The organism is Vibrio profundum (genome assembly GCF_050337555.1).
GTDB lineage: Bacteria > Pseudomonadota > Gammaproteobacteria > Enterobacterales > Vibrionaceae > Vibrio > Vibrio profundum.
The window spans coordinates 1-46,576 of record NZ_JAKJTA010000026.1 but is presented as its reverse complement, the minus strand read 5'-3'; the positions used below and the strand labels follow the sequence as shown (position 1 = coordinate 46,576).

The 46,576-nt window shown below is 43.0% G+C and carries 41 protein-coding genes; 10 read left to right on the top strand and 31 right to left on the bottom strand.

The window, feature by feature from the left end; all coding sequences use genetic code 11:
- From L4C34_RS18830 to L4C34_RS18805, 6 genes are all read right to left on the bottom strand, one after another.
- Window positions 1-173, bottom strand: a 173-nt coding sequence (locus L4C34_RS18830; protein ID WP_428790866.1) for a transposase, incomplete at its 3' end; no start/stop codon positions are given.
- Window positions 174-393: 220 nt separating this feature from the next.
- A complete protein-coding gene (locus L4C34_RS18825; protein ID WP_428790865.1) occupies window positions 394-618 on the bottom strand; it encodes a 2Fe-2S iron-sulfur cluster-binding protein in 225 nt (74 codons plus the stop codon).
- 471 nt (window positions 619-1,089) lie between these two features.
- Window positions 1,090-1,680 (bottom strand): fatty acid desaturase, encoded by a 591-nt coding sequence (locus L4C34_RS18820; protein ID WP_428790864.1) that lies wholly within the window; start codon window positions 1,678-1,680, stop codon window positions 1,090-1,092.
- A 153-nt stretch (window positions 1,681-1,833) separates the two neighbouring features.
- Window positions 1,834-2,163 (bottom strand): AzlD domain-containing protein, encoded by a 330-nt coding sequence (locus L4C34_RS18815; RefSeq protein WP_428790860.1) that lies wholly within the window; start codon window positions 2,161-2,163, stop codon window positions 1,834-1,836.
- Window positions 2,160-2,885: an AzlC family ABC transporter permease gene (locus L4C34_RS18810; RefSeq protein WP_428790859.1), complete on the bottom strand. Its 726-nt coding sequence runs from the start codon at window positions 2,883-2,885 to the stop codon at window positions 2,160-2,162. Before L4C34_RS18810 ends, L4C34_RS18815 begins: the two co-directional genes overlap by 4 nt.
- 52 nt (window positions 2,886-2,937) lie before the next feature.
- The gene (locus L4C34_RS18805) at window positions 2,938-3,765 is read right to left on the bottom strand and encodes an AraC family transcriptional regulator (RefSeq protein ID WP_428790858.1); all 828 of its coding nucleotides are present in this window, start codon (window positions 3,763-3,765) and stop codon (window positions 2,938-2,940) included.
- Between the two features lie 432 nt (window positions 3,766-4,197).
- Here L4C34_RS18805 and L4C34_RS18800 point away from each other — a divergent pair, with 432 nt between their 5' ends.
- Window positions 4,198-5,580: an MFS transporter gene (locus L4C34_RS18800; protein ID WP_428790857.1), complete on the top strand. Its 1,383-nt coding sequence runs from the start codon at window positions 4,198-4,200 to the stop codon at window positions 5,578-5,580.
- Window positions 5,581-5,726: 146 nt separating this feature from the next.
- Here the strand turns inward: L4C34_RS18800 and L4C34_RS18795 are convergent, their stop codons facing one another.
- From L4C34_RS18795 to L4C34_RS18690, 22 genes are all read right to left on the bottom strand, one after another.
- Window positions 5,727-6,023 (bottom strand): hypothetical protein, encoded by a 297-nt coding sequence (locus L4C34_RS18795; protein ID WP_428790856.1) that lies wholly within the window; start codon window positions 6,021-6,023, stop codon window positions 5,727-5,729.
- 151 nt (window positions 6,024-6,174) lie between these two features.
- The gene (locus tag L4C34_RS18790) at window positions 6,175-6,909 is read right to left on the bottom strand and encodes a serine/threonine protein kinase (protein WP_428790855.1); all 735 of its coding nucleotides are present in this window, start codon (window positions 6,907-6,909) and stop codon (window positions 6,175-6,177) included.
- Window positions 6,899-10,297, bottom strand: a complete 3,399-nt coding sequence (tssM, locus tag L4C34_RS18785; RefSeq protein ID WP_428790854.1) for a type VI secretion system membrane subunit TssM — start codon at window positions 10,295-10,297, stop codon at window positions 6,899-6,901. The genes L4C34_RS18790 and tssM overlap by 11 nt, the downstream gene beginning before the upstream one ends.
- 1 nt (window position 10,298) lies before the next feature.
- Window positions 10,299-11,495, bottom strand: a complete 1,197-nt coding sequence (icmH, locus tag L4C34_RS18780; protein ID WP_428790853.1) for a type IVB secretion system protein IcmH/DotU — start codon at window positions 11,493-11,495, stop codon at window positions 10,299-10,301.
- Window positions 11,496-11,499: 4 nt separating this feature from the next.
- Window positions 11,500-12,831 carry a type VI secretion system baseplate subunit TssK gene (gene tssK / locus L4C34_RS18775; protein ID WP_428790852.1) on the bottom strand — a complete coding sequence of 444 codons (1,332 nt, stop codon included), beginning with the start codon at window positions 12,829-12,831 and terminating at the stop codon, window positions 11,500-11,502.
- Between the two features lie 30 nt (window positions 12,832-12,861).
- Complete coding sequence (gene tssJ, locus L4C34_RS18770; RefSeq protein ID WP_428790851.1) at window positions 12,862-13,347, bottom strand: type VI secretion system lipoprotein TssJ; 486 nt, start codon at window positions 13,345-13,347, stop codon at window positions 12,862-12,864.
- Window positions 13,344-14,315 (bottom strand): FHA domain-containing protein, encoded by a 972-nt coding sequence (locus tag L4C34_RS18765; protein WP_428790850.1) that lies wholly within the window; start codon window positions 14,313-14,315, stop codon window positions 13,344-13,346. The genes tssJ and L4C34_RS18765 overlap by 4 nt, the downstream gene beginning before the upstream one ends.
- 3 nt (window positions 14,316-14,318) lie before the next feature.
- Window positions 14,319-14,999 (bottom strand): substrate-binding periplasmic protein, encoded by a 681-nt coding sequence (locus L4C34_RS18760; RefSeq protein ID WP_428790863.1) that lies wholly within the window; start codon window positions 14,997-14,999, stop codon window positions 14,319-14,321.
- 44 nt (window positions 15,000-15,043) lie between these two features.
- Window positions 15,044-16,069, bottom strand: coding sequence for an ABC transporter substrate-binding protein (locus L4C34_RS18755; protein WP_428790849.1), 1,026 nt, complete (start codon window positions 16,067-16,069; stop codon window positions 15,044-15,046).
- Complete coding sequence (locus L4C34_RS18750; RefSeq protein WP_428790848.1) at window positions 16,066-18,630, bottom strand: MFS transporter; 2,565 nt, start codon at window positions 18,628-18,630, stop codon at window positions 16,066-16,068. The genes L4C34_RS18755 and L4C34_RS18750 overlap by 4 nt, the downstream gene beginning before the upstream one ends.
- 29 nt (window positions 18,631-18,659) lie before the next feature.
- Complete coding sequence (gene tssH / locus L4C34_RS18745; protein ID WP_428790847.1) at window positions 18,660-21,272, bottom strand: type VI secretion system ATPase TssH; 2,613 nt, start codon at window positions 21,270-21,272, stop codon at window positions 18,660-18,662.
- Window positions 21,273-21,318: 46 nt separating this feature from the next.
- Window positions 21,319-22,245 (bottom strand): type VI secretion system baseplate subunit TssG, encoded by a 927-nt coding sequence (locus tag L4C34_RS18740; RefSeq protein WP_428790862.1) that lies wholly within the window; start codon window positions 22,243-22,245, stop codon window positions 21,319-21,321.
- Window positions 22,246-22,295: 50 nt separating this feature from the next.
- Window positions 22,296-24,047, bottom strand: coding sequence for a type VI secretion system baseplate subunit TssF (gene tssF, locus L4C34_RS18735; protein WP_428790846.1), 1,752 nt, complete (start codon window positions 24,045-24,047; stop codon window positions 22,296-22,298).
- A complete protein-coding gene (locus tag L4C34_RS18730) occupies window positions 24,040-24,462 on the bottom strand; it encodes a GPW/gp25 family protein (protein ID WP_428790861.1) in 423 nt (140 codons plus the stop codon). Before L4C34_RS18730 ends, tssF begins: the two co-directional genes overlap by 8 nt.
- The gene (locus L4C34_RS18725; RefSeq protein ID WP_428790845.1) at window positions 24,462-25,856 is read right to left on the bottom strand and encodes a type VI secretion system contractile sheath domain-containing protein; all 1,395 of its coding nucleotides are present in this window, start codon (window positions 25,854-25,856) and stop codon (window positions 24,462-24,464) included. Before L4C34_RS18725 ends, L4C34_RS18730 begins: the two co-directional genes overlap by 1 nt.
- A 62-nt stretch (window positions 25,857-25,918) precedes the next feature.
- Window positions 25,919-27,397, bottom strand: coding sequence for a type VI secretion system contractile sheath large subunit (tssC, locus tag L4C34_RS18720; RefSeq protein ID WP_428790844.1), 1,479 nt, complete (start codon window positions 27,395-27,397; stop codon window positions 25,919-25,921).
- Complete coding sequence (tssB, locus tag L4C34_RS18715) at window positions 27,397-27,903, bottom strand: type VI secretion system contractile sheath small subunit (protein ID WP_428790843.1); 507 nt, start codon at window positions 27,901-27,903, stop codon at window positions 27,397-27,399. Before tssB ends, tssC begins: the two co-directional genes overlap by 1 nt.
- A gap of 19 nt (window positions 27,904-27,922) precedes the next feature.
- The gene (locus L4C34_RS18710) at window positions 27,923-28,444 is read right to left on the bottom strand and encodes a type VI secretion system tube protein Hcp (protein WP_428790842.1); all 522 of its coding nucleotides are present in this window, start codon (window positions 28,442-28,444) and stop codon (window positions 27,923-27,925) included.
- Window positions 28,445-28,467: 23 nt separating this feature from the next.
- Complete coding sequence (locus tag L4C34_RS18705) at window positions 28,468-29,841, bottom strand: type VI secretion system protein TssA (RefSeq protein WP_428790841.1); 1,374 nt, start codon at window positions 29,839-29,841, stop codon at window positions 28,468-28,470.
- A gap of 631 nt (window positions 29,842-30,472) precedes the next feature.
- On the bottom strand, window positions 30,473-30,775 hold the full coding sequence (locus L4C34_RS18700) for a PAAR domain-containing protein (RefSeq protein ID WP_428790840.1): 303 nt from the start codon (window positions 30,773-30,775) through the stop codon (window positions 30,473-30,475).
- On the bottom strand, window positions 30,772-31,350 hold the full coding sequence (locus L4C34_RS18695; protein ID WP_428790839.1) for a DUF6931 family protein: 579 nt from the start codon (window positions 31,348-31,350) through the stop codon (window positions 30,772-30,774). Before L4C34_RS18695 ends, L4C34_RS18700 begins: the two co-directional genes overlap by 4 nt.
- Entirely contained in the window at window positions 31,350-33,332 is a 1,983-nt protein-coding gene (locus L4C34_RS18690) for a type VI secretion system Vgr family protein (RefSeq protein WP_428790838.1), read from the bottom strand. Before L4C34_RS18690 ends, L4C34_RS18695 begins: the two co-directional genes overlap by 1 nt.
- Window positions 33,333-33,724: 392 nt before the next feature.
- On the opposite strand from L4C34_RS18690, the gene prpB reads away from it, so the two are divergent.
- Genes prpB through L4C34_RS18675 form a run of 3 tightly spaced genes read left to right on the top strand, consistent with a single transcriptional unit; the run spans window position 33,725 to window position 37,284 of the window.
- Window positions 33,725-34,621, top strand: coding sequence for a methylisocitrate lyase (prpB, locus tag L4C34_RS18685; RefSeq protein WP_428790837.1), 897 nt, complete (start codon window positions 33,725-33,727; stop codon window positions 34,619-34,621).
- 60 nt (window positions 34,622-34,681) lie between these two features.
- Complete coding sequence (gene prpC / locus L4C34_RS18680) at window positions 34,682-35,806, top strand: bifunctional 2-methylcitrate synthase/citrate synthase (RefSeq protein WP_428790836.1); 1,125 nt, start codon at window positions 34,682-34,684, stop codon at window positions 35,804-35,806.
- A 26-nt stretch (window positions 35,807-35,832) separates the two neighbouring features.
- Window positions 35,833-37,284, top strand: coding sequence for a bifunctional 2-methylcitrate dehydratase/aconitate hydratase (locus L4C34_RS18675; protein WP_428790835.1), 1,452 nt, complete (start codon window positions 35,833-35,835; stop codon window positions 37,282-37,284).
- A gap of 108 nt (window positions 37,285-37,392) precedes the next feature.
- Here L4C34_RS18675 and L4C34_RS18670 read toward each other — a convergent pair whose 3' ends face one another.
- Window positions 37,393-37,785 (bottom strand): hypothetical protein, encoded by a 393-nt coding sequence (locus tag L4C34_RS18670; RefSeq protein WP_428790834.1) that lies wholly within the window; start codon window positions 37,783-37,785, stop codon window positions 37,393-37,395.
- A gap of 221 nt (window positions 37,786-38,006) precedes the next feature.
- Here L4C34_RS18670 and L4C34_RS18665 point away from each other — a divergent pair, with 221 nt between their 5' ends.
- Window positions 38,007-39,017 carry a substrate-binding domain-containing protein gene (locus L4C34_RS18665; protein ID WP_428790833.1) on the top strand — a complete coding sequence of 337 codons (1,011 nt, stop codon included), beginning with the start codon at window positions 38,007-38,009 and terminating at the stop codon, window positions 39,015-39,017.
- A 124-nt stretch (window positions 39,018-39,141) separates the two neighbouring features.
- A complete protein-coding gene (locus L4C34_RS18660; RefSeq protein ID WP_428790832.1) occupies window positions 39,142-39,624 on the top strand; it encodes a GNAT family N-acetyltransferase in 483 nt (160 codons plus the stop codon).
- A 36-nt stretch (window positions 39,625-39,660) separates the two neighbouring features.
- On the opposite strand, the gene L4C34_RS18655 is transcribed toward L4C34_RS18660, so the two are convergent.
- Window positions 39,661-40,473: a Cof-type HAD-IIB family hydrolase gene (locus L4C34_RS18655; protein WP_428790831.1), complete on the bottom strand. Its 813-nt coding sequence runs from the start codon at window positions 40,471-40,473 to the stop codon at window positions 39,661-39,663.
- A gap of 344 nt (window positions 40,474-40,817) precedes the next feature.
- Here L4C34_RS18655 and queE point away from each other — a divergent pair, with 344 nt between their 5' ends.
- The 3 genes from queE (at window position 40,818) to L4C34_RS18640 (ending at window position 43,827) form a co-directional block, all read left to right on the top strand.
- Entirely contained in the window at window positions 40,818-41,486 is a 669-nt protein-coding gene (gene queE / locus L4C34_RS18650) for a 7-carboxy-7-deazaguanine synthase QueE (RefSeq protein ID WP_428790830.1), read from the top strand.
- A 12-nt stretch (window positions 41,487-41,498) separates the two neighbouring features.
- Complete coding sequence (gene queC, locus L4C34_RS18645) at window positions 41,499-42,194, top strand: 7-cyano-7-deazaguanine synthase QueC (protein ID WP_428790829.1); 696 nt, start codon at window positions 41,499-41,501, stop codon at window positions 42,192-42,194.
- A 619-nt stretch (window positions 42,195-42,813) separates the two neighbouring features.
- Complete coding sequence (locus L4C34_RS18640) at window positions 42,814-43,827, top strand: sensor domain-containing diguanylate cyclase (RefSeq protein ID WP_428790828.1); 1,014 nt, start codon at window positions 42,814-42,816, stop codon at window positions 43,825-43,827.
- A gap of 353 nt (window positions 43,828-44,180) precedes the next feature.
- On the opposite strand, the gene L4C34_RS18635 is transcribed toward L4C34_RS18640, so the two are convergent.
- The gene (locus tag L4C34_RS18635; RefSeq protein ID WP_428790827.1) at window positions 44,181-44,960 is read right to left on the bottom strand and encodes a substrate-binding periplasmic protein; all 780 of its coding nucleotides are present in this window, start codon (window positions 44,958-44,960) and stop codon (window positions 44,181-44,183) included.
- A gap of 695 nt (window positions 44,961-45,655) precedes the next feature.
- On the opposite strand from L4C34_RS18635, the gene L4C34_RS18630 reads away from it, so the two are divergent.
- A complete protein-coding gene (locus tag L4C34_RS18630; protein ID WP_428790826.1) occupies window positions 45,656-46,162 on the top strand; it encodes a DUF2628 domain-containing protein in 507 nt (168 codons plus the stop codon).
- Window positions 46,163-46,576 lie beyond the last annotated feature (414 nt).

Genomic DNA, 46,576 nt, shown 5'->3' with positions numbered 1-46,576 from the left:
GTTTCAATCGCCGTGTCGGTGTATTGAAACCCTCGACCTCTCTTGCCGTGATGGGTCATACATTTCCAGGCTTTCACCGCTGAATCGTCAATCCAAAAAGTAACCCCGCCACGCTGACAGAGTGCTTGGTTGTATGCTCTCCAGTTCGTGATTTTAGCTTTCGACTTACCCATTTTTGTATCCCAACAATCATTCTCAAAAGATCAGATCGTAAGGATGGAAAAAGGTTCAATCGATTTGGGCAACAACGCCGTATAATACACTAAGTATGGTTATTTCGATTCATGAATGGTTTTTAAAATGGATTATTTTAATTTAAAATTAATTGGATTTATGACCTAACTTAGTATTTCCTTCAAAGGTAGTGAACTATTTATACATTCATATTCATCGTTAATACACGGAGATCTCTATGTTACCTATAGGGTAAGCTGAACAGGCTAGAAACCCGTGCTTATTCTCGTGTGATTTCTTTACCTCGCCTGATATTAGTGTGAACTTATATTTTCCACATAACCCAGCACCACAGTTGTAACTTATATCAATGCCATGAGATATACAATTAGATAGAATGCTTTTCTTTTTGTTAGCTTTTATTTTTTTTACGTTTATTGTCATTTCTACTTTGTTATTTCTTTTGAATATATTCACTTATAAGTCCTTGAAATTTAATTTAGTCTAAATTCATACTTTGAGTTATGTGATTCGTTAACTTCCTCTTCCGATATTGCAGTCAAGCAGTAATCTAAAATGTTGTGAAATCCCCAAATATCTACGTAATCACTTTTTCCGCTCGTATCTATTTGTTCCTTAATGCATTTCTCTCTCAGTTGTATTGTATTTGCCCAATCAGGGTGAGCACCGTGTCTATGGTGCCAATCGTGGACAACTAGTGTGCCTTGTAAAACTAGCATGCGAATCGGGAGGTGATATGTAATCTGAGATATTATCCATAAGGTGTAATTAAAAAAGTTAATAGGCATATTATCTGATTTCTTAGGTAACCGACTACCACAAAAGCGGCCTAGACAGTTACTTATATGTGCCTGTTCAGATGACGTATCATTGCCTTTGATAATCCATTTGTGCTCAGTGATTAGATGAAGTAATGAACTTGACTGGTATACAAATATAAATGGGATAACGAGTGATATAATAGTTGAGCTTAGCCCCAGAGTTATACATTAAGAATGTGATGACAGTCAGCCATGTAATAGTCATTGCTAACCGATATAGAGGTACTCCTATTAGGTTGGATCTTATTCTTCCATAAAAGTAGTTGATGTGAAAGATAGGGCTTATACAAAGATGAAATAGGTTTTTTTTCATTTGTTTAACACTACTACCAGGTTTGAACCCTAATTTATATAGTGCAGCTAAGTCTTTGTCATTCATGGTTGAAAAGTCATCACTGTGGTGTTCAACGATATGAAATCTCTTATAGCTGTCATAAGGCTGGACTAGTAATATCGTTGAAAACACCTCAGAATATACCCTATTGAGAGTTTTGTTTTCGAATAAGGTGTTGTGCACTGCCTGATGTATCATTGTAGCTACGATGTACCGAGCACCTGACGCACTAAATATAACTGAGGGTAATAGAAGAATGAGGTTCAGGTTGTTATTTGTTATGTAAATGGATGATAGAAATCCACCTAATAACCATATCGAAGACCACAATAACGCTTCATATCGAGTGCTATGCCATAATCTTTTTCTTCCATATATTTCTTTACCTGTTATCCATGTCCAGAAACTTTGGAAAGGCAAATGTCTAAATGAATTTCTTATTTCATTTGATATTTTAATGTTACTGTTCAACTCAATATCTCCTTATATTTGTGTTACGTATTTTAGTATAATAAATGTCGCCATCCCTGATGAGACGACTATGAATGTGTTTTTGACTTTTAAACTAATCATAATGGTAATAACTCCCGCATAAAGGTAAGGGCTATTTATCATATTCCCATCATGATTTCCATGTAGGCCAAATACGATTGGAGCCCACATGGAGGTTAGAACGGATGGAGCTGTGAATCGTAATAATTTCCTGCTTGATTCATTTAATTTTATGGGTAGTGATTGAGAAAAAAACAGATACCTACATCCAAATGTTATTGCCGCCATTCCGATTAATATTAAGTTAAAATGTCCTATCATGATTGAGTTCCATTTGTGGTTGTTAAATAACCTACAGTCATACCAAAGGCAGTGGCTATAATCAGGCCTTGGCTTACACCCATGTGATGGAGTATCACAGCAGTAACTGCGCTAACGACTACTGAATATAAAGTTGCTTTATCCTTAATGGTGGGAACTACGATGGCAATGAAAGTAGCGGCAATGGCAAAATCTAAGCCTAATTTATCAAGGTCTCCGAAATATTGCCCAAATGACAGTCCTATTAAGGTCGATAGATTCCACGCAAGATAAAAAGTGACACCTGCCGTGAGTGAATATAAGTAACTAAAGTGCTTATGTTTTTCGATATACGCGCAACTAATGGCAAACATCTCGTCTGTGAGGAAAAAGGCTAGGCATAACCGCTTAAATAAAGATAGCTCCCTGACGTGTTTTTCAAACACGGCAGAGTAAAGCAAATGCCTTGCGCTGATCACAAACGTAGACGAGTAAATCGACAGTAGCGGGCTCGCTATATTCATTAGAGAGAGGCTTGCAAGTTGTGCGGCTCCGGCAAACACGAATAGTGACATTAGCTGAGCTTGCAAAGGAGTGAGACCTGATTGAATAGCCAATGAACCACATAAGATCCCCCAAGGAATAACTGCGATGGAAATCGGTAGTATGGAAGTAGCAGCGGATCCTATAACGGTTAAGTTTTGCTGGAAAGTATGCTTATAGGTTGTAGATATATGATACATAAACTTAGCTCACGTTTGACGTAAGCTAAACTTATAAAGAAGCTAAGCATCTTTATTGTATAAAATTGCTTTTTTGAAAGGATTTTGGGGTCGTCCCCAAGGTTCTTTTAAAGTGCCTCGATAAGTGGCTTTGGTCGTAAAATCCACAATCTGTGGCGACGTGAGAGATAGATTGGCCAGATTTTAGTAGATCTTTCGCTTTTTGCAGCTTAACTTGAGTTTGATAAGCGTGTGGAGATAGTCCGAATCGTTTGCTGAATTGGCGTATAAAATGGTACTTACTACAGTCAGAAATAGTTGCGAGCTGGTCTAATGAAATCGAATCTTTGGCGTAAGTATGGATAAATTCTTTTGCACGCTGAAGGTAACACAGGTTTACCTGTTGCTCGGGTGGTCTATGTATAGGGCGACCATGAGCACTCACTAGGTTTATTAAGGTGCCATAGATAAGAGGTTCGATCAGTAAAAGAGATTCGTTATTTGAAATGCATTCAAAGATTAACCTAAGTTGGGAAGTGATTTTTTGGTCTTGGATAACAGAATCAGTAAAGTAAGGGGTTATTGATTTGCTACCTGTTAAATCAAACGAAAGTGCTTCAAAATCGGCGGGAGTAGGATAAATAGCACTGTATTTCCAACCGTTTGAGGTTGCACACTCCCCATTATGTACGTCATCCGCATTAACTAAGATGATGCTTTCCTGACCCGCAACGTGAGTGCTGCCACTTCGATAAAACCTCTGAGCACCGGTTTCAATCAGGCCAATCGTATAGCCTTCATGTACATGCTTGGAAAAGGATTGGTGTTTGTATTCTGCTTTTACCATTTCCATGCCGTTGAAAATATCAATTGTTTTATAGTCTGCTTTTTCGTGCTGCATCCTTGCGCCTTGAATTTAGGTTTTAGTCAAATGTATTGCATAAAGTTGCTCTGATTATGTTTCTTTTAGGATATGAATGCAATATAGCTGGGGGATGATTTCTAACACTCTGAATTTTTGCCGTTTAAAAGCACTCAAATGATATTAGCCATGGTTTTGGTAGTACCCCCCTAACAGAGAGTTGACACTGTTAATATACTATTGCAAAAGAAATAAATTTTCTCTACAATCCAAAATTCAAAGCCCGACTTACATGGGTGGCTAAATAACACTTATTTAGCCCGTAAGCGCTGACGTTATCGAGCGCGCTATAACCATAAACAATTTATGGTTCGATGGCGCGTATCTGATTTTTCCTATGCCATCGAGCCACATAGGAGAAATTATGATTTATTTAACTTTCCAGTTAACGTCCAGTGAGGGAACTCCATTATGAGCACCTCCATATCTTCATCTCGCCTGACAGGCTTAACGCTTCTGATTGCTATTGCATTTTTTATTGAGCAATTAGACAGTACCATTGCTGTCACTGCAATCCACAACATTGCCAACAGCTTGTCCGTGCAAGCCACTACGATAACCATGGCAATGGCTATTTATCTAATGACATTGGCTATTTTTCTGCCCGTTGGTGGTTGGCTTGCCAAAAACTATGGTTGTAAGCCACCCCTGTTATTTTCCATTGTTTTATTTGTTGTTGGTTCGTTAGGCTGTGGCCTTAGTACCAATATTTCCATGTTTATGGGCTCAGAGTTGATACAAGGCATCGGAGGGGCTTTGATGGTTCCTGTTGGTCGGCTATTTGTAATACAAAACAGCCCAAAAGAAGACTTAGCTAGAAGAATATCTATATTGATATGGCCAGGTTTAGTCGCCCCAATTTTTGGGCCTTCTCTTGGAGCCTTTATCACCACATACTACTCTTGGCATTGGATATTCTTTATCAATGTGCCTATTGCACTTTGCTTACTGGCGCTTGTGTTTTATTTCTTGCCCACAGATAACCGTGAAGTTACTCGCTCCGACTTTGACTGGTTAGGCTTTTTCCTTTCTACAGGTACCTTAACGCTAGGATTGGGTTGTTTAGACTGGTTGAGCGATTTCGGTGTTGATAGCGCATTGCCATGGGGGCTGCTGATCGGAAGCGTTTTGTTTGGCGCAATGTTAGTCGCACACATTAAAAAATCCCTCCACCCAATTGTATCTGTTGAATCTTGGATCCGAGATGATAATTTTAAATGGACGCTAGTTGCAGGGAGCTTTTGTCGCTGTGCGGTGAGTGGATTACCTATATTGATTCCACTTTACCTTCAATCTGAGCTAGGTTTGTCGTTAATTATGTCTGGCAATATTATTCTAGTCATGTTTGTGGGTAATTTCTTAATGAAACCTTTTACTACTAAGATTTTATCAAGATTCGGCTTCAAGAAACCGCTAATACTCGCCTCCATTATCAGTTCATTAGCCATTATTGGGTGTTCGACGAGTATGAATGATATTCATAGTATTTATATTATGCTTTTTCTAGTGGGAGCAATGCGTTCATTGCAATTTAGCTTATACAGTACATTGGCATTTTCAGAGTTACCTAAGAAGTTACTAAATGGCGCAAATGTTTTAAATAATTTGTCTTCCCAGATAGCGTTTTCAGTTGGTATTGCTCTGATCTCAGTATTTATGAGCTTAGGTGGAGGCTTGCCGAGTGCATCGATGAACAGTGCGGCATTACCATTTTATGGCTTAGCTTTTATTGGTTTAGTGCCATTGCTATTTTTACGCATGATTCAAAAGAATTATGGGAATAGCGTCAGGTAAGTGTTTGATTAAGTAGTTCGAAAGACACTTCTCTTTCAGGTCTCCACAACTTGGTATGTGGGGGCTTTCATCTAATTGTTAAATCAATATTATGGGGAATTCGAACTTGGGAAATAGTTCAATGAGTTGGTTTCGTAACAACGAAATCACGGGTTGGATGCTGTTTTGCTAAGCACATCTAGACAATCTTGATGGGCAGTTTCATAATCAAAAGAGAATCGAACGATGCTTTGTCCATTAAATAATTGATCTGCTGAGAATGTATGTATTTTCTTCGAGAATACATTAGAAAATAAAATGCAGTTGTGTACCATCATCCATGCGACAGTATCCTCTACAACTTCAGATGCTTCAGGAAGGGCTGTATTCCAATCTCGGCAGTCATTTAATAAAACCCACGGTGTTAAATCCTTATCCTCTGAATTCAAGACGTGGCACTTCATTTCTTCCTCCTACGCTATACTTGCTTCTTTATTTGTTGAACCAGAAGTGGCGACGAGCAATACACGGCCTTCAAACTTCATTTCCCACTTCCCGTGAGGGGGGAGCTGTACTGCCATATTGTTCACCCAATCGATTCTGTCTTCTATCAGTCTAGTATAAGTCGCGTGCCTTCTCGCGCTGTTTTAAGAGCAATACCTGATACCTCGTTGGTAAGTTTGCTAAGGGGAGGGAATCGTTTTCGAGGATTGGAGAACGTTTATTCTCGGATGGATGCGAACTTATGTAAAACAGGGTCGCTGCAAGTGAGTACCAGTCATCTTTGGGGGTCGAACAGCCAACTTTGTAGAGCGGGTTGGTCGCCGAGAAGCTCGGTGATAGCGAATGGTTAAGAGTGGAACTGTAGTTTGCGCCGAGTCTTAATGTGCAACCAAAATCGATCAGTTCGGGATTGCCGTCATTTTTAATTAAAATATTGGCAGGTTTGATGTCGCCATGAATATATCCCTGATTATGAATGAGTTGTAGTTGTTGCTCGAATTTAGGAAGCCAGTTCCAAGGAAGAGGCTGGTTTCGTTTGGTTATATCGGTAAGCGTATCACCGTTGATATAGCTCAGTACCAGATAGTCTATGCCTCGGTAATGAGCATAATCGAAGGGAGCTCGCTGCAGCACCTTGATTGTGTTATTGAGAAATTCAGCCTCGTTTTTTAGCAAGTGTTTCGTTGTCGTATTGAGGGCGAACTTTATGATGACCTTACCGTAATTCTGGTGTGTTGCGAGATAAACGCGTGAGGTAATTGGTGCAGAGAATTGAACGCCATTTTGAGTGAGGTAATGAATGGCGCCGGATAAGGCACCATTCATTGTGTTTAGATTAGATGGCATTGGGCAGTCTGAAACCAGAGAAGAAACCTGGAACAAACGGGTTCTCCTGACCTGGGGTTTTTATCGCTAGTCTAATCCTCTCTTTACCAAAGTCGAATTCAACTTGGGTACTTTGCGCTGACGCATCTTTAACGCGCGGCTCAAGAAGTCGGAACCAACTCCAGCTGCCTTGATAGGATTCTTTAGCAATAGAATTAGACTCTGAATTTACATCAACACTCAATAAGTCTTCTTGTTGTGATTCACCCAGCCAGTATTGTTGACTCCATAGTGTCGGCCCATGTCGATAGGTAAACACGGGCTTGTTTGTCGAAATAGAAAACTCAGTGATATTTGGGCTCATGTCAATCGCCTTCATTTGGAACTTGATTGAGATATTGTTCGGGTTGGATAAGAACAAGGCGCTGCGAATATCTTTGGATTTATCGATCATTTGCCACAATTTTGGTGAAAGTGCTAAGCCGGTATTCGGTAGTAGACCCGGAAGGTAAGGGGAGTTGCTGTTACTCACTAAAAAGTTCTTCAACGTTGAATTGTAGAAGTTACTCAAAATACCCTCTGTCCCGAAAAATGCTTTCACATCCGCGACACTCGCGTCAGTTTTCGCTTTGAGATTGAACGGATAGAAAGGCTGGATAGTCTGTTGATATGGTTTGTAGACAATAGAATCCCAACTGGAGTTAAGGTATTCGTGAGCAAGTGACATCACCATTTCGTTGCTCTGTGTCGCGGTGTCTTCAAGCAAACCACTGACAACGCTTGGTTGGTTCGGTGCTTCTTTGGCGAGTAGCTCTATCGGGTTTTCTACCTTTAACGTCGCTGAAAGGGTTTGAAAGGCAAGTTTCTCGGGCTGCTCGCTAGAGTAGAACTTATCTAGCCAAGTTTTTGCATTGGTGATTGATTTCAGCAGGCTATCAATAGGACGGATGTTTTGTGCATTTACCGCCATCATATTGTGATAGTTTTGGAAGTTGACTGTAATCTGCCGCGCTGACTTTTTCGTATCTGCATCTTGGGAGAGGGCTTGCTGTGCTTCGTCTTTTTGTTGATCTGTTTTGGCCTTTTTCGGCATTGTCAGCTCAACAGACGTGTACTTACTGATGACGGTCAGCAGTTTGTTCACTGGATTATCAGAAGTGTTGGCCAACAAAGCGAGCGTGCTGTTCAATTCACTAGGGTTGGAAATAGGCTTTGCCTTGATGTGGCTGACAAAACCACGCCAGTAATTGATGTAGTCGTTTTGGTACATCTGCCTTAAATCGCGGCTAATGCGATACATCTCGAGTGCGTTTGGCGCAGTCCCTGCAACACCTTCATAAGCTTTAAGCGCCTCTTGAATCACCGGGGAGTCAACGGATAGATCCAAGTCGTTAAAGCCAGTTGGGGTATAGAGGTAAGGAACAAGATAGCCTACGTAGTTAGGTGAAAATGTAAATAGTGAATTGAAGTTGGTACCCAGTTCTTTGCGAATATCGATTCGTTTTGAATACTTAGCCGTATGAATGATGTGATCGTACAGTAAGGTTTCTATTCCAGTTTGGTTGATCACTTTTTTCGCTAACCGTTCTAAATCCATATTTGGGTTTTTCGGTACGAGATCGTGCGAGAATACGTCATCGAGTAGAGTTTGGAGTTGCGCGACACTAACGGTATCTGCGTTACCTTGATCTTGAAGTGAGTTGACAAAGTAAGACTTAAGCTCCTCAATATTTGTCCTTTGCGGGTTGAATAGTAAGCGATAATCGTTGAGTAAAGCCAAAGTTTTCGCTTGATCTTCGAGGTTCACATAGACGAATAAATCTTTCTCGAGCATGTTCTCCATCGAAGGCAATAACACACTTTGCAGTTCACTAAAGTAGGCTTTTTCTACCTCACTTTTGATACTAGGCCCAAGCACAAATGGTAAGGCGTACCATGGGTCAGGCTTAGTATATAAACTGTATATTCGGTGTAATGAATATAAATTTGGAATGTTTTCTGAAAGATTTTCAATATCATAAGGAGAGGCTGAAATGGACTCCTTATATCTTTCTAACATGGTGTCTGCGCGTGCTTCTCGGGCATTTTGATAATCAAAGTCCAATTTGATCATCGCCAAAGTACCAATAAGTAGCAACAGCCAAGCTAAGGTGTAGACAGTTTGGCTAAATAGTAGGGTATTTTCTTTGCGTTTGTTGACGCCAGACAGTTCGTGCTCATTGAGGACAACATGCGTCATGATCCTTTGTGCAAACAGGGTTTGCTGGACTGGTATTTGCGGGCGCTGGCAATAGCTTTCATTGCCTAATGAATGATTGATAGCACTAGCCAGTACATCGTGTTGGGTGTGTTCTTGACCATTATGAGTAAAGTAAAATCCTCGAAAGAGCAGGCCATCACTCAACTGCTCTCCTCGATATAAGCGTTGTAAAAACGCCCATAGGTTTTGTTTTAAGAGCCCAAACTGCAAAGGCGCACTGGCAATAGAGTTGCGATACTCTTGATTTAGTTGACCCGATAACGCGTTACTCATGCTAGCAATCAATTGGCCAATTAGGTGATCGTATTCCTCATTAAACCAGTTTGCATCAATGCCCCCATGTTTTTGATAGGGGGAAGTGGCACCAAATACGTCGTCACGTTTAGATTCATCAAAGCCGGAGAAAAATTGGCAAAAATCGGCAATTCCCCCCATATTGGTAACCAAGTTATAAATTGGAAGATTTAGGCCAAAGGAATGGTTATAGGTTTTGATTTGTGACTTTAAGTCATCAGCAAGATTACTGACAACTTCATTATTCTCCAGCAGCTGCGCAGCATCGGTGGTGACGATTATGCCGTTACAAGCTTGTCTCGGTCGCCACTTATTTAGGCTTTTGCACAGTGTTTTTAAGTATTCAGGGTGTTGGTCATCGCCAAGACTCACGGAGATAAGAGTCGAGTGCTCCCCTAGCCAAAACAAAATTGGAAAGTCGATATCGTTACCAAAATCGTCGACTTTATACGCTTCATAACCCATTTGGGTAATAATGGGCTTATCTTGGTGGGGGTTGTTGCTGAGCATGATGTAGATCGGGTGGTCGTATTTACTATCAAACCGCCTTTTCTGCTGCTGCAGTTTCTTCATCCGATTAAAGTGGGCAATGAGTAATTTTGCTCGCCGGTGAATCACTTCAATATCTTCGCTAGGCTTTTTCGCTGGGCTCGAAAATCGGCTAAAAAGCCAATAGGTAATAAGCCCGACGACTAATGCGATGCCTAAATTTATGACAAGGGACATGACCAAGCTTGATTTCAGCGAGGTGAGCATAACCACTGCCGCCCCAGCCGTATAGAAAAAGACAGCCGTTAGTGCAGAGAAACTTAATGCTTTACGTCGATTTTTTTTAGGAGATTTGTCGTCAGGCATATTAATTGGACTCTTTTGGCTTAGTTGGTGATGAATCACCACGAACTATAATTGGTTTGATCTTGCCGTTGTCTTGGTACCAAGCTTTTATCTTACGAGCATTGTCAGAGGACGTAGAGCGGACGATCACTCGGAAATAATCGTTATAAGGTAACACTTCTGCTTTATAGGAAGAGGGTGCTAACTTTTTCGCAAAGGTTTCAGCATTGCTCTTGCTGGAAAAGGTCGCGAGTTGGACAAACCAAGGAGATTTACTGGTTGCGAGAGAAGCTGGTGGGGTTTGTGAGACCAGTTCTACTTTGCTAGCTCGCTTAGGTGAAGTGGCCAAATCTTTATCGTCACTAATGAAAACGATATCTTTGACGTGGCCCGACAATACATAGCGTTCGCTAAACTGCGGCAAAAAGCTGAAATCTCGCGCACGCTGATTGAACGTCTTGCTGTACCAAAACTTGGTTAGGCCCATGCTGGTTGCGATAAGACAAATGAAAAACAGTGAAGTGATTAAGTAGCGTTTTCTTCTCGTTGGCTTACGTATTTTTGGTAGCGCGACTTTGGTTCGACAGTAAATACTGCCTGTTTGCCGATATTGGCTGATAACTTGTTCAAGTTGATGAATGAAGGCTTTAAGCTGTTCGCTGCCTGTTTCTCTATATTGGCCTTTAAAACCAATATTCAAAAACAAATAGATAATTTCTAGAAGATCAATCAGTTTGTGAGGCTGGCGAGTGGCCTTCTCAGCAACGGTAAAGAATAATTCGCCGCCATTACGCATACCAAATAGCTCACTGAGTAACGTTTTGTTTTCCCAACCTCTCTTTTCACCCCACTCGGTATAGATGATAAATTCATCAACCACGACAGCATACAGGAAACAAAGTTTATCGATGACGGCGACAGGGTAGGTGAAACTGGCACCTTTCGCTTTAATCTCATTAATTTCTTCGATGAGCCTTCCTCTGAGCGTTGCGAGATCATCTGGCTCTGGCAGGCTGGTTATTTTCAATACGGTAGCCAAGAGCTCGCTACTGATATTGATCAGCTGATTTTCTGCTTTATCAAAATGGCGCAAAAATTCAACTTGCGTATCAGAGACCTGGACTCGAGAATAGGTGGTTGGGTCCGCGGTATCGGATACATCGTCAAATTTATTTTGTTTGTCATCCCAGACAAGGGTGGCTTCATCTAAGTAATCCATAGACCTATCTCAATGCATAGAGAACAACTTCTAGCTCGGAAAGTCGAGCGTCGACGTGTAAAGCAAGCGCATCGCGGGTTTCTAACATGTCTAACCAGTTGCGATCCGATGAATCGACCTCAAAGTAGGCCACGCCTTGCAATGGTTTGAGTTCGTTAGGGGCCAGTGGTAGCGGAGTTAGGTTTATACCTGAAAGCGAATTCCTGACTAATTCGACAATGCGAGTATTGCTGCTTAGTTTTGCTGAAATTGGAAACAGTTCGTTTAGTTCGCTACTGCTGACCGAGGATTTCACGCTCAATACGAAGCGGCGATTCGCGACGGCAGCTGGATCTTTAATGATGGTGCGAAGTAATCGGCGTTTCTCGAAGAGTGATGTATCCCAATTAAATTCAATAACTGAATCTTGCTGAACGAGGGTCAAAATGTTTCTTAAGCTCGCGAACAGTGGGTTAAAACTGCGGTAGAGATGGTGAAACTGAAGTGGCGTACAGGTATCAGGGATCGCGGGGGACAGCGCCATCACTTGAGCTTCGAATTGTTTGAGTTTGCCATACAATTCGTGAGTCTGTAATTTCGGGTTGGCAATGGTGAGGTCAAACCACGGCAGCCACGCATTGAGTGTTTGCAGCCACAGGTAATCTTGCATGAGAGACTGAGCGCTCTTCTGTCCTTGGCCTGCATGAATCCGTTGCAGTAAGTTTTGTGCTCGATTACTGGTTAACGCATGGACTTCTTTCAGGCGTTCAGACAAAAATTGTGACGCACCGTAATGCAAACAAGCGGGGATAAAGGCGCGGTCAAGAATAACGTCTCCCGATTCACTGCTTTCCAGAATCTTAGCGACAGGGATGAGTGTGAACCCTGATGTATCATCGTTATCGAGCTTTAGCGTAATATTCAGGTGAGCGACATCAATCGCGATACTGGCATTGGCCGAAGTAGACGTGTCAAACACATTGATTGAGCGGGTTAGGTAGCGGCTCTGATCTGCTTCGTTTTCGCTGTAATCATTATTCCCTTGAAGGGAAATAGGCAAAGCAATGTACGCGACGGTTTCAATGCAACCTTGTGGGATATTAATCGCGATTTCATGAGCCAATTCAAAATGTGTTCCGTCGGGGAAGACACCTGAGCACGATGAAACTGACAGTTTCCCTATCCTAAGCAGTTCGTGATTAATCGTTAGCTCGGTGATGCCATAAAAGGGCGAGAAACCGGCTAAAGTTTCGACGTTTTGTCGAATGTAATTTTGAACGTATCGATCTTGCTGCTGAAAATGTTGGGGAGCAATGAACATACCTTCTTGCCATACTACTTTTTTATACGCGTCCACGTGACCTTCCTATGTTCTTTGCGTGAATAGCTAAAAAATCTGCCACCAACTTGATTTTGGGGTGATTACTTTGATCGTTGCTTTATTGTCTTTGATATCAAGCTGAAAATATTGATCCGATTTAGTTGGTAGTACTGTGACAGATTTAGATTGGCTGTTTTGATAGTTAGCAAATTCTGCTAATACAGCCAGATAGCGCGTGTTTTTATCGACATTAATCGTGATGTCTTTCTTTGTATTCGGTACGATGATCGGCAACACTTGCTTGGCAACCAATTTTGAGCCAAGCAATTTCGTATCATCGCTATATAAGTCAATGAAAGGCAACTGCTTAAACTGTTGTTGATCAGTCAATTGATACAATCGAACAACGACAGGGTTAGATTGCTTACTTTGATACTGGTTAATAGATTTATCTGCATTGATACTCACTTTGTACTGAACGCTGGTGGGCGCCGGACTTGATGAGCAGCCGAATAGTAATAATACAGAGAAGACAGCTAACCACTTACTCATTGGTTTTCCTTATTCTGTTTTTGCATATTTTCCATAAATAGGGCTTTGAATTGACGTTGAAAGTCGCCATTTTTGAGGCGGTGCTTAAAGTGTTTTCGGTAGATACGCCAATATTTTTTATCTTTGTTAGCGAAAACCCCACTGATGTACTCGTTGAATTGCTGTTCGAGTTGGTCGGGGGCGAAATTGTCGAGAAACTCTTCGACCGTATTTTCTAATGCAGCGAACAATGCTTCGTGTTGTAGTTGTGGGTTCTGTATGAACTGTTGATTTTTCTCGGATATGTGGATTAACTTATCCAGTGACTCTCGGAGGTATGTTCCTCTCGCTGCCTCATTGTGAACAGGAAAGTACTCCATGTCCGCACCATCTTGGGCAAAGGGCTCAACAGTTTCTAGTGGGTCGTTATTTCGGCTTTCTGGCGATTCGATATTTGCCTCTATTTGGCTCTTGTCGATGTCATCAAATGGGTCCGCCTCAAAAGGGTCGTCACTTAATACGTGATCTTTGGAAAAGCTGGATTTTGGCTGGGTTGGTACTTCAAATTCATCCGCGTCAAGAAAATCAGTCTCTTCGTCTTGCAGATCTAACGTGAAATTTTGCTGTGGCTTTTGGGTATCTTGTTGAGGCTGTGACTTGGTGTTGGAGTGGCTGACTAAAGTGCTAACAAGAATGGTGTAATTTTCTACTTTTAAGATATCGCCATCATTCAGTGGATAGTCTTTGTCTCTTAACAAAGGTTTGTCGTTGAGCATCGAACGATTTTGGCTGGTGTGCTTGACGACATAACCAGTTTCTGTGCGCTTAATGTGACCATGGACTCGAGAGATTCGTTTGCTTTGATCGGGTAAGCTGATATCACATGATGACGCCCGGCCGAAGCAGCCTCCCGACTCGGGCAAATATATAACACGAGACGTGACGACTTCTTCCTGGGGTATAGATATTAAATGTACGCTAATTGACATCAATTATCCCTCGCACTTTAAAATAGCTGAATTAAAGCTTTGTAGAAAGCCAGGGTATTGCTCAAGGAATCGATTGGAGAAATACACACCCATATTTTCGGTTTTTAACTCTCTTCGCTTAAAGAAATCTTGTGGTAATGAGGCCTTTTTCATTTCACCGCTGAAAACTAATTCGTCTTCTAAGGCGACATCAATTTCTCGGTCTTTTAGCAGTTTCAGGAGCACCGTTGCATTGCGCGGCTGTTTCACAACATTAAAGCCGTGCCGTTTGAGCCAGAACCATTTACTAGAGCCAAATTTGGCGGAAAATTTAAGGTTGATTTTGGACAGTTCATCAATTTTTGGAGTGACGCCCGGTGCAAAAAACCAGTCTAACTTTTGCGCTGCGATAGGGGATGACAAAGTCGCATATTCGTCGCGTTCTTTAGTTTGTGTCGCTGCGAAAAAGCCATGCTGCGTGCCACTGTGCACTTTCAATTGTGCTTCTGACCATTTGGTCATGGTAATTTGATAGGGCTGCCCCATTTTGCTGAGAATGCATTTGATCTTGTCTAAAGCAATGCCTTGCATGTGGCCATTTTTATACTCTTGATAAGGTGGCCAGCTTTGCGTTGTCAACAACAAACGCGCAGGCCCTATGTGTTGCTGCGCATAACTAAAAAAGGGCAAGCCAAGCAAAACTATGGCTAGCTTTAATTTCTTTGCGTTTTTTATCAATAAACTGAATGTCAATGTACTCTTCCTACTAGCTCAGAAATTTTTAAAATAGAGACTGGCGGATAATAATTCAGAGTTTGAGCAGCGTTCATATTTACGATGTATGAATATTGGCTTAATGCTTCAACTGGAATTTCATGCGCCTTTTTTTTGTCGTTTAAAATTTGCTCAGCTTTATAAGCAGCAAACTGCCCAGTATTATAGTAACGACTTACCACACCAAATAAAGCCTTGTACTTACGAATTGGTGCCTCGGTAGCAGAAAAGGCAGGAATATTCACATCGCGAAGACTTTCTACGATATGTTTTCCGTTGGCAATAATATAAGAATCGGGTGGAAGATAAGCGAGCTCAATACCGTCTTTACGCATTTTACTGATAGTAGAGTCAACTAATGCAAGGCTAGGTTGTCCGTTACTTGCGCTAAGAGGGTATAGCTGGACTTGAATCGGAGATTTTGCTGCTATTTCAGCAAGCTTTTTAGCCGTCAATAATGAGTTATATTCAGAGGGTGTATAGAGAACCCCGACGGATCTTTTTCCTTTAAGTTGTGCAATTGCTTTCAATTGAACAGAAAGAGGGACGATATGGCTAACGCCAGTAAAATTTCTCGGCTGGTTATTATCCGAAGATACTATTTTTGACCCGACAGGATCGGTAACAATATTAAACACCACCGGAATGTTATGGGTGCTGGAAAATACCGATGGATTGTTATAGCTGCCCAACAACTCTCGCGTAATGGTAGTGCCAAAGCTATATATTAGATCCGGATTATATTGGTCGATATGGTGAATGTATTGTTTTAACTGGGCTTTATCTCTGTTGGCATCAAGAATAGTGAAACGAATGTTACCACTCTTGCCTAAATCATCCATAAAACCACGCTCTGCATCTGTGACGCCGCGCCAAAGTAGAAGAACAACGTGTTTGTTTTCTTTAGTCGACGTAGCCGAAGGCTCCTGCGCAGAGCTCAGTACGGGAATCAACGCTAATAATAAAAGTGCGTAGTGAAAGATCCGATAACACTTTTTCATGAAGACACCTCAACATTATGCGCTTTATCTTTCTTCAAGAAGGTTGAATAGAAAAAATACAATATGGATGCACTGATAAGCAACGCGAGGCCAAATATCATTATGGTCATATTATAGCCAAATAAACTCAATGCGAGCCCACCCAGCAAAGGACCAAGCACATTACCAATTCGCTCAGTTAGACGGAAAATACCGATCACCTTGCCGTTATCTATCCCTTGGTCAGACAAAAGGTCCATGATTAAAGGGATCTGAGGCGAGACGCTGATACCGTGTGCGATACCAATTAAAACCACAATGAGCAATAAACCAAATGAACCATCGATGAAAGTAATATTGAGCATTGCTAATGCTGACAGCACGCCCCCCACAACAATGAAAGCGATTTTATTGCGCATCTTGTCAATTAAGATAGCACTGAGCGGGGAGATAATAATTATCGCTAACCCGTACCCCATCATTATTCGTCCGGATACCGCGCTGCTTTCTCCTAAATATTTTAAGTAAACAGGACAAATATAATATAGGAAGCCAGTGAGAACAATTTTGGCTGGGATGGCACTAAAAAAAGTGATCAGAGCGAAGTACTTATTACTCAATAGTATTTTGAAGTCTTTTAACTTCACCGGCTCACTTTTACTGTTGATGCTGCTTTTATCAAAGAAAACTGCGACCAATAAAGCGCTAACAAGTGCTAGGAAGGACGCCATCACGAACGTTTCTGAATAGCCGAGTTTGTCAGCTAAGATGCCTCCTATCGCCGCCCCGCATAAAGATCCTGAGAAAAACGCGGATAAAAACGTTGCCATCCCTTTGGTTCTATTGGAACTATTGGTTGCATCTGTGATGTAGCCTTGTGCGGAAATAAATACAATACCATAACCCACCGCGGTCAAAGCGCGGGTTAGTAACAAGAGTTCTAGTGAGTGAGTCAGAGCTGTACAGAAAAGCCCAATACTGGTAATGACGGAACCAGAAATTAAAGAGACACGACGGCCCACTTTGTCCGACCAGTAGCCCGCGAAAGGCAACGAAATCGCCCAGACTAGCATAAATAATGAGATAGGAATGCTGGTCACTAAATGCTCGGGGATGAAGCTTTGTTGGCTGCTAAGAGAAGACACAAAATTTGGGAAGAAGGCCAAAGACGATGCTTCAGCAAACACTAATAAGAACAAAGGTAAGCGAATAAATCGGCGGTCTCGTCTATCGAGCTGTTTCGATTCTTGGGTTGGATTTAAGCCGACAATATACGCATTGACTTTCGATAGTAGCCGACCAATTTCATCTCTTGAAGTAACTTTGACTAGATGATTGACGACGTCTCGATTTGCAGACATCAACGCTTGCTTGAGCTGTTGCCACGGGGAAAGAATCATAAAGTGGCAGAGAAACATGATAATTTCGGCGACAACTAAGCTAGATGTTATCAATACAGTTAACATATCCATGAAGCTTTCTTTCAGTAACGTAGCGGTAATATTGTTATCTAGAGTGAGTCTTAAGGTGAGGTTAGAGTGCCCCGCATTGGCAATCGGCTGAGAGACTTCGATAACATGATCGGTGTGACCAAATTGATATTTATACAGAGGTTGGTTTTTCTTTAGCAATGATATTGCAAGTAAATCATTGTGGTTATGTACATAGTGTTGGAATTCGCTTTCAAGTCCGGTTAGCTCACCGACTGGCACACCATGGGAAAGTAATCGGGAGATCATCGTCGATAAAGAGTCACCGATGAGGTTGGTTTTTTGTTCGAGTTTAAGCTGATAGATCTGGGAAAAGGTGTTGGTGGATTGATAGGACGAGCCTAAGTTCGCGATAATCGTTAGCACGATCACCATGCCAATAATTAAAATAGGGAGTCGAGTAAATTTAAATTTCGCCCAGCGCCCGTCCGTTTGATTGACCGATATCGCTTTATGGGCTTGAGTCAGTTGTTCCGAGGCTGTGAGGCCGTCCGTTTTTGAAGATAAAATATTATCTGCGGCGCGGATTTTTTGCACTAAGTGGTTAAGTAAAAAGTGCAGACAGACAAAACCGACAATAGCACAGCTTAGAATCCAAAATGTCGCATACAGCAACTGAACTTGGAGTAATTTACTTTTTACGGCATCCAGCTTTGCGGTGGAATAGTAGAGAAGCACCTCGCCAACTTTCACGCCAAAGGTGTTATTGATGGCGAGCTTTATGTTTCTCTCGCCTTCAGATGTATGCTTTCCATGCCCAAACAGGCGTTTTCCTTGTGCATTAACAACGCTTAACTCGTTAATGCCATCCACCAGCTTGGTCCGTCGCTCAATGATCGACGAAATATTACTGATGGATGACAAGGGGAGGCCTAACGAAATGGCCTGAGTGATATCGTTGTGTGTTTCTTCTGCAACCGTTTGGTAGATAGAGTCAGATGTGGCGGTTAACCTTTTTCCAAAGTTTAAATAATTCAGCGTGGTATTTAGCCCTACAGAAAAGAGTAGGACCGCCACGATGGCCAAAACCAGCTTTACCCTAAGTGACAAAGCGAACCGGTTTTGTCGGGTATGTGTAGTTGTGTCTATCAAGCTGTACCTTCCTTGGTTAGCTATATGAACTACTGAATCGTTAAATTGAAATCTTCGCCGTCTTCGAGCACAGTTACCGCTATTTGACTAATCGGCTCTTTACGGCTGAGTCGCCCGATACATTCTTCAGCCAATCGTGGCATCAACGAACGATTGATGATTTGCTCCACTGCACGTCCACCTGTTGTCGGGTCAGTATTTTTATCGACCACTAGGCGAACAAATTGTTCATCCCAGTTAAACGTTGCTTGATATTGCTCTGCAATTTTTTTCTTGATTCTGTGAAGAGAGATCTCAGTGATTTTGGCGAGCTCATCATCATTTAGTGGGTAATATGGGACGATAGTGGTTCTTCCCAAAAATGCAGGCTTGAAGAAGCGTTGTAATTCGGGGCGAATCGATTCGAGTAATTCGTCGTTATCTATCTGACCATCAGTGTCATCACATACATCGCAAATTGCTTGGTCGGCGGCATTTGATGTCATGATGATGATGGTGTTTTTGAAGTCAACCGTTCGTCCTTCGCTGTCTTTAATATGCCCCTTGTCAAAAATTTGATAGAACAGATCGTGTACCCCTGGGTGGGCCTTTTCCATTTCATCAAGTAACAACACGGAGTAGGGGTTACGTCGAATCGCTTCTGTTAGTACACCGCCCTCACCAAATCCAACGTAGCCCGCAGGTGAGCCAAGCAACATTGAAATCTTATGTTCTTCTTTGAATTCAGTCATATTGATGATGGTGAGGTCATTGCTACCTCCGTATAGTTGCTCAGCAAGCGCCATGGCTGTTTCGGTTTTACCGACGCCACTTGGGCCGCACATCAGAAATACGCCGATGGGTTTGCGGTTATCTGTTAAACCCGCGCGAGATATACGAATGGCTTTGGCGAGTTCTTGCTTGGCGACGTCTTGGCCGATAACACGTTTGTTGAGTTCATCTTCTAGGGTCAGCAGTTTGGCAATTTCATCACTCATCATGTTGCCGACAGGTATCCCAGTCCAGCTAGCGATGATCTGGGCGATGGTGTTGTCATCAACCATGGCGTTGACGAGAGGCTCTTCACCTTGCACTTCTTGCAATTGATCCAGTAGTTTGTTGAGTGAGTCCTGTTTTTCTTTCTCAACATTGCCTGCGAGTTGTTGTTCTGTGATTTCTTGCTGAACGACTTTTACTTGGTCAACCAGATCGACTTCTTTTTCCCATCGCACTTTATAGGCAGCGAGCTTATCAGTGTTTTGGTCGATTTCTTGGTTTATTTCTGTAATGGCCTCAGCGCTATTGGCAAACAAGGCTTCTTCTTTTTCTAGCGCTGCTTTTTCGTTTTCTTGATAGCGCAGAGTCTGCTCTAGACTTTCAATCACTTCCGGCTTGGCACCTTGCGTTAAAGCGATACGCGCGCTCGCAGTATCCAACAAGCTGATTGCTTTATCCGGTAGCTGACGGCTCGGCAAGTAGCGAATGGACAAGTTCACCGCAGCTTCTATGGCGGATTCAGCAATGAAGGCGCCGTGGTGATCTTGTAGTGAGACGGCAATGCCTCGCAGCATTTGCATAGCGTCTTCAGCGCTTGGTTCTTCAACAGAAACCACTTGAAAACGACGAGTTAGCGCTGGGTCTTTTTCAAAATACTTTTTATATTCCGCCCAAGTGGTCGCGGCAATAGTCTTAAATTCGCCGCGAGCCAGCGCTGGTTTAAGGAGATTTGCAGCATCGTTTTGCCCTGCAGCACCACCAGCACCAATCAGAGTATGCGCTTCGTCGATAAAGACGATGATCGGTACTTCGGAGTTTTTCACTTCGTTGATGACATCTTTTAAACGGTTCTCAAACTCACCTTTGACGCTGGCGCCAGCTTGCAGCAGCCCTAAATCTAACGAATGAATTTGTACCCCTTGAATAGCTCCCGGTACCTCGTTGGCGGCGATCCGTAGAGCGAGCCCTTCTACGATGGCGGTTTTTCCCACTCCTGGTTCGCCGACGATGATCGGGTTGTTTTGCCTTTTCCTGCACAGGATATCGATCGCTTGCCTGACTTCTGCATTTCGGCCAGAAATCGGGTCGATGTTGCCATCAATCGCTTGTTGAGTCAGATTTATCGTGTATTTGCTGAGGGCATCGTTGCCACTCGGTGTCATATCCGCAGACTTGCCAGTTGTGGCACTAGAGCTTGCTCGTTGGATAGGCGTTTTGCTGATGAGGCCTTGCAATGATTCTAGAGAGACAGATTGTAGGCTTTCGAGTTGAAGCGTATTCACTCCCATGACATTCTGCTGCAGTAAGGCTTGGACTAGATGAAGACTGACGATTTCACCGTGTCCATAGTTGACTGACGCGATCATCCAAGCGTCTTTGGTTAACTCTGTCAGCGCGTGGCTAAGGGTTGGTTGCCCCTCATTCCCCTTTGTCAATCGAGCGATTTTGGTCGTGAGTTCATTAACGACGATATCTTGTGAAAGCTTTTGCGAATCAAATAAAGCGTTCAGCTTGTTGTCATTTTGAGAAATGAGTTGTAGCAACCAGTGCTCAACTTCTATCGCTGCAACGCCTTGATTCATTGCAGCTCCAGCAGAGGCTTCTAACGCGAGTTTTAAATCGGGTGACAATTTTCCAACGAGGTTGGTTAAGGTAACTTGGGTCATAAAGTAATTCCTTGTATCTCATTCGACTGCACTGATGAATAGTGCGCTATTTCAGCAATATTTTAACGGTTTCCACTGGGTTTCTTTCCGGTGCTAAGCAATCTACTTCTCCTAGCCGCGCCGCCTTGCTAGCGTCCGACGACAAAATCGGCCTTTCTAAATAAGAGCGCTTCACGATCAGGTAGATAGAAATGGGGGTGCTATCTCTTAGGTAGTGCTGGGTGAGGTCTCTCATTGTACAGGCAAGCATCTGATCGCTTTGTATTTCTTCGAATTCACTTCTTTGTTTGGGCGTAATAAAAAGCTGTAAATGATTGTACTGGGCAAGGCAAGTACTGCCAATAAGAAAGCCTTGCCCAGCGGCACTATTGTAATGCTCGGCGCTTCCTAAGCGAGTGAGAGAGTCTGCAGGAAGTTGACGACGTTCGTGTGATTTACACTTTACATCAATCGCATAGGGGAAATAGTCGTTTAATATCTGCTGTAGTGTGCCCAAGTTACGGTTTTGTTTACTTAATAATAACGAGTACTGCAGATAATCATGAGACTCACCAAGATCAGCGATGTTGTTGAGTAAGGTTATCAATTCTGGTGCTTGTTCTTGTTCTAACAGCAACCAGCGTTTGATGTTCGCATGATAGGAGATTTCAAAATGACGTTGATTAAATACGTCGAGAAAATCTTTTAACGCATGGTCTTCTCTGTGCAAAGACGACAATAGCTCTTCGTACAGATAATTGGGAATAACGCCTTTGACCCCGGACAGAGCTGTCATGGCTAAACGAAGCTTAGCACCATTGTTTTTAAAAGAAAAATATTGAATTTCTTCAGGGTGGCCAGTTGGAATCGCTTCAGACTTTAATTCAAGTGATATCTGTGATGAGCTCACTTGCTTTAAGCGATGTAATAGCCTCATTGCTTGAGTAAAATCATAGCGCTTGGGCTGTATGGCCAAATCTTTCACGAAACTCATCATGTTTGACTCACTGTATCGTCGTAAGTTGTCTTACAGACATTGTTGGCTTATAAACATTGCTGACTACCATGTATCTTGGGATAGCGCCGGGCTACGCCGTCACGACCATAGATTTTTATAGTAAGGCGAACATAACGATCGAAACTACAAAATTGCTGGAAAAATCGATTCATAACGTCACTAAATGCTAGGTAGGGGCCGGAGGTGTCCAGAGTAAGCTCAATTTCTGTGCCGGGAGAAAATACGTTTTGACCAAGAATCCGGATCGCAGATACCTGAGATTTAAAAGAGACACTGCGAATCATTTGAATTTCAGATGCAGGGACTTGCTCTCGGCTGCATAAACTTAGCATCTGCTTGAGCGTATCCGCTGCGTTTTCTGCTTGCAATAGAGTGGAAAAGTTACAATTCATCAAACCAATGAACTGCCAATGGATATGTTGGTCACGCTCTCTCTCTATGGGGGCAGAAGGCGGATAAATGGTGGAAAAGCTTCCCGGCAAGTCGATGCTTTCTTGGCACTCTAACTCTCCATCTATCGCACAGGCTTGCTTTCCATTGGTGCATAAAAGTCTGCTGCCGTACAGTTTGTTGAATTCAATACCAGATTGATTGTTGAGCGAAATGGTCAAATCAAACTCGCCGCTTACGTTGCGTTTTGATTGCCAAGAATCGCTGTTGGGGTCGGTGTGATACTTCTGCTTGAATACTGGGGTGAGCGGTTTTTCCCCTGTTGGGGTTATTTCGTAAATATCTAACACCTCAACCACTTCAATGTGATCTCCACTGTGTGACTCCGCATTGATGGGTACGGACAGGCGGCGTTGGTCGTAACTGACAGGCTCCCCTGTGTGCTCGAATAGGTTGAGCGCAGGTATAACGTTTAGCTTAAATACGTTGGGGTTGAATAAGCGCATGAACTCCGAAGGGAGTGATGACATAAAAAGATTAATAACGATTTCAGAAGTATCGAGTTGATGTGTGTATTCTTCAAATCCTTTTAGGCGGAAGAATTGTCTTTTCTCTTTGAAAAAGAAGAACTCATTGATGAGTTGATAACCGGAAAATTGATTGCCGTGCTCGGGTAAGAACTTGAAACTCATATCACTGACGCGGTTTTTAAGTCGCTGGTTATCAATAGTGATATGTTGTTTGAAGTCAGAGTCGGAAATCGAAATACAGGCGGTATTGCTTAGTATCAGCTCGACAAGGGAATCTGCATTATTTTCAAAGCCTTGAACGAAAAAATCTAAGTCACTTAACTCGAGGTGGCGAAAATGCAGTTCAGGATCGCCAGTGGAGAGTGAAATCTGGATGACGGCTGAACTTTGCTCAGCTTCCGCTGGCCGATTGAAACTGAAAGGCGCACTTAACGCACCTACCGCAGTGATATGATAGGGCGCAATATGAAGGTCGTCGACGGTGGTAAATGTACACTCGCCTTCATTGACGGAAGCGACAAACTGAGAGCCCGCGGGAAGGCTGGTAGCCTCAATGGGCTCATCGCTCGCATTTAATTCCAGATACGCGACACTCGGTACGGTTTGAATATACGAAGGGTACAAGACATCTAATAGGCCTTCAGTGACATCAGGTAGTTGATCTGATAGCTGCTTTACAACGGTTGCGTTGAGTAGTGCAACGCCATCAAGCAAACGGGCAATGTTTGGGTCTTCAATTTTGCCTTGGTGAAGTTTTAGGCTTTCTGCGTGAGCTGGGTATGCGTTGCCAAATTGGCCTAAAGAGCGACGGACAAATGCCAGCTCCTGCTCATAATAGCGTAGTAGAGGATCAGTCATAACTATCTTCCTCCAAAGTGGTGGTTAAATCGCTAAGGGCAATCCTAGATTCAAACACAAGTTCGTTATTACCGTATTGCGTTTCTATATTAGCGAGGATGTTAAATGAAATCGCGTTCTCGCCTTCTTTTCGATCACGAAGTTCGACGGTGACATCACTTAGCCTTGGCTCAAAATCATTGATGAGGGTGGCCAGGCGAATGGACAATTGCGTGGAATCGAGCGTGGCACTGAGAAGTTGTGAATCTTCAATGCCAAATCGATATATTGAACGGTTTATTTCCAGTAACCTTTCATCTAAATCAATGAGAGAAGCCTCACTTTCAAATAAACGCGTGAGGTTATATTTGATGTCTTCGACTTCGCGGTCTTCATTGCTGGGTTTGTCAGATAAAAAGGTATTGTAAAAACTCATCATGCCACCTCGTTCAGTTCTGTGGTCAGCACGATTTCACCGCTGAAATAGTCATATTGATATTGAGGAGCAATACGTAGAGTGCAAGAGAAACACCCAGGTTGAGATAAAGACTCCGTGACCACTATTTTTGCGAAACTAAGCGGGTATTTTGAAAGCGTCTCTTCGTTGGCGAAGGAGACGTTACTGGAAAATTTCTCAATCCATTGAGTGAGGAATTCTTCACATTCAGATGCGGTACTAAAGCTACCTATCATCTCTCTGACTTGTGATTTGAGGTAGTGAGCAATCCGGCAGCACATTAACGTTGTTTGGATTTGCGTCAGCACTCGATCGTTATCAGCTGCGCCATGTTGCCAAATGGAGTTATTTCCATTGAAGTAATACTTATTGGTGAGAGGGCTACAGGTGAGTGGAATGAAACCTTGCCCTGCATAAAAGGTCGATAAGTGGCCAAAGAGTGAGACATCAGTTTGCGGCGAAGCCAAATACTCCGCTTGAATGCCTTTGCTTTTTAAATTGACGACGGCTCCTTGATGTTTGTCGTTCCAGCGAGATTTCAAAAAACCAAACCAATTAACCCTATGGTGCTCACGCATGATGGTTGAGACAAAAGGGAAAACAGCTTTCCCATACAGTCCGGAACCAGATTCATTATAAATAAAGCCGACTTTACCGTTTTTATAAGGTTGTCTCATGAGCACTTCTGGCATGGTAATGCCAAGAAATCGAGATGATGGCCTACGGCGAATTTCTTGCCATGAGCGATAATCTGGACCGCTGAGAATTTTCTCTATTCTTTCAATATCTGATAGCCAATCGGCTTGATTGTTGACGAAGAAATTTTTCCCCGGTGAAAAAATCATCGGGCACAGTGTGCTTTCCCCAAGCCGCCCAATTAACTCTAATGTGAAGATGTCATCGAAATCGTAATCAAAGTCCATTTCCATTGAAATCGAATGAGTGAAGGCAATACAACCAAAGGGCTGGCCACCCAAGGTATTGAGCTCTCGATTACCGATCATGTTATAGAGTGTGCTGGAGCGGGTATTGTAGGCTTGGTTGACGTCCGCTGAGACTTCCTCCCAGCTCATATCAAGCACTTTTAACTTGGTTCGTTGGTAGTTAATCGGTAGGGAAGAAAGCCCTTTCAAGCCAAGCCAATTTCTTTCCAGCTTTTGTAAATCTGGGTGGTGTAAAATGCTATCTAGTTGCTTCGATAGTAGGGCGTCTAATCGCGCAATTAAACGTGCAATGGTAGATTTGGCACGTAGCGGGCTTTGGAGAACATTGTCGTCGATGAGAGACAATAAAGAGAACGCCTCTGTTATAAAGGAGTCGTCTTTGTTGTCTAGTTGATTGAAGGCATCTTGCCATTGACTATTAAACTGCATAGTACGTTATTTTGGCCGGATTGCTCCGGCCAAACCTTATTAAAAAGTAAGCCTTATAAAAGTTAGCCTGGAATTTTCGCGACCATGCGAACTGAGGTCGTTAATTCTTCCAACTGCAACCAAGGCCTTAAATGAGCGACCGCTGAGTAAGCACCGGGTTTACCAGGCTGCTCGACAACAGAAATGGCCGACTCTGCTAGAGGTGTTTTAGAGCGCTGTTCGTTACCGATAGCACCAGCATTCGTGTACTGGTCAATCCAAAGCTGTAGGTTGCGTTGTACATCAGTGGCTTCTAGGTTTGAACCTAGCCAATCACGCCCCATAACCTTGAGGTAATGGGCAATACGTCCGCTAGCCATGATATACGGCAATCGTGCGGAAATAGCCGCGTTAGCGGTTGCATCTGGGTCGGTGTAAGTTTTTGGTTTTTGTGTGGTTTGGCCACCAATAAATACACCATAGTTGGTGCTTTTATAGTGAACTAAAGGCAAGAAACCTAGGTCGCTGAGCTCTTTTTCACGCTCATCCGTTAGGTTAACCTCCGTTGGACACTGCTGCACCAAATCGCCAGCTTCAGTTTTATACGTGAGATTTGGTAGGCTTTCGACTTTACCGCCATTATCTAAACCACGAATCGCCGTACACCAACCGAATGCCGTGTAGGACTGAGTCATTTTTAGACCTAAATCATAGGCGGCGTTAGACCAAACCAATTGACTGTTGTCTTTTGGTTTAGGGTTGCCGTCCATATCTGTGTCTAACTCTTCGTAGTTAAACAGGTCCGTTTTTAGTCCTTTTTGTCCATATGGTAGTCTTGATAGCGTTCTTGGTAGAGTTAGAGTGACATAACGTGCGTCGTCGCTTTCTCTAAATGAATTCCATGCCGCGTACGCTGGTGAGTCGAAGCCTGCACCAACGGGTTTGTGCTCATCAAATGTCGAGAAGTTATCGAATTCAAACATTTGCGCATTTGCCGCTGCGACAAATGGCGAGTGACAAGCGGCGGCTACTTCACCCATGTAGCGGAGTAGGGCGACATCTTCGTCTTTGGCACTGAACTCATAATCACCAATAAATGCACCATAAGGTTCGCCGCCCGCAGTACCAAATTCGCCTTGATAAAGTGCATTGAATAGAGGGCTGCGGTCAATCGCTGGCGCGTCTTCGAATTGCTCAAGCAGCTCATCTTGAGAAAAATCGACCATTTTGATTTTAAGCGTTTTACCAAGTTCACTCTCTTTAACCATCTTCTGTAGACCCATCCAAGATCCTTCCAGTTTTTGGAATTCATCTTGTTGCATCACTTCAGATAGTTGCTTAGAGAGCTGTTTATCGATTTCTGAGATGGCATTTTCAATCGTTTTGGTGACGTTTTTGTCCCAAGTGACTGTGCCCGTTAGTGCTTGTTCGGCTAAGACAGAAATGAGCTCTTTCGTGGTATCGGCGGGAGTTTGGGTAGTGGCTTGGATAGCTCTATCCAAAAAACTGACCGAACCTTCTGCCGCTTCTGCTTGGCCTTGGCTTTCAGTTTCTGCACTCATTACTCGTCTCCTCCGTCTTTATTAATCCCCAGCTCTTCAGATAAAGCGCTAATTGTGTCTGCGCTCTGAAGTACTTCTTTTAGCAGTTTCTCTAGGTCTCGTGAGCGATCGGATTTCGACAGTAATACTTTCAGTTGGTTACGAGTCTCGACTAACTTTTTCAGTGGTTCAACTTGGTTGATGATGGCTTCAGGTTGGAAGTCCTTCATCGAATTGAAATTGAGGCTCGCTTCAAATTGACTGTCATCATCAGCGAGAACGTTATCAACTTTTAGATTGAGTTCTGGGCCGACACGTTTCATGACTGCATCAAAGTTGTCTTTGTCCAAGTTATAAAACGTGCGGTCCTCGACTTCTTCTTTATCTTGTTTGTGTCCGGAGTAGTCACCAATCACCCCAACCACGAAAGGGAGCTCTTTGGTTTCTACTGCGCCATTTGTTTCAACGTCGTAGGTAATACTGACGCGGTTCTTACTTACGCGTTTATGTTGGGAGTTTAGTGCCACGATGATTCTCCTAAATTGATTAAGAAGCTACAGAAGTAACTTTTGCGGTAGTAGCATCGAAGCCGACTTCTGGTCCTTTTTCGATCTTACCGCCATCACCTTCGTAGTAGTAAGCTTTCGAAATTACTGTATAAACCATGCTAAATGATTCGCTTGGCAGAGAGCCGTCGCTGCATCCCATGTTGTAGCTAGACATACGCGTAGCCGATAGCGTTAGAATGAGATACGGATCGGCACCTCCACCTTCGCGGTTCGGCTTAGTCATGACAATTTCTACTTTCTTACCATCGCCACCAGGAGAATATAGGAAAGTAGTCAGGTAGGGAGTCGCACCGTCACAAGTACGTGTTACATTCACTTCGCCAAGTGCAACCATACCTTGGTCAGCATTGTTGGCATTACCCACATCGATGCCAACACCACGAACCGCAGACCACGATACGCTTTCGATAGCAAAGAAGTCTTTCTTACCACCAATGGACTCTACAGTCGCTGCGCCCTTTGGTGTGTATCCGTCAACTCTCATATAGATTGAAGCCATAGTATTCTCCTTGGTTTAATTATCTACCATTCAAAATCCGAAACGTTGCTTGAGGATTCTGTTGGTTGCTCAGAAGTGGTGGAACTGGTTTGTGACGCCTTGGTGTTGTTGGCATCACTGTTATTACTCGTCTCGTGATGGCTGTTTCCATCAGTGGAAATGGTTGTAGGCGCACGTGTACGCATTGGCCGGTTTTGGACAGCGATATTGCTAAGATCGGCGGTTTCTAAATTATCCATCCCGGTGAGTTGGTTGATATGGCCGAGCATAGAATTATCTCCGCCAATCATTTCTTCAAAGAGCTCTGGTAGGCTCAAATACCCCCAGCGAATGGCGCGTTCTAGTAGGAACGAAATTGGGCTGTGAGGCTCAGTTTCTCGAAAATAGTCCGCTATTTTGCGAAGTTCTTTAAATGCGTGGTCCCGATTTACAATTTCACCCGCGGATATGGCAGCGGCCATTGCTGAAGATGAATGAGAATTATCGGATGTAGTCGTATTGGACACTGATCCCACTTGAGCTTGGGGAGTTTTCGTTGCTTGCGCGACTTCTTCTGGTGCCGATGATGTCTGAGAAGCAGGGTGGTAGCCTTCATCGAGTGGCCAAGGTCTAATTAACTCGCCGACTAAGAAATGAATGGCTTTTATCAGCTCTTCGATATTGTGTTTTAGAAAACGGAAACTGACTGCTGCACTGCCAGATTGTTGGCATTTTTCCGACAAAACACGTTCCGCTTTTTCTATCGCCATATACGCATCGGATAAATGCATCAGCGTTTCTCTATCTGCCCCAGAGTACGAGGAGCGAGATTGTTCTTTTAAGGCATTTAGCGTGCCATTTTTTTCAGCGCTGAGGTAATCGCCATAGGTGATATCGGCAACGATGGATAATATTTGCAGAGGGACGTAAATGGATGTGGTGTCGTTCGACTCACCAATCAGTTGCAACAACGGCCGCGTTCTAAACTCCGCCCACTCTCTGGCTTTGCCTTCATCATCAGTGGCTTTTAGTTTTTCTTCCGGTGGCTTTGGATTTAAGTCTGACCAAAATTGCTCAGCGAGACCGGATACTAGCCATAGTGATTGGGCTAGGTCAGCAAAGGGGTTTTGACTAAAAAGTTGACTGGTGATGAACCAACCAAGTATCTCTAAATCCTTGGTTTTGTTAACCAATGCGTCTTGTGTGACTTCCCTGAGTTCTCCCCAGTTCGCTGTGTTGTTCTCGACTAAAGTCTCATCACTTGAGGCCTCAGGAGTCTCAACCAATTGTCGAAATGAAGATTGCGCTGCGTTATACGCGTTTCTTATGTTTCTATAAGCGCTGCGATCCAGTTTCAAGTAGCTTCCGCATGGTTCACTGTCAGAAACTGGAGCCAACAAGCTCTCAGTATCAATCATAGACGTCCCGTTGTTTGTTGAACCAGCAGGTTAATTAGGTGCTATTTACCTACCTACCAGTTCGAATCGATATCCTGTTCGATTAAGTTAGGAATTTGGCTTCTACCTTGAACCCATCACTCAAACGGACTACTTAATTTTCTTTCTAGCTAAACAATATTTACTTAATGCTAAACAAAGAGTTGGCCACTTAAAGCACCTTATTAACGATATGGCGCGTATTAGGAACAAACAAGAAACATTTTAATAATCTTAAACTTACAAAAAAGACTATTGAAAATTACAGAATCCAGTATACCGATTATTCATTGCTGGGAATCTGGAGGGAATTTTTTATGTGCGATACGTCATATTTCATTTAAGGGGAAGGGGCAAATATGAGAGGGCTATCACTGGCAAGGAACACGTAAAGGAAATGCGCTAAAGCCCAGTGTTTACGGTAGTTGTAACCGATTACGATGGCGTGTCAGTTCAAGCAGATTCGCAAAGTTCTTAGATGATAAGTTAAAGGCACTTTTTTAGGGCGCACCGCATATGATTTCTGAATGTTTGAGATGTCGTGCACGTGCTATTGGGAGGAGAATATTAGCCAAATATCACTCAACTAATATTCTCTACCAGTATTACCGAGTCAACCGCCAATTAAAACAGTTGGCATTCCCGCAACGATACTGCCACCATGAGACGTGGTGTCTCCCATACGGGCTGCGGGCATATTGCTAAACAATACGGTCGCGCTCCCTTTAACAATGGAATCGGGAGGCCCGACACAGGTGCACATGCTACCAAGCGTGGCAGCGGGTAGACTGCCAACTAACACAGTTGGCGCGCCGGGGGTGATTACTGGGCCCCCAACGTGAGGGATCGGAGGAACAGCGGGTGTTTGCATCGGGCATACATGCATGTCGGTTAAGCGTGCGGCTGGTAATGTCATGATTCTGTCTCCTTGCCATTGCCTCCATTGGCAATGTCGAGTGCCATGTCATAAGCAGATTGATAGTAACGTTTTGTGCCATCCCATTCAGGGAGGGCAGCGGAGTGATTAATCGCGCCTGAAACTGCTTTTGCATAAAGGTCAGGATCAGGAAGAACCATTGGTAGGTCGGCGGCGACAATGCTACCTGAGCCATTCCAAAAAACGGCTTGGGCAAGCCAAGAAGGCCCACAATTGAGATCTAAGCGATTTGCGAACAGCTCCGCTTTACGGCGTAGCTCTTCACTCGGGCTTTTAACCCACTCTTTTGCCGTTTCAATACACTGCTTTTGCATTGTATTCCAACGGTCTTGCCGCATATCTAAACACAGTGCCCCCCACCAAATAGATTCTCGGACTGGTAACCCATGAGCTAATAATTGGATAAGGTCGAAACTCAAATCAGATTGCCGTAGGGCTTCAATGCTATCGTGTACAGGCATATCATCTAAAATGAGATCTTCGGCTTCATCGCTGGCTTTAAATCGGCGCAACAACTGCATGCCTGTTTTATAAGGAATCTTTTTATATTTCATTAGTTAACCTTAACTATTGCACCTTTTACTTCACCCAGTACTCCGCCATCAAAGGTTCCTTTGAGGCCAGATTTGAACTCGGCACTCAATTGCCCCTCGGCACTCAATGTGGTCTGAGCCTCAATAGATACACTCAAACCTTTGATGGAATTGGATGCAGAAGCCTCTAGGGCGGTGGTGGCACCGGAAATTTTATTGGATGATGTCGCTTGGCTCTCGACCGTCGTGCCTTCCATACTGAGTGCATTGCTTGCTTTAATATCAATGCTGGTCGCTTCAATAGCGATGGAAGACGTCGACATCGTTATTTTGCTTGAGCCAACTTTTAATTCCAGAGTATTGTCGGCTTCTAAGGTAATGGTTTGTGCTTTTTCCGACATATCTTTGCTCGATTCAACAGAGTAGTTGTCTTCAGTTGAAATCGCGATTTGTTTGGTTACAGTTTGTGAATATTGGCCTTTGATGGTGTCGGTCTGATCGTTATCGATTTCTTGAGTGAGATCCTTAGTGGCGTGCAAGTATATAAGCTCATTGTCTTTTTTGTCGTCAAAATACAGCTCGTTGCTTACGCCCGACAGTTTGGTGCTAATGCCAGTTTTGGTTGCGTTGGCTTCGGCATACGGGGGCGGGTTTTGGCTGTTGTACACGCTGCCAGTAATTATTGGTTGATCTGGGTCGCCATCGATAAACGATACTAGTACCTCATGGCCTGTTCTCGGCACAAACTGTGTGCCATAACTACTACCCGCCATCATCTGCGCCACTCGAACATAGCAACTGGTTTTATCGCCACTGGCTTCCGTATCCCAATGAAATTGAATACGAACTCGGCCTTGTTCGTCTTGATTTATATCTCCTGAAGTGGAACCTGCAACGACAGCGCTTTGCAGTCCGTTGACGACTTGTTTTGGTAGGACGTTAGGGTAGTGGGGAACAGATGTTGGAATCAGTTCTACCTCACTGAAGCTTCGGTTGTCAGCCGTATAGCGCGTGTGCATTTTCGTCACCAAAAAATCTCCAAGCTGAGATTTATCGAGGTGGTTGCTGAGCGAAAACCAAGTACCGACATAAAAATAATCATTATTGGAGACGGCATTGACTTGCTGGTAACTCTGCTCCATTTGTTCGATTCGGCGCTTTACCAAATTACTGGCAAGATCGGTCATATCGCCAGATATTCCAAGAGTTGGGTAGTACTGAGAGGCCAACTTAGAGTTGTTGCCGATCGAATTACTTGATTTGTTGACTTTACTAGAAATGAGCTTGGACTGTGAGTAGTCGTAGGCGGTGAGCTCGACGCTGACGCCTTGAAAGTCTGACTTCGGCATCCACTGCTCGATCAGAGGGTTTGAACCAGATGGCGCTTCAACCATGTCAAACTTGGCCACATCGGATTTATCAAATGGATTTTGCGCATCTTGAAGCACGATTGTGTGGTCACCATCGCTATGTTCAAAGTAGTAGTGGACACCTTCTTCGGATAGAAGCCGAGAAACAAAGTCGTAATCTGATTCATTGTATTGTAAGCAATATTCACGCTTCGTTGACGGCAAGCTGTTCATTTTATACGCGCCGCTAAAGCCGGCGTTGGTGAAGATATCGGACACAATATCTTTCGTTGATTGAGACTGATACACCCGGTATGAGTGGGTTTGAGTGAGTAACCAAAACCACGGACGTAAAACAATTTTGTAGCTGCTGTATTGCAGCGAGGCATCTAATCCCACTTGTTGAATATGAGTGATGACGCCATTGTAACAGCGAGTGAGTTTTAGACTTCCGGATTCATTGTCGTATCGATTGACCGTCAACTTTTGTCCGATTTGGGCGCTGATGTCGAAAGAGCTAGAGACGAGTAACAATTCTATTTCAAAAGGTTCAGATAGTGCTTCGGTCACTGAAAACTCGGTCACACTGTGTTCTTTACCCTGATAGTCTTTAGCTGAAATGGAACTGGCGGAAGCAGAATACTGATCAGTCATAGCTCTCTCCTGAGGGTCATCGTGATTGAGATTCCCACCTAAAGCGATGAGAGCGAAGTTAGGTGTTCACGTGCTATTGTATGCGCGACGGTTTCATATGCAACAGTGCGATTTTGTGGCTGTGAGGTGTGTAATAGGAACACGTGTAATCTTGTCGTATTTGAGCACCGCAGTCTCTCAATACTTACACCTTTACTCTTTAAAAGTAATTCATTTTATTGACTAAAATGCAAGATTGTAGACTCAAAAGTTATTTGTGTGATGAGGGGAACAAATATTGATGGAATGGATTACGAAGTGATCAACTAGCGTGCATTAATTAAGTGCGACATTCGACTGCTGCTAAATTAAGAGTAGTGAATTACACTAGAAATAAGCTAGGAGGTAGAATAATGACGAAGAGTCAGGGCGGTAAATTCCGGCATGCGGTAGCAAATCACCAACCGCTGCAGGTGGTGGGCGCAATTAACGCATATTGCGCCATGATGGCGCAGAATATTGGTCATCAGGCGCTTTACCTTTCTGGGGGAGGCGTCGCCAATGCCTCGTGCGGCGTGCCTGATCTTGGTATCACTACGCTCGATGATGTGCTGACGGATGTACGACGGATCACGGATGCAGCAGACCTTCCATTGTTGGTCGATATTGATACTGGGTTTGGCGGAGCATTTAATATTGCTCGTACAATCAAAAGTATGGAGAAAGCGGGCGCGGCAGCCGTACATATTGAGGATCAAGTTAGCCAAAAACGTTGTGGGCATCGTCCAAACAAAGAGCTGGTGAGTGAAAGCGAAATGGTCGATCGAATCAAGGCCTGTGTCGACGCACGTAATGATGCTGGATTTGTGATAATGGCGCGAACAGATGCGCTGGCAAACGAAGGTATCGACAAGGCGATCGACCGAGCGGTTGCTTACGTTGAAGCGGGCGCAGATATGCTTTTCCCCGAGGCAGTAACGACTTTAGAGCAATATAGGACTATTTCTGAAAAGGTTGACAAGGCTAGCGGAAAACATGTGCCGATCTTGGCTAACATAACCGAGTTTGGTCAGACACCTTTGTATAGTTGCGACCAACTCGCATCTTATGTCGATATGGTTTTATACCCTCTTAGTGCATTCCGTGCGATGAACAAAGCGGCAGAAAATGTCTATCAGCAGCTTCTTAATACGGGCACTCAGGAACATCTTGTTGATGGGATGCAAACTCGCGCTGAGTTGTATCAACATCTCAATTATCTCCAATATGAAAATAAGCTAGATCAGTTGTTTTCATCCAAAGAAAAATAAAAATAAAGGCATAACACCACACTTTATCCAATAGCTGAATAATGTAAGAAGGAGTTTTAAATGGAAGCTGGACATGCAGAAGGCGGTTTACGCGGACAGAATGCAGGCTCTACCTCTTTATGTACCGTAGGACAATCGGGCACAGGACTAACGTATCGAGGGTATGACATTGCCGATCTGGCAACGCATGCTGAGTTTGAAGAAGTGGCTCACTTGTTGTTACGTGGTCACTTGCCCAACGTGGCAGAGTTAGGGCAATACAAAGATAAGCTTAAAGACTTGCGTGGCTTACCACGGGTTTTGAAACAAGTATTGGAGTCTATTCCAGCAACTTCTCACCCAATGGATGTGATGAGAACAGCGTGTTCGGTACTGGGTAATCTTGAGCCTGAACATACGTTTGACGAACAAGTCCATCACTCGGAGCGTATGTTGTCGGTCTTTCCTGCGGCGATCTGTTACTGGTATCGCTATAGCCACGACGGCGTTCGTGTTGATACTGAAGACCTGACAGAAGACACGCTCGCGGGCTACTTTCTAAAGCTGCTTAGCGATGAAACTCCTTCAGACACATTTAAGCAGGTGATGCACTGTTCGTTGATTTTGTACGCCGAACATGAATTTAACGCATCGACCTTTGCTGGCAGAGTGTGTGCGTCGACATTGTCAGATATTCATTCATGCGTAACAGCGGCCATTGGCACGTTGCGTGGCCCATTACATGGCGGAGCGAATGAAGCGGCAATGGCGATGATTAAAGATTGGCTCACCCCAGATGAAGCCGAATCTAACATTATGTCTATGTTAGAGAAAAAAGAAAAAATAATGGGTTTTGGTCATGCGGTGTACAAAATTAGCGATCCTAGAAATGAGCTGATTAAGTCATGGTCTAAAAAACTGTCGGAGCAGGTTGGAGACGAACATCTGTACGCGGTTTCTGAGCGCGTAGAAGCGGTGATGAAACGAGAAAAAGGCTTGTTCTGTAATGCCGACTTTTTCCATGCCTCGGCTTATCACTTTATGAATATTCCAACCAAATTGTTTACTCCGATTTTTGTAATGAGCCGAGTGACAGGCTGGACAGCACATGTGTTTGAGCAGCGTGCGAACAACCGTATTATTCGTCCAAGTGCAGAATACACCGGTCCAGAACTTCAACCATGGGTCGCAATTGAGCGTCGATAATTAAGACAAGGAACAAGGAAAGAAAAATGAGTCAAAATGTAGAACTCAACGAGCGCCCAGCTCCTGATGATCTGTTGGTATCGATAGCCGATTACGTTATGGAAACCGATATTCAATCGAAAGAAGCGTTTGATACGGCCAGAAACTGCTTAATTGATGCGATAGGGTGCGGCTTACTTGCGCTGCGCTTTCCTGAATGTACCAAGCATTTAGGTCCAGTCGTTCCCGGTACAACAGTACCGAATGGCGCGCGAGTGCCAGGCACGGCTTATCAGCTTGATCCTATAACGGCGGCGTTTAATATCGGTTGTGTGATTCGTTGGTTAGATTTCAACGATACTTGGTTGGCCGCAGAGTGGGGGCATCCTTCTGATAATTTGGGTGCGATATTGGCCGTTGGAGATTACCTTAGCCGAGTCGCCATTTCTCAAAGTGCCAAACCACTCTTGATGCAAGATGTGTTAGTGGCAATGATCAAAGCTTATGAAATACAGGGTGTATTAGCCTTGGATAACAGTTTTAATCGAGTTGGTTTAGATCATGTTTTACTCGTGCGCGTAGCCTCCGTTGCGGTTGTCACTAAAATGCTTGGTGGCGACAGAGAGCAGGTGATCAATGCTTTGACCCAAGCGTGGGTCGATGGTTGCTCTCTGCGTACTTATCGTCATGCGCCGAATGCAGGGTCGAGAAAATCTTGGGCGGCAGGCGACGCAACTGCCAGAGCGGTGCGATTAGCAATGATCACCATGAAGGGTGAAATGGGTATTCCGTCTGTGCTGTCTGCGCCGCAATGGGGTTTTTATGATGTTCAGTTTAAAGGCGAGAAATTCTCGATGGCGCGCGAGCTGTCTAGCTATGTGATGGAAAATATCTTGCTGAAAATTTCTTATCCCGCAGAATTCCACGCGCAAACAGCGGTAGAGTGTGCGGCAAAATTACATAGCCAAGTTGGTAAGAAGCTCAGTGACATTAGTAAGATTGTTATTCGTACCCACGAATCTGCAATTAGAATAATCTCTAAGCAAGGTAAGTTGGCGAACCCAGCCGATAGAGATCACTGCTTACAGTATATGATTGCGGTGCCTTTGATCTGCGGTGAACTCACGGCTGAGCATTACGAAGACAGTTATCATCAAAGCCAGCCAATGATCGATCAATTGCGAGAAAAGATGCAGGTTGTGGAAGATGAGCGTTTCACTCGTGAATATTTGGAAGCTGATAAGCGCTCGATTGCTAACGCAATACAGATCTTTTTCAACGATGGGTCTTGTACTGAAGAAGTGTGTGTGGAATACCCAATTGGACACAGACGTAGAAGGCAAGAAGGGATCCCTGTGTTGGAATCGAAATTGCGTTCCAGCCTACTCACTTGTTTCCCTGAGCAAAAAGCCAATCGCATGATGAAGTTGTGCACTGATCAACAAGCGTTAGAGAAATTACCCGTCAATGAGTTTATGGACATGTTTGTAATGGGGTAATCTTTGCCACGAAATGGCAAAAAACACCGTGTTCAATTAAACGGTAGCTAACTAAACGCCGTCACTTAATAAAGTGGCGGCGTTTTTATTATGAATTAATAGTCAACGTTATGAGTTCGTTGTTGGTTGGTCAGAAACGCACTTAAAGAGTGTGACAACTTGGTTATCGTCATCGTTCGATAATACGCCCGTCGGAATCACATTGTCAGATGTTAAGAAGGTGGCTTCTGCTGCGATATTGGCCGCTTGCTTTACGTTTTTATCAATACCGTTGTAAGTTTGTTTTTGTGATATGACAGCGAAAGACATGCCACGCTTGGTGCAGTATTGTTGCGCTTTCTGAATGTTATCTTGCAAAGCCGCATGTTGGTCGCTTGAGGTTGAGATTGCTTTGATGGAACCATTGCTCATCGGGTAGACAGTGGTTTGCGCGGTTGCCGCGCAGCCAGAAAACAATACGCAGATAGCGCTACCGAGCAGAAGTGATTTGATATTTTTCAAGTTTATTCCTTTTATTAGATTCGCCCCTTAAGTCACTAGGGGAAGCGGAGTCGCCGCGATTATATAGTCAGACCAGTTAAAATTGAACCGCTGTGAGATAGCCGCGCCTTGTCAGACTATACTTAGCCCATAATCGTGACTTAGCCATGAGGCTCATTTTTATATGAGTACCATTCAGTCACATTCAATACTTAGTCCATGATTAATAGGGAAGTGAAGCTATGAAAATAGGCAAAGGTATTTTTGTGTGTTGCCTAATGACGTTACCATGTTCATCCTTTGCAGATAAACTAAGGCTGGCTCTCGTTCCAAAAGAGATAAACAATCCATTTTTTTTGAAAACTGGCGAAGGTTGTAAGGCGGCCGCCCAAGAGCTCGTGAATGTGGAGTGTATTTTCCTCGGTAGCAAAAACATTGACGTTCGAAAGCAAGACCAAGTGATTGAAAAATTGATTAATGAGGGAGTCGATGGTCTGGCGATCGCGGTGACTCAATCTGAGTTTCTGGCCATAAATAGTGTGAAAAAAGCCATCGAACAGGGTATCCCTGTCATTACTTATGATGCCGATTTCTCACCGAGAGATTTGCAGAAAAATCCATCCCTTCGCTCCGCATATATTGGTACCGACGATTTCGAGATTGGCAAAGCATTGGGCGAACAGCTAAAACATTTTCATCCTGATGGAGGAACATTAGTGATACAGAGTGGGCGGCCTGATTCCCCGAACCTTAATCTGAGAGTCATGGGAGTTCGTTCCGCGCTGTCGGGGAATAACAATAGAGAGCAATTGTCAGAGCGCCTCAAAGGACAGAATGGCTGGAAGGAGTTTCGTGATCCTATGTATAATTTTGGTCAATTTCCCCGTGCGCTAAGAGATATGCAAACGGTGCTTGATATACATAAATCGAAAGGCATTGATTCCTTTGTTGCTGTGGGAGGTTGGCCGCAATTTATTGATGGCTATCGAGAGTTGCTACAGCCTTATCAGCTGCAATTAGCCAGTAAGGAAATGGTCGTAGTCATTGCGGATACGGCAGACGTGCAACTCGAATACTTGAAAGAGAAGTTAGCTCACGGTAATGTTGGCCAAAACCCATTTGAAATGGGTCGGCAAGCAATTTTCCTACTCTATAAAATTGTTAAAAAGCAGCCATACAATGAGATAAACCACATCCCAATGACTTATTGTAATCAGCTAAACTACCAGACTTGTGTGGCTAAAAGGCCATAAATTGAGTGGACTAGAAATGAAGTGAACTTGGTGTTTTATCTAGCGGAATTTGAGAGATAAAGGGTGATATACTTGAAAGTATTATCTCTTACCTAGCGCCAATAAATATTATCACGTTGTCCATATGAAAATAACGAAGCCAGTAGCCGCGCAAAGTGCGGATTTACCGCAATTGAATACATTGATGTATCAGCTGCATCAAGACCACCACGAGAAATGTCCCGATCATTTTAAATCGGCCGAAGAAGTGGCGAAAGAGAAAGACATCGCCAGCTACTTGAATAACCCCGAGTGCTTAGTGTATGTGGTGAAGGAGGGGGATCTCGTTGTGGGTTTTGTTACTGGCCATTTCTGCGAATTGATTTCGCAAGTCAGCCAGCCCGTGCAAATGGGTAGCATAGACGAGCTGTACGTTCTCCCTGAATACCGCAAGCGAGGCGTGGCGAACTTATTGACTGATAAAATAGAACACTCATTTGATGATTATGGCGTGACTCAGATATTTGTTGAAGTGTGGGCTTTTAATAAAGCTGCAATCGAGTTTTATCGCAAGCGATGTTTTGCCAATCACATTTTATGCTTGAGGAAAGCGATTGAGTCGGATTAACGAGAAAACTTGACCAATCGCTTTGGCTTATATTTATTATTCGACAGTAAGGATCATCTTCTCAAAAACCTCTGCGACACCTTCTTCTTCATTGGTTAGGGTAATGTGGTTTGCTAGCTGCTTAGTGTTGTCCATTGCATTGCCCATAGCCACGCCTAATCCAGCATATTCAATCATATGATTGTCGTTTTCCGCGTCACCCATAGCAACTATTTGTTCGGGTTTGATATCGAGCGCGAGCGCGATGGCTTCAACGCCATAGCCTTTACTGCTCTTTAAATGTAGAAATTCAAGAAAGTGGGTGGCGCTGCGAACGATATTATAGCGTTCACGAAACTCACTAGGGATTTGTTTCATCGCTGCCGTGATGGCATCTTCGCTGGCGACAATCAGTACTTTCACTATTGGATGCTCATCATCCAACTCTGTGAAGTTCATTTCCCTCACTGGGATTTGATTAATTTTGGTCTCTATTTCAGTATAAGGATTGTGCTTTGGGGTAATGACCCCATACTCGGAGCTAAACGCGTGGCAATCTAGCCCTAGTTTATCAGCCAATTGGAAAACTGACTTGGCATCTCGTCCGGAGAGAATTTGCTGGTGGATTACTTCATCCGAGCCCAGCTCTTTTACCATGCTACCGTTACAATACAAAACGAATTCTTGATCTCCGGAGATACCTAGTTCCTTGAGGTAGCGAGTCATACCATCTAGAGGTCGGCCGGAAGCAAGTACGATTTTAATCCCTTTCTCTCTAGCCAGTTGAAGAGCTTGCTTGGTTCTCGGTGTGATTTCTTTTCGGTTGTTGAGCAAAGTTCCATCCATGTCTAGCGCGACAAGTTTATACATAACGTCTCCATTTGATGTTTTCAGTCGATATACCGAGGTAACTCTATGTGTATAATTCTGAGAAAGTGAACTTGAGCTGTGATTATGCGGAGCGTGTACAGTGCCGCATGTATACAACAGAGTACCTCGGGCTATTAACGCGGTTGTGATATTGTTTTAAGCGCGATGCAAGTAGCCAGTGTACACCCAAAACACCGTGTAGTGGAGCTCTGGTATGGCGCGCACTATGGTACGAGGAATCATGCAGTAATTTAACGATTTGACGCGGATTAATTTGACCTTGCGTGGCGACTCATTTAAGGTCACGGGTCTTAAATTGGTACAGTACTAAGGTAACAAGCAAATTGTATAAAATTAATGAAATGTTCCAGACCATTCAAGGGGAAGGGGTCTTCACAGGCGTTCCGTCTGTTTTTGTTCGTTTGCAAGGTTGCCCAGTCGGCTGCGCTTGGTGTGACACAAAACAAACTTGGGATGCCACGCCTGAAGACCATACCAGTTTTGATGAGGTTTTGCGAAAGGCTGAAGACTCGCCAACTTGGGCTAGTGTTTCAGCGCAGCATATCGTTGAGCGCTATCAATCGCTAGGGTACGTTGCGAAGCACATTGTAATCACAGGCGGCGAGCCGTGCATTTATGATTTAGTTCCACTGACAGAAGCCTTCGAAGCGATGGGGTGTCAGTGCCAGATCGAAACCAGTGGTACCTCAGAAGTTCGAGCAACCACTAACACGTGGGTGACAGTGTCACCTAAAGTGGCGATGAAAGGTAAGCTTCCTGTATTAGACAGTGCTTTGCTACGTGCCAACGAAATTAAGCACCCAGTGGGTAGTAGCAAAGATATTGAGCAACTAGAATATTTGCTTGAGAGAGCAAAAGTGGGCAGCGAGACGCAAGTTGCTCTGCAACCGATCAGTCAGAAGCCTAGAGCGACTCAGCTTTGTATCGATACATGTATCGAGAAGAACTGGCGTTTATCAGTGCAGACGCATAAATACTTGAATATTGCTTAAGGGGAAGCCGACATGAATAAAGCTGTTGTCGTTTTTAGTGGTGGACAAGATTCCACCACCTGTTTGGTACAAGCGTTAGAAGAATTCGATGAAGTGCACGCGATTACTTTTGATTATGGTCAGCGTCATAAGCAAGAGATCGAGGTTGCCAAAAGTCTAGCGATTGAACTCGGCGTGTCCGCGCACAAAGTAATGGACGTAGGGCTACTCAATGAACTGGCGGTTAGCGCATTAACTCGCGATAATATTCTCGTTTCTAACGACTTAGACGATAACGGACTGCCAAATACTTTTGTTCCTGGTCGTAATATTCTATTTTTGACACTTGCTGGTATTTACGCATACCAAATCAACACAAAAACGATCATTACTGGTGTGTGTGAAACCGATTATTCGGGTTACCCAGATTGCCGTGATGAGTTCGTGAAAGCTATGAATTCATCGTTGGTGCTTGGTATGGATCGTGAGCTGGATATTAGAACGCCGTTAATGTGGCTCGATAAAGCTGAAACATGGGCGATGGCAGACCAATATCAAGCGTTGTCTTTCGTGAAAGAGAAGACACTCACTTGTTACAACGGCATCATTGGTGATGGTTGTGGCGACTGTCCAGCATGCCATTTAAGAAAGAATGGATTAGATTCTTATCTTACTGATCGTGACCAAGTGATGGCTAGTTTGGTGGAAAAGCAAAAAGAAATGATATAATTTCAATATGTTATAAAAATCGCGGCTTTGTTTATGAGCCGCCTTTTCGAGCTTTAATTGAATATAATAATGGAACTTTCTGACCTTTATGCAACATCTGGTAGCCTAATTTTGGTACAAACTCTAAGTCTTCAAAGCAATTGTATGGGCTATACGGGTACTCACTGAAAGATTCAATACTTAACCCTGCACCGATTAACGAATTTATAGTCTCACTTATTGAATGAGGCCACGTAACCATCGTTGACTTTGTTCCGTCACAGTTTTCTGTATAAGTACCTTCTTCTTCAACGTCAGGCTCACTATTCGGAAAATAAGAGTACCCACATAGTAAGTCGTTGAATGTATGGAACTCTACTAAATGGAACTCCCCTCCAACTTTTAGTGACTTAGCAATTGTTTGTGCCCACTCGACTAAATTGGGTAACCAGCACAACGTAGATACTAAACTATGTGCGATAATCGCACCTAACAAGGCCAGTCAGAGGAACCAAAAAACTGCCACTTCGCTCTGGTTTTTCGGCCCCTGCTGGCGGCGTTAGCATTTTTAATGCTGCAAGTACCAAGTTGGGCCACCTTTCTTACAGAATAATCTAGAATTGGTAAGAGGTCATATATAATGCCATTTACAAAATTCAGAACGAAAGAAGATCAATTACGCTTTTCAGAAGAACAGAGCCACGTATGGATTGAGCACTCACCAGTATGTACAAAAATTGTAGATCTTGATTTTAATTTACAATTCATGAGTTCCGCTGGTATTCAAGCTATTGGTCTGAAGGATGTTGCCGGGTATTACGGAAAGCCGTATCCTTTTGACTTTTATCCTCAGTCTTTTCGAGATGAAATGTCTAAAAACTTAAGAAAAGCACGAGATACTGGTAATGTTATAGAGCAAGAGGCTGCCGTGGTTGACACGGATGGAAATGAATTGTGGTTCCATTCCACAATATCTCCAGTTAGTGAAGGAAGAAACCAAATAGACTATCTCATGGTCGTATCAATTGACACTACTGCGCAAAATAAAGCTAGAAAGGAACTAGAGCAACTAAATGATAAATTAGAAGCCAAGGTTTATAAACGCACGCTAGAACTTGAAATCGCGAATAAACAACTACATCAATTAAGTGAAACAGACTTTCTAACAAAACTGCCCAACCGCCTTGCTTTTGACAGGCGATTGAATGAAAGCATTGCAATGGCAGAGCGGAGCAAACAGCCGCTTACACTGTTGATGCTAGATATAGATAACTTTAAGAAATACAATGATAAATTTGGTCATGACACAGGTGATATTGTTTTACAAAAAATAGCAGATACGATAGATAGTTCATTACTGAGAAAAACTGACCTTACGGCAAGATATGGTGGCGAAGAGTTTGTCATACTATTACCAGAGACTGGTGTCGAATCTGGATTTTCTATAGCAGAGAAAATACGCATGAACATAGAGTCACTAAGTGTCCAATATGGTAAACCATCTGTAATCAACAACCTGACTGTAAGTATCGGCGTAGCATCGTTAAAATGTGACGCTCTTAATGCCACTGATTTACTAAAATTGGCGGACAAGGCACTTTATTTAGCTAAAAATGCAGGAAAGAACAATTGCCAAATACTTAATGCTATATAGTTTGAATAACTATAGAGTGGTTATGAAAAGTTAACAATCAATTTAACAAGGACAAAAAACAGTTGGCTTTTTCTCTTTTGTCGCTATTTTACCCACCATTTTTTGCATGTTCATTGGACGTTACTTTTCGATACTTAAGCTAATCCGTTGTTTTCTAAACTAGCGAAGTCACTGACTCATTGTTGTCTAGAATTGTATTAGAAACTGATCGAATTTTTATTGTACTCCGACAGGTGTACAATTGAACATTAGCCCAGAATAGATTTAACAATAGCGAAGATCGTGATGGCTCAAGGCGTAATTGAACGAGAGTATTACACCTCAGTCAACAGGGTGGGGTCATTTCCCTTAAATCAATTAATATGACCACTGATAATTTTATCGTACCTACCGTCTAACCGTATATTTCTAAGGTGTTCATTAAAGTTTTCAATCAGCTCTTTATGTTCTCCTTTTTTTACTGCCAAGTGGTGTTCTCCTGTGTTTACAGGCGTATTTATTATATCAACACTGTCTATTATTCCTAATTCTTTAATCTTGTTAATTCCAGAAATTCTGGTTTCGATGAAAGCATCAATCCTCCCTAGTAATAATAACTTAAAATTTCGTTTTGAATTCCCGTGGACCGTTGTAAACTCTCCCCGTTCAAGAGCTCTATCAAATTCATGACCATAGCTCCATCCTAACTTGACGGCGATCTTTTTACCTTTAAGGTCTGATATTTTTGAGTATTCCAATTTGGAATCTTTTCTTACAAATAACACATCCTGTGACGTATATATTTTCTCTGAAAAATCCAACTTATCTAACCGATCCCTGGTTTTATATACCCCGACAACAATACCTTTATTTGTTTCGGTATGATAGAGTGCGCGTTTAAACGGAAGGGAAACCACTGAATAAGGTTCGTTCATATCATTAAAAACCTCAGATACGATATCTAAGTAAACGCCTTTAGGTTCGCCATCTATATCATAAGACAGCGGATATGTGCCACTTTCAAAAATTAGAACTTTAGATGAAACAAAAGGAGATGCAAGATTCAATAGGACAAATATGATGATAGGGGTGAATTTACCAACGTATTTTTTGGCTGCTATGTTTGATGAAATATTATTTTTAATTTTACACATGGTATATATAGCCTCATTTTCCTTGTTAACATTTAAGCCAGCATGCCATTCACTATTGTGTATTCTTTTAGTAAAAATAGATCAACAAGAGGACTTTATAAAGTCCGTTAAGGACTATTAAAGTCCTTTTGAGACAACATTAAACATCGGCTGAATGGTCATCACTCCAAGGAGTTGATATATGGTATAATATTTAACTTTAACTTTAACTTTAACTTTAACTTTAACTTTAACTTTAACTTTAACTTTAACTTTAACAGTGGCAGTACTTCAATCCATGTAAAAGAGAAAGACTATACACTAACTCAACTACTTGGCATCATGACTAGGTTGTGAGTAGATCCAACTCATCACATTTTTTCTAACAAGCCCCTACTAGAGTTCACCACTTAACCCCTGTAATCCCACCTAATTAGTCTACACTTGGCAATCTGGATGGGGATATACCCTATTTTTTATAATCCAGAAGTTCTTACTTTTGGATCTGGGCGTAAACAGCTTTTGTCCAAGAAAAGTGCAACTTCTTAAAAAATCAATGAATTCAGTTACTCACCAGATGTAACATGTAACAAAGTATTTATAATTAATGTTCTCCGACAGGAGCACTTTCTACCCTTCAGGAAAAGCATTGAGCTTGAGTTCTACGGAAATGTGCATAATCTTAAGAAAGGATAAGTAAAATAATTTGAAACCGTATGGACTCCCAAACAGAGAACAGCGATGCTCTGAACGTTAGTCGCCGCTGGAAGCGGCGATTCAAGGTGTTCGAATTGATCCAAGGTGATAGATTAGGTCGTTTTGAGTATATCACCACCAATGAATACAATGAATTGGGCTGGCGGGATAGGTATGGCATTAACTATAATTTTTGGGCTTTTTTCTTCGGTTTCCTCTACTACGTGATCAAAGGGATGCCATTTAAAGCTTGTGTGGTTTTCTCTCTAACCCTTCTGTGGACACAACTGTTAACGGCAGTCGATCACACTGGCAACTTTAAAGTACCGGACATGCTGTACTGGCTTATTCCAGCTTTTTTTTGTTCCATGTTGGCAAACTTTGACTATTACCGAAAGGTGGTTCACGGTGAGAAAGTGTGGCGTATATGGCCCAACTTTTTCCATTCTGGGATAGGAATTCTGTCGATTCTTCTCGGATCTATCGTGATTATCACTGTGATAGAAATGGCTGTAATACAATCGTGAACTTCAGGCCTAAACTGGTGTGAAATGTTGGGCCATTTTAACGGGTACAGTTCTAATGATACATTCTGACAGTCTAGGTATTAGACATTTCACTATACACTTCTGAGTAGTTTTGCCATATTTTTTCTAATCTAAAATTGTCCATGACTAAGCCAAAAACTGATCAAACTTATGTGGACTCCCCGTTGTCAACAATAAAAATCAGCAATAAGATATCAATGCACACTTATGTACGAGCTCTAACTGAGTAGCTATCTCAGGCTCAATGATAATTATGCGGGCTAGGAGCAAATCTATATTGCGAGCTCTAAGCTCTTCGTTTGAAGCTGCTTTCTCTAGCGATTTGTCATCTTATTTGAATTTTTACTGCTTAGACTCAGTTTAATGGCTGATCAGTTCAGCTTTATATTCAGT

Bases quoted from the DNA above. Each gene is read 5' to 3' on its own strand.
- tssF (WP_428790846.1), bottom strand. From the start codon at position 24,047: ATGACTGATCCTCTACTACGCTATTATGAGCAGGAGCTGGCATTTGTC.
- L4C34_RS18800 (WP_428790857.1), top strand. From the start codon at position 4,198: ATGAGCACCTCCATATCTTCATCTCGCCTGACAGGCTTAACGCTTCTG.
- L4C34_RS18710 (WP_428790842.1), bottom strand. From the start codon at position 28,444: ATGGCTTCAATCTATATGAGAGTTGACGGATACACACCAAAGGGCGCA.
- L4C34_RS18730 (WP_428790861.1), bottom strand. From the start codon at position 24,462: ATGAGTTTTTACAATACCTTTTTATCTGACAAACCCAGCAATGAAGAC.
- L4C34_RS18700 (WP_428790840.1), bottom strand. From the start codon at position 30,775: ATGACATTACCAGCCGCACGCTTAACCGACATGCATGTATGCCCGATG.
- prpB (WP_428790837.1), top strand. From the start codon at position 33,725: ATGACGAAGAGTCAGGGCGGTAAATTCCGGCATGCGGTAGCAAATCAC.
- L4C34_RS18815 (WP_428790860.1), bottom strand. From the start codon at position 2,163: ATGATAGGACATTTTAACTTAATATTAATCGGAATGGCGGCAATAACA.
- L4C34_RS18795 (WP_428790856.1), bottom strand. From the start codon at position 6,023: ATGAAGTGCCACGTCTTGAATTCAGAGGATAAGGATTTAACACCGTGG.
- L4C34_RS18695 (WP_428790839.1), bottom strand. From the start codon at position 31,350: ATGAAATATAAAAAGATTCCTTATAAAACAGGCATGCAGTTGTTGCGC.
- L4C34_RS18805 (WP_428790858.1), bottom strand. From the start codon at position 3,765: ATGCAGCACGAAAAAGCAGACTATAAAACAATTGATATTTTCAACGGC.
- L4C34_RS18810 (WP_428790859.1), bottom strand. From the start codon at position 2,885: ATGTATCATATATCTACAACCTATAAGCATACTTTCCAGCAAAACTTA.
- L4C34_RS18630 (WP_428790826.1), top strand. From the start codon at position 45,656: ATGGACTCCCAAACAGAGAACAGCGATGCTCTGAACGTTAGTCGCCGC.
- L4C34_RS18655 (WP_428790831.1), bottom strand. From the start codon at position 40,473: ATGTATAAACTTGTCGCGCTAGACATGGATGGAACTTTGCTCAACAAC.
- L4C34_RS18665 (WP_428790833.1), top strand. From the start codon at position 38,007: ATGAAAATAGGCAAAGGTATTTTTGTGTGTTGCCTAATGACGTTACCA.
- L4C34_RS18790 (WP_428790855.1), bottom strand. From the start codon at position 6,909: ATGCCATCTAATCTAAACACAATGAATGGTGCCTTATCCGGCGCCATT.
- icmH (WP_428790853.1), bottom strand. From the start codon at position 11,495: ATGGATTACTTAGATGAAGCCACCCTTGTCTGGGATGACAAACAAAAT.
- L4C34_RS18740 (WP_428790862.1), bottom strand. From the start codon at position 22,245: ATGAGTTTCGTGAAAGATTTGGCCATACAGCCCAAGCGCTATGATTTT.
- L4C34_RS18635 (WP_428790827.1), bottom strand. From the start codon at position 44,960: ATGTGTAAAATTAAAAATAATATTTCATCAAACATAGCAGCCAAAAAA.
- tssC (WP_428790844.1), bottom strand. From the start codon at position 27,397: ATGAGTGCAGAAACTGAAAGCCAAGGCCAAGCAGAAGCGGCAGAAGGT.
- L4C34_RS18825 (WP_428790865.1), bottom strand. From the start codon at position 618: ATGACAATAAACGTAAAAAAAATAAAAGCTAACAAAAAGAAAAGCATT.
- L4C34_RS18725 (WP_428790845.1), bottom strand. From the start codon at position 25,856: ATGCAGTTTAATAGTCAATGGCAAGATGCCTTCAATCAACTAGACAAC.
- L4C34_RS18755 (WP_428790849.1), bottom strand. From the start codon at position 16,069: ATGAAAAAGTGTTATCGGATCTTTCACTACGCACTTTTATTATTAGCG.
- L4C34_RS18690 (WP_428790838.1), bottom strand. From the start codon at position 33,332: ATGACTGATCAGTATTCTGCTTCCGCCAGTTCCATTTCAGCTAAAGAC.
- L4C34_RS18765 (WP_428790850.1), bottom strand. From the start codon at position 14,315: ATGTCAATTAGCGTACATTTAATATCTATACCCCAGGAAGAAGTCGTC.
- L4C34_RS18705 (WP_428790841.1), bottom strand. From the start codon at position 29,841: ATGATTGATACTGAGAGCTTGTTGGCTCCAGTTTCTGACAGTGAACCA.
- L4C34_RS18675 (WP_428790835.1), top strand. From the start codon at position 35,833: ATGAGTCAAAATGTAGAACTCAACGAGCGCCCAGCTCCTGATGATCTG.
- queC (WP_428790829.1), top strand. From the start codon at position 41,499: ATGAATAAAGCTGTTGTCGTTTTTAGTGGTGGACAAGATTCCACCACC.
- prpC (WP_428790836.1), top strand. From the start codon at position 34,682: ATGGAAGCTGGACATGCAGAAGGCGGTTTACGCGGACAGAATGCAGGC.
- L4C34_RS18640 (WP_428790828.1), top strand. From the start codon at position 42,814: ATGCCATTTACAAAATTCAGAACGAAAGAAGATCAATTACGCTTTTCA.
- tssM (WP_428790854.1), bottom strand. From the start codon at position 10,297: ATGCCTGACGACAAATCTCCTAAAAAAAATCGACGTAAAGCATTAAGT.
- tssH (WP_428790847.1), bottom strand. From the start codon at position 21,272: ATGACCCAAGTTACCTTAACCAACCTCGTTGGAAAATTGTCACCCGAT.
- tssJ (WP_428790851.1), bottom strand. From the start codon at position 13,347: ATGAGTAAGTGGTTAGCTGTCTTCTCTGTATTATTACTATTCGGCTGC.
- L4C34_RS18660 (WP_428790832.1), top strand. From the start codon at position 39,142: ATGAAAATAACGAAGCCAGTAGCCGCGCAAAGTGCGGATTTACCGCAA.